Genomic DNA, 44,298 nt, shown 5'->3' with positions numbered 1-44,298 from the left:
CCTCCTGCAAGGATCGCTTTCTCTTGGTTACTTCTCTTTACGAGTAAAGAGAAGTGACATCTCACACGTTCTAAAACAGCCAACACCGTACAGCCGCGCCAGCAGCTAGAAGCCGTAAAACCCCGCCCACAAGCGACACCCCCGCGTCAGCGGGCCACTCCGCTACCTGTTCAATCAATCCTGATATCCGCAGCCTTAACCACCTTCGCCCACTTCACGATCTCGCTGCGCTGGAACTCCGCAAACTCCCCCGGCGACATCCCCGACGGCTCCATGCCCAGCTTCTCCAGCCGCGCCTGCATATCCGGCGTCTTGATGATCGCTGAGATCTCCTTGTACAAGCGGTCCACGATCGGCTTGGGCGTATTTGCCGGCGCAAAGATCGCTTGCCAGGATTCCAGCTCGTAGCCACTGACGCCGGCTTCGGCCATCGTCGGCACATTCGGCATGCTCTTGATGCGCCTGGCGGAAGTCACGGCCAGCGCCCGCAGCTTGCCCGAGTCGATATGCTGGGCGGCCACCACAGTCGTGTCGAACATCATCGGCACCTGCCCCGCCATCACGTCCTGGATCGCCGGGCCGCTGCCCTTGTAGGGAATGTGTGTGATCTTGATGCCGGCCAGGCTCTTGAACAACTCACCGGCCAGGTGCTGCGAGGTGCCGTTGCCGGCGGATGCGAAGGCGAGCGTATCCGGCTTGGCCTTGGCTTCGGCCACGATGTCCTTCACCGTCTTGAACGGGCTGCCGGCGCTGACTACCAGCACATTGGCATTGGTGCCGATCAGCGTGATGGGGGCGAAGGACTTGACCACGTCGTACGGCATCTTCGGGTACAGGCTGGCATTGATCGCGTGCGAGCTGATGGTGCCGCCGAGGATGGTGTAGCCGTCGGGCGCGGCCTTGGAGGCGTAGTCGGAGCCGATATTGCCGCCGGCGCCGGGGCGGTTCTCCACCACCACGGTGGTGCCGAGCGCCTGGCCCAGGCGCTGGCCGATCAGGCGCGCCAGGGTGTCGGTGGTGCCCCCGGGCGGGAACGGCACCACGTAGGTGATCGGCTTGCTGGGCCAGCTGGCCTGGGCGGATGCGCTCAGCGGGAGGGCGGCGGCAGCCAGGGTCGCCGCGGCGGCCAGCAGCGCAAGGGCTTGGCGTTTCATGGGGTGGGGTCTCCTCGGTTCTTATTGGGGTGGTGAAGCGATGGCGGGGCGATGGCGGGGCGATGGTGGGACGCTAGTTAAGCGCTAGTGAATCTCCGGCTCGCCGTCCTCCGGGGCATCGACCGGTTCCAGGAAATCAAAGTCGCAGCCCTTGTCCGCCTGGCTGACGTGGCGCAGGTAGAGCTTGCCGTAGCCGCGCTCGAACTTGGGCACGGGCGCGACCCAGGCGGCGCGGCGGCGCGCCATCTCGTCGTCGCTGATCAGCAGGTTGAGCTTGCGGGCCGGCACGTCCAGCTCGATCAGGTCGCCGTCGCGCACGAAGGCGAGCGGGCCGCCCACATACGATTCCGGTGCCACGTGCAGCACGCACGCGCCGTAGCTGGTGCCGCTCATGCGTGCATCCGAGATGCGCACCATGTCGCGCACGCCTTGCTTGAGCAGCTTCTGCGGAATCGGCAACTGGCCCCATTCCGGCATGCCGGGTGCGCCTTGCGGGCCGGCGTTCTGCAGCACGATCACGCAGGTGGCATCGATGTCCAGCGCCGGGTCGTCGATGCGGGCGGCCATGTCGTTGTAGTCGCGGAACACCACGGCGCGCCCTGTGTGGCGCAGCAGGTCCTGCTGCGCGGCCGGGGGCTTGATCACGGCGCCGTCCGGGGCGAGGTTGCCGCGCAGCACGGCCAGCCCGTCGCTGGCTACCAGCGGCTTGTCGCGCGGGCGGATCACGTCGTCGTTGAACACGCGCGCGCCTGCCAGGTTCTCTCCCAGCGTGCGGCCATCGACGGTGAGCGTGCCGGTATCGAGCAGGTCGCCCATCTGCGCGAGCATCGCGCGCAGGCCGCCGGCGTAGTAGAAGTCTTCCATCAGGTACTGGCCCGACGGACGGATATTGGCCAGCACCGGCGTGCTGCGCGCCAGCTCGTCGTAGCGATCCAGCGATAGCGCATGGCCGGCGCGGCGCGCCAGTGCGATCAGGTGGACGATGGCGTTGGTGGAGCCGGACAGCGCCAGCGCGGTGCGCACGCCGTTGTCGATGGCGGCGGGCGTGACGATCTCCGATGGCTTCAGGTCCTGCCACACCATCTCGACGATGCGCCGGCCAGACAGCGAGGCCATTTGCGCATGGCGCGAATCCGGCGCGGGGATCGACGAGGCGCCGGACAGGCACATGCCGATGGCCTCCACCACGGCCGTCATGGTCGATGCCGTGCCCATCGTCATGCAATGCCCCGGCGAGCGCGCGATGCCGTCTTCGATGCCCTGCCAGTCCTGCTCGGTGATATTGCCGGCGCGCAGCTCGGCCCAGTACTTCCACGTATCCGAGCCGGAGCCCAGCGTCACGCCGTTCCAGTTGCCGCGCAGCATCGGCCCGGCCGGCACGAAGAGGGTGGGCAGGTCCATCGCCAGCGCACCCATCAGCAGGGCAGGCGTGGTCTTGTCGCAGCCGCCCAGCAGCACGCAGCCATCGGCAGGGTAGGAGCGCAGCAGTTCCTCCGTCTCCATCGCCAGCAAGTTGCGGTAGAGCATGGTGGTGGGCTTCTGGAACGGCTCGGACAGGCTCATTGCCGGCATTTCCACCGGGAATCCGCCCGCCTGCCAGATGCCGCGCTTGACCTCTTCGGCGCGCTGGCGGAAGTGGCTGTGGCAGGGGTTGATGTCGCTCCAGGTGTTGATGATGGCGACAACCGGCTTGCCGGCGTAGTCGGCGCGGCTGTAGCCCATCTGCGCGGTGCGCGAGCGGTGGCCGAAGGCGCGCAGGTCGTTGGCGCCGTACCAGCGGTGGCTGCGCAGTTCCTCGGGCTGCTTGCGGGGCCGGTCTTGCGGCTTCTTGCCGGCGGGGTTCGTGGGCATGGGCTGTCTCCTCTGATCGGTAGCGTCGTGGCGACGTCTGCTCTTTTTTTGTCTGGCCCCGGCGGGCGGCCGTCCTGCTTCTCCAGCGCCGAAGACAGCAGATGATAGCGCTGTCATTTGTCGCCCACAACGCATGCGTGCTCGGGGTTAACCCGTCGCGCACTCCCGCATCGCGGCCCGCGGCGCGGCGCGGGCGCTATCATGGCGCCCATGCCGGCCCTGCGCCCAGCCGGCTTTTTCCGCTTCCTTCACCACATTCATGGCCTCATCCCGTAAGCCGACCGCTCCTCGCACCGCCCCTCGTTCCGCGCCCACGCCAGCCCCTGCCGGCCGCGCCACCGGCAGCGTCACGCTGGCTGACGTGGCCAAGATCGCGGGCGTCTCGCCGATCACCGTGTCGCGCGTGGTCAACCAGCCCGGGCTGGTCTCGGCGGGCACCGTGGCGCGCGTGCAGGAGGCCATCCAGCGCACCGGCTACGTGCCCAACTTGCTGGCCGGCGGCCTGGCCTCGCGGCGCAGCCGGCTGATCGCGGCCATCGTGCCGACCATCGCCAACTCGATCTTTGCGGACACCATCCAGGCGCTGACCGATCGCTTCTCGCAAGCGGGCTACCAGATGATGCTGGGCCTGTCCGGCTATGCCGCCACGCGCGAGCAGGACCTGCTGGCCGCCATCCTTTCGCGCCGCCCCGACGGCATCGTGCTGACCGGCATCGCGCACACCGCCGACACGCGCCGGCGCCTGCTGGCCGCGCGCGTGCCGGTGGTGGAAACCTGGGACATCACGCCCACGCCGATCGACATGCTGGTGGGTTTCTCTCACGAGAAGGTGGGCCAGACAGTGGCCGAGTTCCTGCATGCGCGCGGCTATCGCAAGCCGGCCATCCTGTCGGCCAGCGACCAGCGCGCTGAGTCGCGCCGCCTGGGCTTTCTCGACGCGTTCGGCCGCCACGGCATCACGGAAGTGCCGAGCAGCATCGTGCCCGCGCCGTCCAGCCTGGGGCTTGGCCGCGAGGGGCTGGCGCGGCTGCTCGACGGCGGCGCGCAGCCGGACGTGGTGTTCTGCAGCTCGGACACGCTGGCGCAGGGCGCGCTCTCGGAAGCCTGCGCGCGCGGGCTGAAGGTGCCGGAGCAGCTCGCGGTGATGGGCTTTGGCGATCTCAACTTTGCCGCGCATACCTACCCGGCGTTGTCGACCGTGCGCATCGACGGCCCGGCCATTGGCCGCACCGCTGCCGAGTGCCTGCTGGCCCGCATCGACGGGCGCGAAGTGGGGGAGCGCATCATCGACCTGGGGTTCGATGTCATCCAGCGCGAGAGCGCCTGACTCCCGAGCCTGGGCGCTGCCCTGCGGCGCGGCGCCGGACGCGTTATGATTGCGCTACCATCCAACGTTGCATTTTTCCCCTCGCCTCGCATCCATGTCCCAAGCCACGCTCATCCAGATCGGCCCGCTCGCGCCGCAGATCAATTCCCGCCTGCGCGAGCAGTACCAGGCCGTGCCGCTGTGGGAGCAGCCCGAGCCGCTGGCGTGGCTGCGCGAGCACGCGCAGCAGGCGCGCGTGGCGGTGACATCGGCGCGCCACGGCATTACCGCCGAGGCCATCGCGGCCATGCCCAGGCTCGCAGCCATCGTGAGCTTTGGGGTCGGCTATGACTCGATCGCGCTGGACGCGGCCCGCGCGCGCGGCATCCAGGTCAGCAACACGCCCGACGTGCTCAACGACTGCGTGGCTGACCTCGCTTTCGGCCTGCTGCTCGACGCCGCCCGCGGCATCGCCCATGGCGACCGCTTCGTGCGCGCCGGCAAGTGGGGCAAGGACAACTTCCCGCTGACCACCCGCGTCTCCGGCAAGAAGCTCGGCATCCTGGGCCTGGGTCGCATCGGCGAGAAAGTGGCGCAGCGCGCCACCGGCTTCGGCATGGATATCGCGTACCACAACCGCCGGGCGCGCGCCGGCGCGCCGTGGCGCCACGAGCCTGACCTGAAGGCGCTGGCCGGCTGGGCGGATTTCCTGGCCGTAACCTGCGTGGGCGGCCCCGAGACCGAAGGGCTGGTATCGGCCGACATCATCGAGGCGCTGGGCCCCAAGGGCATCCTGGTCAATGTGTCGCGCGGCAGCGTGGTGGACGAAGACGCGCTGGTGGCGGCCCTGCGCGACGGCCGCCTCGGCGGCGCCGGGCTGGACGTGTTCCGCGCCGAGCCGGAAGTGCCCGAGGCGCTGTTCGCGCTGGACAACGCGGTACTGGCTCCGCACGTGGCCAGCGGCACGCATGAAACCCGCGCGGCCATGGCCGGGCTGGTGTTCGACAACCTCGATGCGTTCCTTGGCACCGGCAAGGTGATCACGCCGGTACTCTGACGCGCTGGCAGGCCTCGCCCGCGCACGGCGCCGGTCCTATACTGGATCAGGCGGTGGATCAGGCGCCCGCCGCCCCGGCGGCGCCATCTCACCCTCGCGCGTCAGGAGGCAATGATGGGACGCAAATATATCGATTGCCGCGAGTTTCCGAGCGAGTCGAAGTGCACGGTGGCATTGAGCGCCGACACCGAAGACGAACTGCTCGAAGTCGCGGTCCAGCATGCGGTGCAGGTGCACCAGCACCAGGATGGCCCCGAACTGCGGCAGATGCTCAAGGGCGCATTCAAGGATGGCTCGCCGCCCGCGTGAGCACGGGAACGCAGGAACGCAGGCCGCCGCCTGGCGAGGGCGGCGACCTGCCGTTCAGGTTCAGGTTGACGTTGGGTTTGAAGTGGACGCTGTAGCCATCACGTCAAACACATGCGCTATTCTCACTGGCGTCAACGTCCGCCACCCCGCCACGCTCAATGAAAACCATCTATCTCGCCGGCTTCGACGTATTTCGCAAAGACGCCATCGCCTACGGCGAGGCCCTCAAGGCCCGCTGCGCCCATTACGGCTTCCTTGGCCTCTATCCCCTCGACAAAGCCGCCCCGGCCGGCCTTTGCGGCCCCGACACCGCGCGCTGGATCTACGAGGCGAACATCAACCTGCTGCGCCGCGCCGACATGGTGATGGCCAACCTGGACGATTTCCGCGGGCCGGGCGAGCCGGACTCGGGCACGGCATTCGAGGTGGGATTCGCGATCGCGCTGCAAAAGCCGGTATGGGGCTACAGCAGCGACCGCGGCACGTTGCTGGACCGCGTGGCCGTTGCCGCCGATGAAACGCACGGCAAGGGCGAACGGCTCGATGCGCGTGGCTTCGTGGTGGAGGACTTCGGCCTGAGCAAGAACCTGATGCTGGCCTGCTCGGCCAAGCTGGTGGCGGGAGACGCCGAGGCCTGCCTGGCGGCCATGGCCGAGTCGGAGCGGCGGCGCAGTTGCCGGGGCGCGCCGGCGCCGGCGGAGGATTGATTCCGGCGCGGGCGGGACCTGCATCCCGCCGCGCCGCTACTTCTTCGCTATTTCGCCGTGCCTCTGCGCAGTGTTTCCACGCCCGCCGCGATATCGTCCGCGGTGCTTGCCACGATCTGGCGGTAAGCCGCCACCACGCCGTCCACCGCGCCCGGCGCGGCCAGTTCGGCCTGCGTGCGGCCGGCCTTGACCTTGCCGTCGGGCAGGCGGCGCACGGTCCAGTTGATGATGGCGCCAGCGCGCTGGCCCACGTCAGCATCCAGCCGCACCACTTCGGTGGTGATGCGGAACACGGGCTCCACTTCCGACAAGCCTTGCTGGTAGGTGTCGACCGCACCTAGCCTGGCCTGCAGTTGCTGCGACAGCGCGTCGCGCAGCTCGTCCGGCAGCGGCGCGGACCAGCGCGACAGGTCCAGCAGCTTGAGCTCGTTGCCATCCTTGCCGTCACGCACCACCAGCTGTGGCCGGTTGAGGCGTTCAGGCACGCGCACCGGCGCAACCTCGATCCACACCGGCTGCGCCTGCGGCGCCCGCGCTGGCGCGGCGGCCTGTCCTTCGGCGCCGGTAGCCGTAGCGGCAGCGGGACCCTGGGCCAGCGTGTAGTAGCGCGGATCGGGCGAGGCGCAGCCCGCCAGCAGCGCGGCGCCGAGCGCGAGGGGCAGCAACAGGCGGTGGGGGGTCATCTCTATGCGGGTCATCATCATTTCTCCGGCTTGCCGCGCACCAGCGCTTCAGGGTGGCGTTCCAGGTATTCGGTCAGCGTGCGCAGCGACACCGCGGTGCGCGTGAGCTCCTGCATCATGCGGCGCGTGTCTTGCTGCAGCGGGGCATCCGAGGCGAGCGTGCCGTTGGCCGCGCTCAACGTCTTGCGCGCGTCCTGCAGCGCGGCCAGCACCTGGGGCGCCACGTCGCCGTTGAGCTGGGCGACCAGTTTGTCGGCGCTCATCATCATGGTGTTGAGCGTGGCTATCGACGTGCGCAGGTCCTGGCCGATCTGCTCGAACGGCACCTTGTCGATCTTGTTGACGATATCGCCCAGCTTGGCCTGCAGCTCGTCGAACGCGCCCGGCGTGGTGGCCAGTTCAGGCATGGCGCCATCCAGGTTGACGTTGGCCGGTGGCGCCTTGGGGAAGAAATCCAGCGCGACATAGAGCTGGCCGGTCAGCAGGTTGCCGGTGCGCAACTGCGCGCGCATGCCGCGCTTGATCAGCGTCTGGACGATATTGCGGGCGCGGTTGACGTCCTCCACGTCACGCGCCCGGAAGCCCATGCGCGAGGGGTACAGTTCCACCACCACGGGCAGGCGGAACGCCTTCTTCTCGACCTGGTACTCGATGCCGATCGAGCGCACCTGACCCACGACCACGCCGCGGAAATCCACCGGCGCGCCGGGCGAGAGCCCGCGCACGGACTGGTCGAAGTTCAGCACGGCGAGAGAAGGCGCAATTTCTTCCGGCTCCTTCATCGCTTCGGTCTGGTCGCTGGCCAGCAGGAACTGGGTGTTCTCGTTAGCGGCATCCGTCGCCTTGGAGTCATCCGGGGCCTGGAAGGCCACGCCGCCGAGCAGCACCGTCACCAGCGATTGGGTGTTGAGCTTGAAGCCACCGGCATCGAGCTTGATGTCCACGCCGCTGGCGTGCCAGAAGCGCGAGTCGGCCGTGACCAGCTTGTCGTAGGGCTTGTTGATGAACACGCGCAGCGACAGGTCGCGCCCGTTGGGCTCCAGCTGGTAAGCCACCACCTGGCCGACCTGTACGCGGCGGTAGTAGACCGGCGAGCCGATGTCGAGCGAGCCGAGATCGGTGGCGCGCAGCAAGAACTGTTTGCCGGAGGCATCGGTGGTGACGGCGGGCGGCACTTCCAGCCCGGTGAAGTCGCGCACGCGCTCCTCCGACTTGCCGGCGTCAACGCCGATATAGGCGCCTGACAGCAAGGTGCTCAGCCCGGAGATGCCACTGGTGGCAAAGCGCGGGCGCACCACCCAGAAGCGTGTGTCCTTGGTGGAGAAGCTCGCCGCATCCTGGGTCAGGTCGATCTTGGCGATCACGTGCGAGTGGTCGCCGGCCAGCCGCACGGACTTGACCAGGCCGATGTCCACGTCCTTGTAGCGTACCGGCGTCTTGCCCGGGACCAGGCCCTCGGCGGTGCGGAACGTAACCGTGATCTCGGGGCCGCGCTCGGTGAGCGTGTGGATCAGCAGCGACAGGCCAACCACCGCCGCCACGATCGGGATCAGCCAGACCAGCGAGGGCAGCCAGCGCGCCCGGCGGCGGCGCTCCGGCGCCGGTGGCTGCGAGGAAGGAGAGGGAGGGGACTGGTCTAGGTCAGGCATCGTTTGTATCCATCGAATCCCACAGCAGGCGCGGGTCGAAACTGAGTGAAGCCAGCATGGTGAGCACCACCACGGAGCCGAACGCCATGGCGCCGGCGCCCGGGATGATGGTGGCCAGTGCCCCGGCCCGCACCAGCGAAGCCAGCAGCGCCACCACGAAAATATCCAGCATCGACCAGCGGCCGATGATTTCCACCAGCCCGTACAGCCTGGTCTGCTGGCGAATTCGCCAGCGCGAGCGGAAATGCACGGACAGCAGCAGCAGCGCGAGGATGATCATCTTCAGCAGGGGCACCACGATGCTGGCGATCAGCACCACGATGGCCAGCATGTTGGAGCCCGACAACCATAGGTAGACCACGCCGGAGAAGATGGTGTCGCGCTGCGTGCCCAGGATGGACTGCGTCACCATGACCGGCAGCAGGTTGGCGGGAATATAAAGGATGAGGGCGGACAACAGGAACGCCCAGGTGCGCGCGAGGCTGTTCGGCTTGCGGTGATGCAGCGTGGCGCCGCAGCGCGGGCAGGGCTCGCCTTGCATCGCGAGCGGGCTGAGCGCGTCGCAGGCGTGGCAGGAGACCAGGCCCATCGACGTCGCGGTAGGCACCTGCGGCAGCGGCCTGGTTTCGTCGTCGTCGGTCAGCTCCGCCACCACATTGGCGGCCAGGCGGCGCGAGCGCGCCAGCGCGGCGGCGCCCACCGGGGCCTTGGGGGTTGGGGCGCTCATCGGGGCGGCTCCTCGTCCAGGTGCTGCCACAGATCGCGCGGATCGAACGACAGCATCGCGGCCAGCACGATCACCAGCGCGGCGAACGACCACAGCGCCACGCCCGGCAGTACCTGCGCCATGGTCGAGAGCTTGACCAGCGTGACCAGCACGCCAATCATGAAGACTTCGATCATGCCCCACGGCCGGGTTTGCTGGATGCCGCGCACGATGCGCTCGAAGCCCGGCGGCATCCGGTGGCGCGCCATCGGCACCAGCAGGTAAAGCATCATCAGCATCTCGGACAAGGGAAACAGGATGGTGGTGGCGAACACCAGCACGGCCACCAGCGTCATGTTGTCCGCGTAGAGCGCCAGCACCGCGCCCCATAGCGTGGTTTCGGTGCGCACGCCCTTGAGATCCATCTCGACGATGGGATAGGCGTTGGACACCAGGAACAGGATCAGCGCGGCAATGACCAGCGGCAGCAGCCGCGCATAGGCCCGCGCGCTATCGCGGTAGAGCTGGCCGCCGCAGCGCAGGCACAGCGCGCGCTCGCCCGGCTCCAGCTCGGCGCGCTGGTAGACCGCATCGCAGTACTCGCAGGCCACCATCCGGGCCAGCTCGGCCTGGGTGGGCGGTGGTGCCAATGGCTGCGGTTCGGGACGGCTGGTTTCGCTCATGCCTTGCCGGAACCCGCCACGTCCTCGGCGGTGGTGATTGGCTTGCCTTGCGCCAGCGCGGGCGGCGGGTCAGCCAGGTGCTGCGAGCCGATGGTCCAGTCGCGCAGCAGCGCGTAGGCCACCGCCAGCAGCGTCGGGCCGATAAACACGCCGAGAAAGCCGAAGGCCAGCGCGCCGCCGAACACGCCCAGCATGACCCAGATCAGCGGCATGTCGGTGCCCTTGCTGATGAGGAGCGGCTTGATGACGTTGTCGGCCATGCTGACCACGCCCACGCCCCACACCACCATGAAGATGGCCCAGCCGAGCGAGCCGGTGTGGTAAAGCCAGAGCGCGGCGGGAATCCACACCAGCGGCGGGCCGACCGGGATCACGGACAGGAAGAAGGTGATGAAGCCGAGTATGGCGGCGCCGGGCACGCCGGCGATCCAGAAGCCGATGCCGGCCAGCAAGGCCTGCACGAAGGCGGTGCCCAACACGCCGTAGACCACGCCCTTGACGGTGTTGCCGGCCAGCGCCAGCAGGTGGTCGGCGCGCTCGCCGGCAATGCGGCGCATGCCAGCGCGCAGCCACGCCACCGCGAACTCGCCGCCGGTATAGAAGAAGAACGCCAGCACGATCGACAGCGCCAGCTGGCCCAGCCCGGCGCCGATCGACAGCCCGGCGCCCAGTACCACATGGCCCACGGGCGCGATCAGCTTGCGCAGGTTGGCGACCATCTCCGAGTCGGCATGGATCACCTTGTCCCAGGAGCTTTGCAGGTAGTCGCCCACATAGGGCAGGCCGGTCAGCCACCCGGGTAGCGCGGGCGCGCCGTGATCGAAGAACTGGTCGACCAGGCCGGACAGCTCGTCGATGTGCGCGGAGATGCTGGCGCCAGCATAGACAAAGGGGCCGAGCACGATGACCGCGGCCAGCAGCACGCAGATCAGGGCCGCCAGGCTGCGCCGGTTGCCCATCCAGCGCGACAGCACCGTATAGGGGTACCACGAGCTGAAGGCGAGGATGGCGCCCCACAAGAGCGCGGTGGTAAAGGGCGCGAGCACCAGCAGCGAGCCGCCGATCAGCACGATCAGCGCAAAGATGGCGGCGAGTTTTTCAATCAGTTGGCCGGAATTCATCGGGTGCTTCTCCTGGACTGCCGGTGTGACGTGAACGGCGACAATATATAGGAAAACCCGTAGCCCGCCGGAGGCGGGCGGCATCGCGGGGGCTGCAATGTTGCATTGCGGGACGCCGGGCGCGCTATGTGCTGCGCAGGCCTTCCCCGAACGTCTCACGATGCCATACCTCGGTGACATCTTCCAGCAGCGTGAGAAAGCGGTCCAGCGCGGGCAGGCCGTGGTCGCGCCGCACGGTGGCATAAAGGTCGGCGGCCAGCCCCGGTTCGTCCAGCGTGAGGAAGGCGACGTCCTCCCGCGGCGCGCCCGACAGCGAGCGCGGCAGCGCGCTCACCCCCACGCCGGCGCCCACCAGGCTCAGCACCGTCTGCGGATCCACCGACTCGTGCAGCACGCGCGGGTGGAAGCCATTGCGCACGCAGGCGGCCAGCAAGCTGCGGATCACTGGGCTTTGGGTATTAAGCAGCACAAATGGTTCCGCCGCCAGCGCCTTCAGCCGGATCCGGCCGCTTGCCGCCAGTGGATGGCTTGCCGGCAACGCGGCCATCAGTGGCTGCGGATAGACGCGGATCGACCGCAGTTCCTCCCGCCCGGTAGCGCTGGAGGCAAAGCCCACGTCGATCTGGCCACGCACCAGCGCCTCGCCCTGCTGGTCGGGGAGCATCTCGTGCAGGGTCCACTCCACCGCCGGGTTGCGCTCCTGGAACAGCCGCATGGTGCGGGGCAGGGGGCCGTACATCACGGAATTGATGATGCCGATGCGCAGGTAGCCCTCCAGCCCGTCGGCCACGCGCAGCACCATTTTCCGGGTCGAGTCCAGGTCGGCCACGATGTCGCGCGCCCGCGTCAGCAGCGCCTCGCCCGCCCGGGTCAGGCGCGCGCCCAGGCGGCCGCGCTCGAACAGGATGACCCCAAGAGACGCCTCCAGCGACTTGATCTGCTGGCTCAGCGGCGGCTGGGAAATATGCAGGCGCTCGGCGGCACGGCTGAAGTTGCCCTCCTCGGCGACGGCGATGAAATAGCGGAGTTGGCGGATATCCATATGAATGTCGTATGGAAAAGATTCTCAAATCATATTTCACATATGGATTTGGCGCAGCTAGTCTTTGCTTCAACACGGCCCGCCAGCCCCCAAAGACAGCAATCAGCAGCGCCAAGCAGCGATATGCAGCGCCAAGCAGTGACAAACGGCGGAGCAAGGAGAAAGAACCATGACCCCCATCAAAGTCAACGGCGCCCTGCGCGCCGTGCAAGCTCCCGGCGACACCCCCTTGCTGTGGGTGCTGCGCGACGAGCTCGATCTCACCGGTACCAAGTACGGCTGCGGCATGGGCCTGTGCGGCGCCTGCACGGTGCATGTGGATGGCGCCCCGGTGCGCGCCTGCCAGACGCCGGTCTCCACCGTGGCCGGCAAGCGGGTCACCACCATCGAGGGTTTGGGCCAGCCCGATGCGCTGCACGCGGTGCAGAAAGCCTGGCAAGCCGAAGACGTGCCGCAATGCGGCTACTGCCAGTCCGGCCAGCTGATGTCGGCCGCCGCGCTGCTGGCCAGCAAGCGCAACCCCACCGACAGCGATATCGACGCCGCCATGGCCGGCAACATCTGCCGCTGCGGTACCTACGACCGCATCCGCCGCGCGATCCATCGCGCCGCCGCCGAACTGCGTGGAGGCAAGCCAGCATGAAGCGCGAGCTCAACCTGATCGATGCCACCCCAGCCAACGGCGGGCGCCGCCGCTTCCTGCAAGCCGGCGCGGCGCTCGCCGGCGGTCTGCTGCTGGAGATCGGCAGCGGCGGCCAGCTCATCCGCAACGCGGCCGCCGCGCCCATCACCGACAGCGCGGCCGGCAACTTCGCCCCCAATGCCTGGGTGCGCGTCACCCCTGACAACCGCGTGCTGCTGGTGGTGCACAAGTACGACAGCGGCACCGGCGTGAAGAATGCGCTGGGCCTGATGCTGGCCGAGGAGCTGGATGCCGACTGGGCCACCGTGCAGGTGATCCAGCCCGACGATCCGCTCGCCAAGGCCTACCTGCATCCGCTGTGGGGCATGCACGCGACCGGCGGCAGCACCAGCGTGCCGCTGGAGTGGAACACGCTGCGCCGCGCGGGCGCCACCGCGCGCGTCATGCTGGTAGCGCAGGCGGCGCGGCGTTGGGCGGTGGAGCCGGCGGCCTGCAAGACGGCCGCAGGCGCCGTGATCCACGTGGCCAGCGGACAGCGCCTCACCTACGGCGAGCTGGCCGAAGGCGCGGCACGCCTGCCGGTGCCGGCCGAGGTCACGCTCAAGCGGCCAGACGAGTTCGTGCTGATCGGCAAGGAGCGCAGCAGCTACCGCGTGGCCGACAAGCTCACCGGCCGCGCGTGCTACGCCATCGACGTCAAGCTGCCGGACATGCTGACCGCCATCGTGGTGCACGCGCCGGTGGTCAACGCGCGGGTGGTGTCGTTCAACGCCGCCGAGGTCAAGGCGTTGCCCGGCGTGCGCGATGTGTTCGCCACCGAGATCCCGGAAACGATCGCGCATTTCCGCCCCGACGCGCCGGCCGCGCGCCCCATCAACGGCGCCAGCCAGCCCGGCGTGGCCATCGTGGCCGATCATTTCTGGGCCGCGCAGCGCGCGCGCCAGGCGCTCAAGGTGGCGTGGGGTGAAAGCGCAATGAAGGACTTCAGCGCCGAGGCCGCCATCCGCGCCATGGCCGCGCGCGTGGACGAGCCTGGCAAGAAGTCCAAGGTCAAGGGCGATGCCGATGCCGCCTTCCAGGGCGCCGCCAAGGTGGTGGAAGCGGTCTACACCATGCCCTACAAGGCGCATGCGCAGATGGAGCCGCTCAGCATCGTGGCGTGGGTGCGGCCGGACGCGGTGGAGTACTGGGGCGGCGTGCAGGTGCCCTCGCGCTGCGCGCAGGCGGCCGAGACCATTGCCGGCATCTCGCGCGACAAGGTGAAGATCCATCTGACCGAAGCCGGCGGCAGCTTCGGCGCCCGCGAAGGGCTGCACATCATCCTGGAAGCGACCTATATCGCCAAGCGCATGGGCCGCGCCGTCAAGCTGCTCTACAGCCGCGAAGACGACATGCACGCGTTCTATTACCAGAGCGCCAGCGTGCACAAGGCGCGCGCCGCGCTGGACGCGGCCGGCAATGTGCAGGCCTTCAGCTTGCGCGCAGTGGTGCCGTCGATCAAGGAGCCCGACGATCCCGGCTTCCTGGCCAAGGTGCCGGTCGACCCGAGCTGCACCGAGGGCATGCGCGACGATTTCTACTACCAGGTGCCCGCGCTCGACCTCGCCTGGGTGCGCCACGAGCCGGGCTTCCCGGTGTGGTGGTGGCGCGCGGTGAGCTACGTGCCGAATATCTTCGCCATCGAAAGCCTGATCGACGAAGCCGCGCATGCCAGCACGCAGGACCCGGTGGCGTTGCGCAGGAAGCTGCTGCAAGGCAAGCCCGAGCATGTGGCGGTGCTCGACCGCGCCGCCGCGCTGGCGGGCTGGAAAGCCGGCGCGAAGCCGGGCAAGGGCGGCATTGGCCGTGGCCTGGGCGTGGCCACCTACGAAGGCTACAAGAGCTATATCGCCATCGTGGCCGATGTCAGCGTCAGGAACGGCGCCATCACCGTGCACAAGATCACCTGCGTGGTGGACTGCGGGCTTGCCGTCGATCCCAGCTCGGTGCGCCAGCAACTGGCTGGCGGCATCTACTGGGGCGTGTCCACCGCGTTGATGAACGCGGTGCATATCGAGAACGGCGGCGTGAAGCAAAGCAACTTCCACGACTACCCGGTGGTGCGCATGAGCGACGCCCCGGCGCTGGAGATCGTGGTGATGCCGCCCTCCGGCAGGCAGCCCGGCGGCGTTGGCGAGCTGTCCAACCCGCCGGTGGTGCCGGCGATCGGCAACGCCATCTTTGCGGCCACCGGCAAGCGCTTGCGCGCCACGCCATTTGCGCTGGCGTAGGCCAGCCGTCCGACCGGCACGCAAGCACGGAACAACCCGAACCCGACGAAAGGACTCGCAATGACGACAGCGACGAAATGGAAATGCATGGTATGCGGCTTTGAATACGACGAAGCGCTCGGCATGCCCGAACACGGTTTTCCCGCCGGCACGCGCTGGGAGGATATCCCCGACGAATGGCTTTGCCCGGACTGCGGCGTGAGCAAGGCCGAGTTCGAGATGGAAGTGGTGGCCTGAGCCATGACGAACGACGCGAACGACGCCATCATCGCGAAATCGCAGCAAGCGCTGCCGCTGGTCATCCTCGGTACCGGCCTGGCCGGCTACACGCTGGCGCGCGAGTTCCGCAAGCTCGACAGCGCGACGCCGCTGGTCATCGTCACGCGCGATGGCGGCGAGTCGTACTCCAAGCCGATGCTGTCCAATGCGCTGGCCGGCCACAAGGCACCCGTCGCACTGGCCATCGCCAGCGCGCAGCAGATGGCTGCGCAGCTCAACGCGCGCGTGATGACGCATGCCGATGCATCGGACATCGATACCGCCACCGGCACCGTGCTGGTCGACGGGCAACCGCTGCGCTACGGGCAACTGGTGCTGGCGCTCGGCGCGCACGCGCGTGCGCCAGGCTTGCAAGGCGATGGTGCCGATGCCGTGCAGACCGTCAACGATCTTGCCGACTACACGCGCTTTCACGCCTCGCTGCAAGGCAAGAGGCGCGTGGCCATCCTCGGCGCCGGCCTGATCGGCTGCGAGTTCGCCAATGACCTGCACGCGGGTGGCTTCGACGTCGAGCTGGTTGATCCCGCCGCATGGCCGCTCGGCCGGCTGCTGCCGGGCGAGGCGGGCGCTCTGATGGCCGGCGCGCTGCGCGGCCTCGGCGTGCGGCTGCACCTTGGCGAGATGCCGGTCGCGGTGCATCGCCGTGATGGCGGGCTCGCGGTGCAACTGGCCAGCGGCGCGCAGATCGCCGCCGACGTGGTGCTGTCCGCCACCGGGCTGTTGCCGCGCGTGGCGCTGGCGCAGGACGGCGGCATTGCCACCGCGCGCGGCATCGTGGTGGACCGCCTGCTGCGCACCAGCGCACCGTCGGTCTACGCGCTGGGCGACTGCGCCGAGGTCGACGGCCTGGTGCTGCCTTACGTGATGCCGCTGATGCAGGCTGCGCGCGCACTGGCCCGCACGTTGGCCGGCACGCCTACGCCGCTGAGCTACTCCGCCATGCCGGTGGTGGTGAAAACGCCCGTGCTGCCGACCGTGGTGTCGCCCGCGTTGGCCGGCGCGGGCAACTGGGAGATCGAGTCCCAGACGGTGGCCGGGGAAGCCGGCGCGGGCCTGCGCGCGTTGTTCCGCGATACGCAAGGCGCCCTGACCGGATTCGCGCTGCTGGGCAAGGCCGTGGCCGAGAAGGGCGTGCTTGCCAAACAGATCAGCGACTGGCTGCCGGTGCAAGCCGCACCAGCCGCACCAGCCGCACCAGCCGCACCAGCCGCACCAGCCGCATCGGCCGCACCGGCCTGAAACAGGAACACAACGAACGGCACTCCCGCACGCCTGCACAACCCACACTCGACAATACGAGAGGAGACTTCCCAATGCTTGTCACTCAACAACCGGTCCTGCGGCGCTTCTGGTACGCGGTCATTCCCGAGTCCAGGCTCGACCTTGGCCCGCAGCCGTTCACGCTGCTGGGCGAGGACATCGTGATCTGGCGCGGCGCCGATGGCACGCCCGCAGCCGTGCGCGACCGCTGCTGCCACCGCACCGCCAAGCTCTCCAAGGGCTATGTGGATTCGGACGGCCTGCTGTGCTGCGGCTATCACGGCTGGTCCTACGACTGCAGCGGCAAGTGCGTGCGCATTCCGCAGATGCCGCAGAACATGATCCCCGCCAACGCACGCGTGGCGAACTACCACTGCAAGCTGCGCTACGGCTACGTGTGGGTGGCGCTGGAAGACCCGCTGACCGACATCCCGGATATCCCCGAAGGCAACGATCCTTCGCTGCGCCGCATCCCGCAGTTCTACGAGCGCTGGGCATGCAGCGGCCTGCGCTTCATGGAGAACTCGTTCGACAACGCGCATTTCAGCTTCGTGCACAAGAACACCTTCGGCAAGTTCGCCAGCCCGAAGCCAGCAGACATCGAGATCATCGAGAACGCGTGGGGGTTCGAATCGCGCCGCTCGGTGCCGATCATGAACCCGCCCGATAGCTGGCTGCTCACCGGCAGCAAGGAGCCGGAGACCATCCGCCACCTGCACGACAACTGGTACATGCCGTTCTCGCGCCGCTTCGGCTGCACCTATCCGAATGGCCTGGTGCACACCATCGTCAACTGCGCCACGCCCATCGACGACAAGAGCACGATGATGGTCCAGTGGCTATACCGCAACGACACGGAGCAGCAGGCCCCGGCCGAGGAACTGGTCAAGTTCGACCATGCGGTCACGCGCGAGGACAAGGAGATCCTGGAGGCCACGGATTACGACGCGCCCATCGATACCACGCGGCGCATGGAGTTCCACATGCCGTCCGACAAGCCCGGGCTGGTGATGCGCAAGAAGCTGATGGCGCTGCTGCAGGCGCATGGCGAGAAGGAGGTGCACCTGTAATGCTTGCTTGATCTTGCCCCGGCGCCTGCTGGGCGCTAGCCAGGTTCCGGGGCTCTCTTTTTTTTGCGCGCCCGTATTCCCAGAGATGTCGCGTCATCGCACGTAACGGCACAAGAGGAGACAACCCCATGAACACGCAAGACCTGACCGGCGACAGGCCGGCCGCAGTTGACCAGGTGCCCGCTCCCGGGCCGCTGGTGATGCTGGGCTTCCAGCACGTGCTGGTGATGTATGTCGGTGCCATTGCGGTGCCGATGATCATCGCCAGCGCGCTCAAGCTGCCGAAGGAGGCGGTGGCGGTCCTGATCAATGCCGACCTCTTCACCTGTGGCATCGCCACCATCCTGCAGGCCGCGGGCTTCTGGCGCTTCGGCGTACGCATGCCGGTGATGCAGGGCGTGGCCTTCAGCGCCATCCCGCCGATCCTCGTCATCGCCACCAATCCTGCGCTTGGCTTGCCGGCTGTCATCGGTGCGGTGATGGCGGGCGGCGTCATCACCATGCTGCTGGCGCCGGTGTTCGGCAAGCTGCTGCGCTTTTTTCCGCCCATCGTTGGCGGGTCCATCGTGATGGTGGTGGGGCTGTCGCTGTTTCCGGTCGGCGTGAACTGGGTGGGCGGTGGGCGCGGGGGGGGGGGGGGGGGGGGGGGGGGGGGAAAGGAGTTGGGTGGGGGGGGGGCGCGGCGCGCCGGGTTTCGGCGCCCCCCACAACCTGGCGCTGGCGGGCTTTGTGTTCGCGCTGATCCTGGTCATCAACAAGTGGCTCAAGGGCTTCTGGTCCAACGTCTCCGTGCTGCTGGCGCTGGCGGCCGGCATGCTGGTGGCGATCCCCTTTGGCATGGTGGACTTCCATGGCGTGGCCGAGGCGCCGATGGTCGACGTGATCCATCCCTTCTATTTCGGCTGGCCGGTGTTCGACGTGGTGGCCACGCTGACGATCGTGGTGGTGATGATCATCATCATGATCGAGTCGATGGGCTTGTTCCTGGCGATCGGCGATGTCGTGAACAAGCCGCTGAGCGCGGGCGAGATGACGGATGGCTTGCGGGCCAACGGGCTGGCCAGCGTGATCGGCGGGGCGCTCAATGGCTTTCCCTACACCATCTACAGCCAGAACATCGGCCTGCTGGTGGTGACGGGCGTCAAGAGCCGCTGGGTCGTGGTGGCGGCGGGCGTGATCCTGTGCGCGCTGGGCTTGTTCCCCAAGCTGGCCACGGTCGTCGCCTCCATCCCTCTGCCGGCGCTGGGCGGTGCAGGGCTGTTCATGTTCGGGGTGGTGACCTCGGCGGGCGTGCGCACGCTGGCGCGGGTGGATTTCGAGGGCACGCGGCACAACGTGTATATCGTTGCCGCCACCCTGGCCATCTCCCTGCTGCCCACGTTCTCGGGCACGCTGTTCAATCAATTGCCGGGCTGGCTGCAGCCCATCATGCACAGCAGCATCCTGCTGGCTTGCGTGATGTCGGTGGCATTGAACCTGTTGTTCAATGGCATGGCGCGTGCCGATGCACACGCCATGCCGGCGGCGGGCGGGTTGCAGGCGAGCCGCTAGCCCCCGCGCGGGTCAGCTTGCCGGTTGCGCATCCGGTTCCACTTTTGCCGGTGGGCCTTGTTCGAGCAGCGCGGCGATCAGGTCCGATTGCGTGACGATGCCCAGCAGCCGCCGCTGGGCATCCACCACCGGCACCTGATGCAGGCCGCCATTGGAAAACGCCCGCGCCAGCTCCACCATGGGTTGCTCTGCCCGTGCCGTAGCCATGCCGGTGTGCATCAGGTCCTTGGCAGTTCCCGCACGGACCTGCCCCTCGGCGCCACTGCGCGCCGCAAGAAGATCCGCCAACCCAAGCATGCCAAGCAGCCGCCGCTGCGCATCCACCACCGGCAGCGCCTGGATCCCATGCTTGAACAACAGGGCGCGCGCCTCCAGGCCACTCTGCCCGGGCTGCACCGTCACCACGTCCCGCGACATGATGTCCACGCATCGCACATCGCCAAAGTGCCGGCGATACGCCCGTAACTGCGCGGCCACCAGGATGTCTTCCAGGTCGTCTTCCTCGATGTCCAGGAACTCGCCGCGCGCCTTGAGCACTTCGTCCAGATCGCTGCGGTTGAACCCCACCCGCTCGCTCGGCAACGGATCGGCGGTGCGGTGCGGGTTGGCGTGTTCGACGGGGCGGTGCGGATAGCGCCGGCGCATCAGGTTGTTGAACAGCAGCGCCACCAGCAGCAGCAACATCGAGTTGACCGCGACCGGCATCACCACGAAGCCAAAGCCAAGCTGGGTCACGGCGTGGCCGCCGAACACCGCGGTGATCGCCACCGCGCCGCTGGGCGGGTGCACGCAGCGCAACTGGAACATGGCGACAATGGCCAGCGCCACGGCCACCGAGGCGGCCAGCCCGGGCTCGGGGATCCAGCGTGCGCAGGCCACGCCGATCAGCGCCGCCACCAGGTTGCCGCCAATGATGGACCAGGGCTGCGCCAGCGGGCTCGCCGGCACGGCGAACAGCAGCACCGCGGAGGCGCCCATCGGGGCGATGAACCAGGGGTTGAAGCCGCCCAGCAGGTGACGGCTGATCCATTCGGTGAGCAGCAGGCCGACCAGCGCGCCCAAGCAGCTCTTGACGCGCTCGCGGCGGCCGGCGGCGATGGGGGTGGGGGCAAACGCGCGCAGCCACGCACGTGCCCGGCCTGGCGGGAAATCGGCTAAGGAGGGGGCCTGGGATGGCGGCATGGGTCTGTTTCTTTGGGTTGTGCGGGCGAATGCGCGTGAATGCGCGTGAATGCGCGTAATAGCGCACCTGGATCGCCTTGGCATCGTGCTCCGGAAATCCAGCGTGCAAATATATCATGACGTGATACATTTCGTTTTTCGCGCAGCGGGATCGGCCCGCGATCCGCGTCCCGTCCTCCGCCTACTTTCCCGATCCTGGCCATGCACTTCGAAAAACGCGACTACGCCGTCGACCGCCGGCTGCTCCTGCTGGCAGCGCTGGCGCCCCTTATCGGGGCCATCAGCACGGCGGCTGCCGTGCTGTTGCTGAACCTGATCCGGTTCTTCACCAATCTCTTCTTTTATCAGACCCTGTCGCTGGCGGATCGCTCGCCGGCGCAGCATCCGCTGGGGGCATGGGTCATCGTGGTGCCGGCGGTCGGCGGCCTGCTGGTGGGCCTGATGGCGCGTTACGGCAGCGACAAGATCCGTGGCCACGGCATCCCGGAAGCCATCGAGGCCGTGCTGTTCGGCAAGAGCAAGATGTCGCCCCGGGTGGCCGTGCTCAAGCCGCTGTCCTCTGGCATCGTGATCGGCAGCGGTGGGCCGTTTGGCGCGGAGGGGCCGATCATCATGACCGGCGGCTCGATCGCCTCGCTGCTCGCGCAGTACCTGCATCTCACCGCGGCCGAGCGCAAGACGCTGCTGGTGGCGGGTGCCTGCGCCGGCATGACTGCGATCTTCGGCACGCCGGTGGCGGCGGTGCTGCTGGCCGTGGAGCTGTTGCTGTTCGAGCTGCGCCCGCGCAGCCTGCTGCCGGTGGCGCTGGCTTGCGCCGTTGCCGGCTTCCTGCGCACGATGGTGTTCGAGCCTGGCCCCTTGTTTGCGCTGCACACCGCGCCGGCCAGCACCATGGCGCTGGGCTCGTGCGTGGTTGCCGGGCTGCTTTGCGGCGTGCTGGGCGCCGCGCTGACGCTGGCGCTCTATCGCACCGAGGACCAGTTCTCCAAGTTCAAGCTGCACTGGATGTGGTGGCCGGCAATCGGCGGGCTGGTGGTCGGCATTGGCGGGTACTTCGAGCCGCGCGCGCTGGGCGTGGGCTATGACGTGATCGCGGACCTGTTGCACAACCGCATGGCGATCGGCGTGGTGCTGGCCCTGCTGACGGTCAAGGCCATCATCTGGGTGGCAGCGCTGGGGTCCGGCACGTCGGGTGGCGTGCTGGCCCCGCTGCTGATGCTTGGCGCGGGCCTTGGCGTGGCGCTGGCGCCGTGGCTGCCCGGCGCCTCGCCGCAGTTGTGGGCGCTCGTGTGCATGGCGGGTGTGCTGGGCAGCGTGCTTGGCGCGCCGCTGACCGCCATCGTCTTCGCGTTTGGCCTGACGCATGACAGCAATGCTCTGCTGCCGCTGCTGCTGACCGTGGCGATGGCGCATGGCTTCACGGTGCTGACCATGAAGCGCTCGATCATGACCGAGAAGATCGCACGCCGGGGCCTGCATATCTATCGCGAGTATGGCGTGGATCCGCTCGAGCGCCAGCACGTGGCGGATTTGATGACGACGGCTGTGGTGAGCGTGGATGGCGAGCAGCCGGTCCACGTCTTGTGGGCCAGCCACTTTGGCGAGCACGCACCGCATCGCGGCTATCCGGTCGTGTGCGCAGCGCGCGTGGTCGGCATGCTGGAGCGCAACGCGCTGCGCGGGCGGGAAGTTTCGATGGAGGCCGGCCGCGCGCTGATGGCGCCACTGCAGCCGCACCAGGTGCTGCTGCCTGCGCAGACCGCGCGCCTCGCTGCGGGCCGCATGGCGCAGCTCGGTGTCAGCCGGCTGCCGGTGGTGGCCGACCTGGATTCCATGCGGCTGGTGGGCGTGGTCTCGCTACGCGACCTGCTGCGCCCCAGCGGCCAGGTGCTGCACGAGGAAACCCGGCGGGAACGGCTGCGCGGCACTGCCGCAGCGTAAGCGCGCTCGCGTCGCCTAAAGCTTGTAGCTGGACAGCAGGATGCTGGTCTCCGTGGCGGCAATGCCGTCGATCAGCCGGATGCGGTCCAGCGTGCGGTCGAAGGCTTCCAGCGAATCCGCGCGCAGCTCGGCGATGATGTCCCAGCGCCCGTTGGTGGTGTGCATGGCCTGCACATTGGGCTCGCCGCGCAGTGCCTGCAGCACCGCGCGCGCCTTGTTGCCTTCCACCGCGATGGTCATCCAGGCACGGATGCGGTGCGCCTCGGCTTCGGGTTTCAGCCGCACCGTGTAGCCCACGATCAGGCCTTCCTTTTCCAGCTTGTCGATGCGGTTCTGCACGGTGGCGCGCGAGACGCGCAGCGCCTTGGCCAGGGCGGTGGCGGGCGTACGCGCGTTGTCGCGCAAGAGGGCGAGCAGTTGGCGGTCGGTGTCGTCCATGGTGGGTTCTGGAAGGGGGGCTGGGGAGGGCCTTTGCATGCATTTTCGTTGCGGCTGGCGATTCGCTAATTTTAGCTGGCGTTTTGCAGTATGGCACAGGCAAATTGCGCAACTTGCTGGCTTTTAGTTAGCGGGGCAGTGCACCAGAATGCAGGCATTCCAAGGCATTGACTGACCCCCGTCACCCATCACCCAAAGGAGCCAGCGTGATCCACCAGCCCACCATCTTGCTTGTCGAGCCCACCCATTACGATGTGTCGTACAGCATCAACCCGTGGATGGACCCCGGCCTCTGGGCTAGCAACCCGCGCGGCATGCATCGCAATGCGGTGGCATCCTTCGAATCCCTGCATGCGGCCCTGCAGGCGGCCGGCTTCACGGTGGAAACCGCGCCCGGCGCGCCCGGCCTGCCCGACATGGTGTTCCCCGCCAATGCCGCCGTGGTGCTGGACGGCCACGCCGTGCTGGCGCGCTTTCGCTATCCCCAACGGGCCGGCGAGGAAGCGCCCTTTGCGCGGATCTTCGAGGGCCTGCGCGAACGCGGCCTGATCGACTCCGTCAGCCTGCTGCCCGAAGGCTGCTACCAGGAAGGCGCTGGCGACTGCATCTGGGATGCCGTGCGCGGCCACTTCTGGGCCGGCTTTGGCCCGCGCTCCTCGCGTGCCGCGGCCGATGCCATGGCGAGCCATTTCGGCCGCGAGGTTGTCGCGCTGGAGCTTGCCACGGCGCAGAGCTATCACCTCGACGTGTGCTTCTGCCCGCTGTCCGGCGGCGAGATTCTCTACTACCCGCCCGCCTTTACGCAGGACGCCCTGCGCATCTTGCGCGAGCGCGTGCCGGCCAGCCTGCGCATCGAAGCGAGCGAGGACGACCTGCGCCACTTCAGCGTCAATGCGGTCAACCTGCATGACCAGGTGGTGATGACGCGCACCACGCCGCACCTGCGCGCCGAACTGGGCCAGCGCGGCTACCACCTGCGCGAGGTGGACCTGTCGCCGTACATGCTGTCCGGCGGCGGCGCCTACTGCATGACGCTGCGCCTGGACCGCACCAGCGGGCCGGCCCGGGCGAGCGCCGCGGCCGACGGCGCCGCGGTGGCGGCATGAGCGCGAAGGACGAGCACAAACCAATACCGAGCCAGCAAGGGAGAACACCATGAAGGAGATCGCCATGACCCGCTTTCTGGACGCCGCCGATGTGGCGGCGCTGGTGCGCGCCACGGGCGTCGCCAACGCCATCGCGCAGATGGCGCATCACATTCGCCAGGATTTTGTGCGCTGGGACGCATTCGATAAATCCGCGCGGTTGGCGACGCACTCCGTCGACGGGGTGATCGAGCTGATGCCGGTGAGCGACGCCGTGCAGTATGCGTTCAAGTACGTCAACGGCCATCCGCGCAATGCGCAGAACGCCATGCCGACGGTGATGGCTTTTGGCGTGCTGGCGGAAGTGGCGAGCGGCTTTCCGCTGCTGCTGTGCGACCTCACGTTGGCCACCGCATTGCGCACCGCCGCCACGTCGGCACTCGCCGCGCAGGTGATGGCGCGGCCCGGCGCCGCCACGCTGGCGCTGATCGGCAACGGCGCGCAGGCGGAGTTCCAGGCACTGGCCTTCCATGCCATGGTGGGCATCCGGGAGATCCGTGCCTACGACATCGATCCCGCCGCGACGGCGCGGCTCGCGCGCAACCTGCAAGGCGTGCAGGGGCTGAAGGTGGTGGCGGTGGACTCCGTGCGCGCAGCCGTGCAGGGTGCCGACATCATCAGCACCGTCACCGCCGACAAGACGCGGGCCACCATCCTCACGCCTGACCTGGTTGCGCCCGGTGTGCATATCAATGCGGTAGGCGGCGATTGCCCGGGCAAGACCGAACTGCACCCGCAGATCCTGCGCCAGGCGCGCATTGTGGTCGAGTACGCGCCGCAGACCCGCATTGAAGGCGAGATCCAGCAATTGCCACCGGATACACCGGTGACGGAGTTGTGGGAGGTTTTATCCGGCCGGGTGGCCGGGCGCACCGAAACGGGGCAGGTGACGGTGTTCGACTCAGTGGGGTTTGCGCTGGAGGATTACTCCGCGCTGCGCTGGCTTCATGCCGCGGCCCACGCGCAGCATCGCGGCAGCCACGTGGAGCTGGTGGCGACGCCGCCGGATCCCCGCAATCTATATGGATGGATGATGGACGCCGGAGTGCCGCAGCCCGTGCGCGAGCCGCTGGCGGCGCTGGCCTGAAGCGGCGGCCCATGCCACAACGCCGCAGTCGTGCGGGTCACGAGACTGCGGCGTTGTGGTGTGCGGTTTATAGCGAGTGCCACGCCCACGGGTAACGGGCAAGGCAAGCCGGGCGGCCGGGTGACGGCCGGGCAGATAGCTGCCGGTGAAACGTCCTGGACAGGGTCTTGGCGATGTGCCGGCCGATCAGCCGGCTGCGCCCCGGGTCATCATCAGCTGCGCGCGCAGGAAGCCTTTGACTTCTTCCAGCGAGGGCGTCTTCAGGAACACCATGATGCCCCATTGCTGCAGCGCATCGGCCACGCCGTCATAGGCCTGGCGGTTGGTGATCACGGCGAAGATGACGTTCTGGCGCGCAAAGAAGTTCTGCAGCTTCTCGATGGTGGCCGACTCGGCGTCAGTGAGTTCTTCCACGTAGTACAACACCACTCGCGGATGCGAGCTGACCGAAGTAATGATGGTATCCACCACGTCCTCCACCACCACGCTTTTCAGGGGCAAGCCCCATTTGCCCAGTTGCGCGTGGATACGTTGGGCTTCCTGGTGGTTTGGGTGAAACACCACCAGGTCGAGTTCATGCACAGACGGAAGTTCCTGCCCCACGCGCGTGGCCAGCAGGCGATGCACGGTTTCCTTATGTATGCGTCGGTGGCCACCGTTGGTTTTCCAGGCCCCGAGTTCGCCGCGTTCCACCATTTTCTGCACCGTGCCCAATGACACATTGAGCAGCTTCGCGGCGGTACGCGTACTGTAGTAAGGCTTTTCAGCCAGTTCTGAATCCAGTTTCATCCGTTCACCCGTTAACTAAATACACCGCACTGCGAGAGAAACAGCAGTGACAGCGCGAGCTTTTCGCGCTGGTTTGGGGCTTGGCAATGCAAGGCAACGCGAGCCATGAAGACGGTTGCATGCTGGCACCATAAGGCCTCTTGCGTAACCTGCCCTCGCATCCGGGGCGGCGGGAGCGACGGTGCTCCCACGGTTGTGCAACGGCATGATCTATGTCACCGGTGCCTGATTCTCCCAACGGAAGAATGCCAGCCTCGAATCATATGCGGTATCGAACATAAGCAACCAGACGGCGCACCAAATATTTCGAAATCGCATTGAACGCTCCCACTTCTGGGCTTAAACGCATATTGCCGCGTTTTGGCAGACACGGGCGAGCGGGAATTTATCGCAAACATTGCATACATCTGAAGTGCTTCCACCGGTCGCTCCGCGCGTCGAAACGTATAGCGCACATGGCCGTGCGGCCGCTTGCCGCAGGAATGACAAATATGGCGTGTGCGGCAATCTCGCTTGCCGTCAGGGATTTCGCCCGCGAGCCACTGCCACCGTTTGCCGGGTCGATGTGACTGGCAGGTTGCTGAACTCACCTTCCGCATCAGCTGCCATACCCGATATCGGGAGGGACTGGCGCACGGGTGCCGGCGCGCCTTCCGGGCATACGGACTCGGGATCTGGCGCGGGCAGCGCCATGGACCTTTCCAGTTCGTGCGTCTTGAGCACGATGAAGTATTCGTAGATCGACTGCAGCATGGCGTAGGTGAGCCCGGCCCGTCCATCGAGAAAGCCGCGCTTGCCCAGGTACAGGATCGCGAACTTGACGAGGGGGCGCATCGGCAAGCGGAAGAACAGTTCCTTCTGGTGCGCGCGGCGCCGGTGGAAATCCGTCGCGAACAGGGCTTCGGCCAGGCTGAACGCTGCCGCGCCGCGCCGGTTCTCGATGATCTGCATCGCTTCCAGCCCGCTGTAATTGTTGTGGCGGGTGATCCAGTGGGTCACGCCTTTGCTGAACGGGTAGTGATCGAGGTAGCCCGTCAGCTCGCCGGCCGGGCCGTCAGGAATCGACACCGGGTTTACCAGACGCTCGTAGCGCATCCGCTCCGGCCGGAACAAACGCAGGTAGAAGGGAGACGTCTGTACATGGCGCAGCCAGGTGCCTAGGAAAAAGTCGCGCCGTTGCACCCGGAACGCGACCTCGTCGCGCGCCGCGCGCACCGCGGCCCGGGCATGCGCCACAAGCTCGGGCGTCATGCGCTCGTCGGCGTCGATGTAGAACACCCAGGGATGGCGAAAGCCGATGTGCTGCAGGCCCCAGTTCTGGTGGCTGGCCCAGTTGTCGAAGACGCGCTGCGTGACATGCGCGCCGAAGCGCTGCGCGATCGCCACCGTGGCGTCGGTGCTCATCGAGTCGTACACGTGGATGTCGTCCGACCAGGCCACGCTTTGCAGGCAGCCCGGCAGGTCCTGCTCCTCGTTGCGGGTCAGGATCAGCACGGAAATGCCCGGCGCTTGCATGGGCTGGCTAGGCTGGGGGCTTGGCATGTCTGACTCTCGTGCTGATGGCGCGGGCCGGGATGCCCCCGTAGACGGTCCATGGCGTGCGCAGGCTTTTGCTCACCACCGCGCGCGGCGCGATCACCGCGCCCTCGGCCAACGTCACGCCGGGCGAGACAAAGGCCTCGGCGCAGATCCACACGTGCGCCGCGAGCACGATGGGATGGGCAACCAGCTGGAAGTTGGCGCTGTTGTAGTCGTGCGTGCCGGTGCACAAGTGCGCGCCCTGCGAGACCACGCAGAAATCGCCGATGACGATCGGCGCCATGTTGTACAGCGTGACGCCATCGGCCACGCCGACATGGCTGCCCACGCGCAGGTTCCACGGCGCCCAGATCTTCACGCCCGGATAGATATGCACATGCGGGCCCAGTTGCGCCCCGAACAACCTCAACAGCGCCGAGCGCCATGCATGCAGCGGGCGCGGGCTTGGCCGGAACAGGCACAACCAGGCCCAGTGCCAGAGCTGGCGCTGAATCCGGTTGCCGAGCGAAAACGAAGCGCCGGTAGTCGGGTCGTTTCCTTGAAGGATCATCGTCGGTCCGCTCCTGCTTGTTAGCGGCATTCTCAATGCGCGGCAAGGCCCGGCAGCCATGGGAGGCGACCACGGTGCGGGCCAGCACCGCGGTCGCCGAACCCGGCCGAAGCCAGGCTTTGTCCCGCACCGGCCGCGCCAGGCACGGCAAGGTGCAAAGCGCGCGGGAAGGGGTGAAACCATAGTGGCGCGGCGTGCGCGCCGCTTCGGTGCGGCACCTCACACAAGGAAAAACGAAGCGGGAAGGAAACGGGGCGGGGGGAAGCGGGAGGGAAGGGAGAAGGGCGGGGAGGTGGAGCGAAAGGGCTGAGAGGGCGCAGGGGGTGGGGGGTGGCGCGGCGACCGAAGCCGCAAGGAAAGCCTCAACGCAAGCTGTGCGCAAACCGCAACGCCTGGAATCTCAAAGTCGGTATTTCCTGACCTTATCGAACAAGGTCGTCTTGGCAATGCCCAGCGCCTCGCTCGCGCGGCTGAGGTTCCCCTCATGCCTGCGCATGGCGTCGGCAATCATGGCCCGCTCGAACTGCTCCACGGCCTGCGCCAGCGGCAGCGCTGCCGGCTCGGCGGTGCCTTGCCCGGGATTGCACCCCAGTCCCAGCACATGGCGCTCGGCCAGGTTGCGCAGCTCGCGCACATTGCCCGGCCACGGATAGGCCATCAGCGCAGCGAGCTCCGCCGGCGTGGCAGGCTGCGCCTCGCGCTCGAAGCGCAGCGCCGCCTGCGCGACAAAATGCTCGAACAGCGGCGGCACGTCTTCGCGCCGCTCGCGCAGCGGCGGCAGCTCCAGCGTCACCACGTTGAGCCGGTAATACAGGTCGGCGCGGAACTGGCCGGCCGCCGAGAGCGCCTTCAGGTCTGCCTTGGTGGCCGCGACCACGCGGGTGTTGACCGGCACCGGCGTATTGGAGCCAAGCCGCTCCACCACGCGCTCCTGCAGCACCCGCAGCAGCTTGATCTGCATCTGCATGGGCATGCTCTCGATCTCGTCGAGGAATAGCGTGCCGCCCTCGGCGTGCTCGATCTTGCCGATGCGCCGCCGCGCCGCGCCGGTAAACGAGCCGGCCTCATGGCCGAAGATCTCGCTTTCGAACAGCTGCTCGGGCAGGCCGCCGCAATTGATCGGCACGAAGTGCCGCGCGCGGCGCGAGCTTGCTTCGTGCAGGCAGCGGGCGACCAGTTCCTTGCCAGTGCCGGTCTCGCCGTGGATGAGCACGTTGGCGGCGGTGTCGGCCAGGTCGGCGATCAGCTTGCGCAGCCGTTCGATGGATGGCGAATGGCCGATCAGGCGCGCCTGCAAGGTGTCGCGCCCGGCCAGCTTCCTGCGCAGCTCGGCCACTTCCAGCACCAGCCGGCGCTTTTCCAGCGCGCGCTGCGTGACCTCGACCAGGCGCTCGGGCGAGAACGGTTTTTCCAGGAAGTGGTAGGCGCCGGCCTTCATGGCCTGCACGGCCAGGCTGACGTCGCCGTGGCCCGTGACCATCACCACCGGCAGCGCATCGTCGCGCGAGCGCAGCTCATGCAGCAGCGCCATGCCGTCGATGCCGGGCAGGCGGATGTCGCTCACCACCACGCCGGGGAAATGGCTGCCGACCTCGCGCAGGGCGGCTTCGGCGCTCGCCACGGCACGCGTGGCAATGCCTTCGAGCCGCAGTGCTTGCTCGCAACCCAGGCGCACGTCGGGGTCGTCTTCGACGATCAGCACGGTCAGCGGCGCGGGGTCGATCGCGTCGGGGGAATCGGCGTGGTTCGGGTCAATTGCCATGGCGGCTCTCCGGGTCAAGCCTGGCCAGCGGCAGCACCAGCGTGAAGCACGCGCCGCCGTCGGGGTGATTGCTGGCCTCCAGGCTGCCGCCGACCTCGTCCAGGATGCCGGCCGACAGCGTCAGGCCCAGGCCCAGTCCCTGTCCTGCCGGCTTGGTGGTGAAGAACGGCTCGAACAGCCGCGCGAAGGCTTCCTCGGACAGCCCGGGGCCGTTGTCGCGGATGGTCAGGCGCAGCTTGCTGCCCGCCAGGTGGCTGCGCAGCTCCAGCCGGGGCTCAGGGTTGCCGGCCAGCGCGTCGAGCGCGTTGCCGATCAGGTTGACCAGCACCTGTTCCAGCCGGTTGGGATCGCACGTCACCATCAGGTCCGGCTCGATCTCCCGGACCAGCGCCGGGCGTACCGCCTGCAGGCGTGTATCGAGCAGGAACAGGGCGTTGTCCACCGCATCGTCCAGCGGTGCCAGGCGAGCGGCGGTGCCGCCATTGCCAGGCTTGCGCGCGAATGACTTGAGCGCGCCGGTGATGCGCCCCATGCGCTCCACCAAGCCGATGATGGTGCCGAGGTTGGCCTGTGCGGTGGCGTTGTCGCCGCGCTCGAGGAATTTCTGGGTATTGCCCGAGAGCGTGCGCAGGGCGGCAAGGGGCTGGTTGAGCTCGTGGGCGATGCCGGTGGACATCTGGCCTACCGCGGCCAGCTTGCCGGCCTGCAGCAGGCCATCCTGGGCCTGGCGCAAGGTTGCCTCGGCGCGGATGCGTTCGGCGACTTCCGCCTGCAGATGCTGGTTGGCGGCGGACAGGTCCGCGGTGCGCTCCGCCACCTTGCGCTCCAGTTCGCCGTTGGCGGCCTCTAGCGCGGCGCGCGCGGCCATGCGCTCGCTGGCGATGCGCCGGCGCACGTTCCAGGCCGCCGCCAGCAGCAACAGGAAGGCGGTGAGCACGCCGGCCAGCGCGGCGGTGCTGAGCGCGGCCACGCGGGCCTGCGAGGTATTGGTGAGCAGCGTCAGGTGCCAGTCGGTGCCAACCAGTTCGGCGTTCTGCGCCAGCATGGGCGGGCCGCTGCGCAGGCGGACCAGGGCGTCGCTGTCGGACAGCTTGCGTACCGGCGTGAGCTCCAGCTGCGGGAGCGCGGCGCGGTTGTATTGCAGGTTGCGTTGCAGCCGCTCGCGCAGCTCGGGGGCCAGCGGCTTGAGCGCGCCCAGTTTCAGGGACGGGTCGGAGGCCAGGATCACCACGCCGTTCTCGTCCGTCAGCAGCATCTGGGTATCGGCGCCCTGCCAGCGGTTCTCCAGGGGTTCCAGCCCCACCTTGACGACCGCTACGCCGCTTGGCTTGTGGCGATCGCCCAGCGGCGCCGAGAGGTAGTAGCCGGGCTCGCTGCGGGTGGTGCCCACGCCATAGAAGCGGCCCAGCTGACCGTCCGCGGCGTCGCTGAAGTAGGGGCGAAAGCTCAGGTCTTCGCCCAGGTAGCTGTCGGGGCGCTGCCAATTGCTGGTGGCGAGCACGTGGCCGCGGGCATCGAGTACGAACACCACGCGGGTGCCGGCGCGGGCATTGACCGCGGCCAGGTACTGGTTGGCGGCCTCGACGCGTGCCGGGTCGTTCGGGTGAGCCAGCAGGGTAGCGATCTTGTCGTCCAGCGAGAGCAGGCTGGGCACGTAGTCATAGCGCGCCAGCTCGCTCGACAGGGCCTGCCCGTACAGGCGCAGCTGCACCTGGCCGCGCTCGCCCTGGCGCGCCAGCGCGTTGTCGTAGCTGTACCGGTAGCCCATGGCGCCAGCCAGCCCGATCAGCGTCGCCAGCGCCAGCATGGCCATGAGGGGCACCCATGGGCGCAGGCGTGCGGCACGAGCGGAGGTGTCGTGCGGGGCGCTTTGCGGGGTAGCGTGTGAAGGGAGCGGGCCGGTCATGGGAGCGGGCGGAATGCGCAGGAAGCGAAGGCGAAGGAACTCGGTCGCGGGCAGCGAGCCCGACTGGTTAAGACTGCAGGCGCCAGCAAAAGTGCATCGTGCAAAGGGGTAAGAGTAGGGGGTGGGAGCGCCAATGTGCACATTGTGCGATGGCGCCACCCGCGGCGACCCCGTCTTTTACCACATCGCGGTTTTCCGGCCCCCGGAAACAAAAAAGGCCCGGCCACCTGATCGGTGGCCGGGCCTTGGCGCGCTGGCAGTGTTACTTGCCGGCCAGGACCTGAACGGGTGTCAGGCCGCGGTTGCCGTCGGCAGCGGGGTCATCCGCTTCTTCGGGCACCGGCGCGCCGATGGCGCCTTCGCTTTTGGCGACGACGGTTGTGGCAATGGCGTTGCCAAGCACATTGGTCACGGTACGGCCCATGTCGAGCACGTGGTCGATGCCCAGCACCAGCAGGATGCCCGCCTCGGGCAGGCCAAACATCGGCAGCACCGCGGCCACCACCACCAGCGAGGCACGCGGTACGCCGGCGATGCCCTTGCTGGTGACCAGCAGCACCAGCAGCATGGTGACCTGCTGCGAGAGCGACAGGTGGATGCCGTACACCTGTGCCACGAACAGCGCGGCGAAGGACGTGTACATGATCGAGCCGTCCAGGTTGAACGAGTAGCCCAGCGGCAGCACGAAGCCGGTGATGCGCTCCTTGACGCCAAAGCGGCCGAGCTGCTCGATCACCTTGGGGTAAGCCGATTCGCTGCTGGCGGTGGCGAAACCGATCATCAGCGGTGCGCGCACCATCTTGAGCAGGCGGAACACGTCGCGGCCGAGGAAGAAGTAGCCACCGCCGATCAGCGCCACCCACAGTAGCGCCAGCGACAGGTAGACCGCGCCCAGCAGCTTGGCATACACGACCAGCACGCCCAGGCCCTCGGCGGTGATCACCGCTGCGACCGCACCGAACACGCCGACCGGCGCGAAGGCCATCACATAGTTGGTGATCTTCAGCATCACGTGCGACAGGCCTTCGATGCCGGCCAGCACGGGTTTGCCGATGCCGTCCTTGAGCGTGCCCAGCGCAAAGCCGAAGAACAGCGAGAACACCACGATCTGCAGGATCTCATTGGTGGCCATGGCTTCGACGAAGCTCTTGGGGAACATGTGCGCGATGAAATCGCGCAGGTTCAGCGCCCCGGTCTTCAGGTTGGAGGCCGCGTCCGCCGCCGGCAGCGCCAGGTTCATGCCTTCGCCCGGGCGCAGCAGGTTGGCCATCAGCAGGCCCAGCAGCAGCGAGGTGATGGACGCGGCGATGAACCATGCCATCGCCTTCATGCCGATGCGGCCAACGGCCTTGCCGTCGCCCATGCTGGCGATGCCGCTGACCAGGGTGGCGAACACCAGCGGCCCGATGATCATCTTGATCATGCGCAGGAACACGTCGGTCAGGATGGACAGGTGGTCGGCGATGGACTTGGCGGCGGCGGGGTCCGGCACATAGTGGTGGGCGGCCGTGCCGGCCAGCACGCCAAGCAGCATCGCAATGAAAATCAGGGTGGGCAGTCGGTTCAGTTTCATCAGAAGTCGGGCCGATGCGCCCGGCCAATGGCCGGACGGCTGTTTTGCGGGGGGGCTGGCAGCCTTCTGGCATGGCGTTGCCGTCGTGGGGACAGCGCCATGCGGCCTCAGCCGGGAAGATCAGTGCCTGTTCAATCCGGAATCATTCCGGATCAATGCGTTGATCCATGCCGAACGGGCACGGGCAGCGTGTGCCCGGCGCCCACCGGTGTGGTGGGCAAGGTCGGCAAGGCGGGGTCGATCATTGTTTCCTCCATTGTTTTGGGTCCGGGCTGGCACGGGGGGAGCCAACCGTCGACCTGTATGGCCGCTTGGGGCCGGCGCATACATTGCACGAGGCGTGCCAGGCCAAAGGCCGTGCCGAAGGCGCCTAAGCTGCTGAAAAACAAGGAGAAATTAATGTGCGCTCGGCGCACGGTTCGGATTTCCGTGCGGATAGGGCAGCAGGGCGTTCGGTTTTCCGAACGAGTGACGGGGCTGAAAGCGGAACTGGCGCCCGTGCGGGCGCCAGCGTGTGATCCAAGGGGCATGGCGCGGCCGGCGCACGCCGCCGCCAGCCACGCACGCCAGGTGACTCAGGCGTTGTCCACGGGTTGGGTCGGGCAACTCTCCAGGAACAATTCCAGCGGCATCGGCCGCCCGATCACATAGCCCTGGGCATAGTCCACGCCAAGCGAGCGCAAGGCCTGCAGCGTTTCCTCGTCCTCCACGGATTCGGCCACGGTCAGCATGCCCAGGCGATGGCCGATATCGTTGATCGAGCTGACGATCTCGCGGTCCACCGCGCTGCCGGCCAGGTGGCGGATAAAGCTCCCGTCGATCTTGAGATAGTCCACCGGAAACTGCTTGAGATAGGAGAACGACGACAAGCCCGCCCCGAAATCGTCGAGCGCCACGGTGCAGCCAGCGCTGCGCATTTCGGTCACCAGGCGATTGGCCGCCGCCATGTTGTTGATCAGCGCGGTCTCGGTGATCTCCAGCTGGATGCGGCTGGCGGGCAGCACGGACCCGTACAGCTCGGCGTGCAGGAACGGCAGCAGGAACGGCTCGCCCAGCGAATTGGCCGACAGGTTGATGGCGACCGTGAGCCTGGGCACCGCGGTCAGGCGCTCGCCGAATTCGTGCAGCACGTGGTGGATCACCCAGCGGTCCACGTGGCCCATCAGGTCATAGCGCTCGGCGGCGGGGATGAACGCGCCCGGCATCACCAGCTTGCCTTGCTCGTCGACCATGCGCACCAGGATCTCGATATGGCGGTCGGCCTGGTTGTGCTCCTGCAGCGCGCGGATCTCCTGGGCGAACAGGCGGAAGCGGTTCGCATCCAGCGCCGAGTGGATGCCGGCGGCAACCTGCAGCTCCTGGTGGTGGCGCTGCGCATCGCTTTCGTCGCGCCGGTACACCGAGACGCGGCTGCGCCCGGCCGCCTTGGCGGCGTAGCAGGCTACGTCGGCGCGGCTCATCAGCTCGCCCATCGGCGGTGTTTCGTGGTCGATGGCGGTAATGCCGATGCTCGCGCCCACATCGTAGACCCGCCCTTCCCACGGGAAACGCTGGCCGCGGATGGCATCGATGATCTTCTGGCACACGCGCTCGGCCTGGTCCACCGTGCAGTCCATGAGCAGCAGCGCGAACTCGTCGCCGCCCAGGCGGGCGAGCAGGTCGTCCGGGCGCACGTGGTAGCGGATCACGTGGCCGAGCTCGCGCAGCAGTACGTCGCCCGCGGCATGCCCGGCCGTGTCGTTGACGATCTTGAAGCGGTCCAGGTCGATGAAGCACAGCGCGTGATGCTGTTGCTGCATGCGCGCAGCCTCGCAGGCCTCGCGCAGCCGCTTCTCGAACCAGATGCGGTTGGGCAGGCCGGTGAGCGCATCGTGCGAGGCCGAATGGGCCAGCTCGCGCTGCAGCGCGCGGGCGCCGGTGATGTCCTGGAACACCAGCACCGCGCCGATGACCTCCCCGGTAGCCGTGCGCACCGGGGCGGCGGAGTCCTGCACGTCATGGCGGTCGCCGGTCAGGCTTTGCAGCACTGCGCCGTCCTGCAGGTAGACCGGGCGCAAGGTCAGCAGGCACTGTTCCACCGGGCTGGGGATCGGCGCGTTGGTATGCTCGTCGACGATGCGGAAGATGGATTCGAGCGGCTGGCCGGCGGCCGCCTGCATGGTCCAGCCGGTGAGCTGCTCGGCGATCGGGTTCATGAAGGTGACGCCCATGGTGGCGTCGGTGCAGATCACCGCATCGCCGATGGAGCGCAGCGTGATATGCAGGCGTTCCTTCTCCTCGAACAGCGCCTCGGTGAGGCGGCGCTGTTCGGTGATGTCCCAGTTGGTGCCGATCATGGACACCGCGGTGCCATCGTCCTGGCGCAGCACCATTGCCATGGCCCGGATGTGGCGCACCGCGCCGTCGGGGCGCTGGATGCGGTATTCGGTATCGAAGGTGCGCGTGCCGCGCACCGCCTCGCGCATCTCGGTGCTTGCCTGCTCGACATCCTCGGGATGCACCATGGCCGTCCAGCGCTTGATGTCCGGCGCGCCCAGGGCAGGATCGACGCCGTGCAGCGCATGCATGCGCGCGTCCCACTCGATCGCGCCGCTGGCAATGTCCCATTCCCAGATGCCTACGCCGCCGGCTTCCACCGCCAGCTGGGTCCGGCGCGACAGTGCCTCAAGCTTTTCCAGCGCGGCCTTGCGCTCGTCGATGTCTTCCACCTGCGAGATGAAATGCAGCGGCTTGCCCGTGTTCTCGTCGTGCACCAGGGAGACGGCCAGCAAGGTCCAGCGATAGTGGCCGTCCTTGTGGCGGAAGCGCTTTTCTATCCGGTACGACTCGATCTCGCCGGCCAGCAGGCGCTCGACCTGGTGCAGGTCGGGGGCGAGATCGTCCGGGTGGGTGATGGTCGGGAAAGGCAGCTCCGCCAGCTCGGCGGCATCATAGCCAAACAGGTCACAGATGGCGCGGTTGACCTGCAGCCAGCGGCCGTCCAGCCCTACCAGCGCCATGCCGATGGCCGAATGCTCCATGGCCTGGCGAAAGCGCCGCTCGCTGCCGCGCAGCTCGCTGCGGTCACGCCGGTTCTGCTCCAGCAGGAAGGCAATGCAGATCGGGAACACCATGATCAGCGCGGTCGACAGCTGCACCGACTGCAGCAGGAACGGCTCGTTCGCGCCCAGGCCGAGCGACGCGGTGATCAGCCCCAGCGCCACCGTGCCGCAGATGGCCAGCAACGTCAGCAGGGCAGTGGCAAAGGGATTGGTCAGCAGCGCCGCCAGCACCAGCGGCAGCGCCATCACCACGAACGGCTCGTTGCTCTTATATAGCGCCACGCCGCCCACCGCCAGGCTCAGCAGGAGCAGGCCGGCAAAACGGGGCAGCTGCGCGCGGCGGAAGGTATCCGCGAAACGCTCGCGCGTGATCGATACCATCAGCGGCAGCAACATGACGATGCCCATCGAGTCCGCTGTCCACCAGGTCCACCAGACCGCGCCAAAACCGCTGTGGTAGGCGGTGCCGATGGTGGCGGCGCCGATGGTGGCGCCTACCGTCGGCCCCAGCGTGCTGGCCGCGCCCAGCGTCAGCGCGAAGCGCGCCAGCGGGCCCGGACGGGAGAGCGTCGCGCCGCCGGTCATGGCGCGCACCAGCCACGCCGAGAAGGCAATCTCGGCGACGTTGCCCAGCGCCAGCGCCAACGCAATGGCGGGGCTATCGCCCATGGCCGCATTGGCCGCCGCGCCCGCCACCAGCATCCCGGCCAGCTGCCACGGCGCGTCGCTGCGGCGCTGGTGCAGCAAGATGCCGAGGCCGAAAGCGTTGGCCAACCAGAGCATGGCCACGTTTCCGGGGTAGCGCGACACGGCCAGCCCGGCCAGGGCCAGCAGGAAGAAGGCGATGGCGGATAGCGACACACGCTGCCAGCGCGGGTAGGTGGTGGGCAAGGGGCGGACATCCAAATCTGGCGTCATGTGGCGTCAGCCTGAAGCTGCGTTCTCGAAATTGAGGCGATGGGCGGGCGTCGGGCAGGTTGCACGCACGGCCCAGCTTAATGGATCAATATAGCGGCGATACGCCGGAATCACGAGGCGATAAACCCCGCTGTGTTCCCGCTGTTCGGACTAGCGCCGGACGCCGTTTTGCGGTAGGAGAGTGGCCGGCGGCGAGCCGCAACCGGCCCCGGCGGCCGGTCTGCTGCCAAGGCGGACAGGCGCGCTGCCGGTCCAGTCATACAGGCGTTTCAGGCATTGCCCTGCCGAGGAGGGGTATTGGCGCGGATATCGGACCGGCGCGAAACGCGTCCACCTCGCCAGCCATGGCGGCCCTCGGGCGCGCGGTGACGACGCGACGGCAATTACCCCGCGCGTCATCGCGCGTAGCGCTGCGCGCACCGATGATATGGACAGCTTGCTCACGCACACCAAGGAGAAGACCATGTCCGAATCGGATCGCATCGCCGCACCTGCCAACCTCGCCGCCAACTTCACTGCCTCCGATCTTGCCGCCCTGGCGGATCGCTATCTTGCGGCCTGGAACGAAACCGACGCAGCTCGCCGGCGCGCGCTGATCGTCGGCGCCTGGACCGAGTCCGCCAGCTATGTCGACCCGCTCATGCGCGGTGACGGCCACGCCGGGATCGACGCCATGATCGCCGCCGTCCAGGCGCGCTTTCCGGGTTTTCACTTTACGCGCGTGACGCCGGTCGACGCACACGGCGGCAACCTGCGCTTTACCTGGGAACTGGCGCCTGCGGGTGCGGCAGCCGTGGTGGCCGGCACCGACTTCGCGACCGTGGCGGCGGACGGCCGGCTGCAATGCATGACGGGCTTTATCGACCGCGCGCCGCAAGGCATGGCCTGAGGCCGCCCGGGTGCGGTGCACGGTACCGCACGCGACTGCCCTTTTTGCACTATGCTCACAAGGTTGTACGGCGTGCGCACCGCGGCTGGGGCGCACGCTGCTGACCGGCCGCCGCCGGCGCGGCGCTGCGGATCGAACCGCTGCACCATGCCGGGGGCGGACCAGGGCAAACAGACCCAAGGAGCTCCCCCCATGACCACGCTAGATATCAACGGCAAGCCGTTGCAGGTAGACGTTGATCCTTCCACGCCCCTGCTGTGGGCGTTACGCGACAGCCTTGGCATGACCGGCACCAAGTTCGGCTGTGGCATGGCCGCATGTGGCGCGTGCACCGTGCATGTGAACGGCCAGGCCACGCGCAGTTGCGTGACGCCAGTCTCGGCGGCACAAGGCGCGCGCATCACCACCATCGAAGGCGTCACCGGCGACAAGGTTGGCCGCGCGGTGCTCGACGCCTGGATCAAGCACGATGTGGCGCAGTGCGGCTACTGCCAGAACGGCCAGGTGATGAGCGCCGTCGGGCTGTTGCGCAGCAAGAAGCACCCAAGCGATGCCGATATCGACCAGGCCATGGCCGGTAACCTGTGCCGCTGCGGCACCTACCAGCGCATCCGCGCGGCCATCAAGGACGCGGCGCGCGCGCTGGCTTAAGGGGACGACACCATGCGAATCAGATACCTCGAAGCGCTGGCCGGCGGCAATCGCAGGCACGCGGACGCCGGCGGCGTCGCCGCGCTGGACCGCCGCAGTTTTCTCAAGCTGACCGGCTTTGCCGGCGGCGGCCTGGCGCTCGGCATCTTGCCAGCCCAGGCCGCGCTGGCGCAGGAAGGCGCGGCGCCCAAGGCCCCGCCTTCACCGCCGCAGGCGTTCCTGCTGATCGCGCCGGACAACACCGTCACGGTGGCGGTCAACCGGCTCGAATTCGGCCAGGGCGTGCATACGGCGCTGCCCATGGCGCTGGCGGAAGAGCTCGACGTGGACTGGCGCAACGTGCGCGCCACGCTGGCGCCCGCCGGCGATGCGTACAAGGATCCCGCCTTCGGCATGCAGATCACCGGCGGCTCCACCGCGCTCAACCATTCCTTCCAGCAATACCGCGAGCTGGGCGCGCGCGCCCGCTCCATGCTGGTTTCCGCCGCGGCTACCCAGTGGCAGGTCGATCCGGCGAGCTGCCAGGTGGCGCTGGGCGTGGTCACCTCCGGCAGCCATCGCGCCACCTTTGGCGACCTGGCGCAGGCCGCCATGGCGCTGCCGGTGCCGCAGCAGGTAACGCTCAAGAACCCGGCGCAGTTCAAGCTCATCGGCAAGCCCACGCGCCGGCTGGACGCGCGCGGCAAGCTGGAGGGGACCACCGCCTTCGGTATTGACGTGCATCTCAAGAACATGGTGGTGGCCGTGGTGGCACGCCCGCCGCGCTTTGGCGGCAAGGTGAAATCCTTCAACGCCGACAAGGCGCGCGCGATCAAGGGCGTGGCCGACGTGATGCTGGTGCCGGTGGATCGCGGCGGCACCGGCGTGGCGGTGGTGGCCAATGGCTACTGGCCGGCCAAGCAGGCGCGCGACGCGCTGGAGATCGTGTGGGAAGACAGCGGCTCCAGCGTTTCCACCAAGGACCTGTTCGCGCAGTACAGGACGCTGGCCGCGCAACCCGGCACTGTGGCGCTGCAGGCTGACCTGGGCGCCATGTCCGGCGCCGCGCGCACCATCTCGGCGGATTACGAGTTTCCCTATCTTGCGCATGCGCCGATGGAGCCGCTGAACTGCACCTTGCAGGCCGAGGTGTCGGGCAAGGCGGTGCAGAGCGTGAAGGTATGGGTGGGCTCGCAGTTCCAGACCGTGGACCAGGCCGCCATCGGGCGTGTGCTCGGGCTGCCACCGGCCAAGGTCACGCTCAACACCATGATGGCGGGCGGCGGGTTCGGCCGGCGTGCCGTGCCCACCTCCGACTACCTGGTCGAAGCGGCCAACGTGCTGCTGGCCTGGGTCAAGAACGGGCATGACGAACCGCTCAAGGTGATGTGGAGCCGCGAGGACGATATCCGCGGCGGCTACTACCGGCCGCTGCATGTGCACCGCGCGCGCATCGGCACCGATGCGAAGGGGCAGGTGCTCGGCTGGCAGCATACCGTGGTCGGGCAGTCCATCCTCTCCGGCACGCCGTTCGAGGCGTTCATGGTCAAGGGCGGCGTGGACTCAACCATGGTCGAAGGCCTGGTGGAGAACGACTACGGCTTCCCGCTGCAACTATCGGTGCATCACCCGCAGGTGGCGGTGCCGGTGCTGTGGTGGCGCTCGGTTGGCAACACGCACACCGCCTTCGTCAAGGAAACGCTGGTCGACGAAGTGGCCGCCAATGCCAGGCAGGACCCGGTGGCGTACCGCCTTGCGCGGCTGGACGCGGGCAAGCACGCGCGCCATCGCGCGGCGCTGCAGCTGGCGGTGGACAAGTCCGGCTACGGCAAGCGCAAGCTGCCCAAGGGCCAGGCCTGGGGCGTGGCGGTGCACGAGTCGTTCGGCACGGTGGTGGCCTATGTGGTGGAGGTGTCGCTGGTGAAAAACGAGCCACATGTGCATCGCGTGACGGCCGGGGTGCATGCCAACCGCGTGGTCAATCCCATGTCGGCCGAGGCACAGGTGCAGGGCGCATGCGTGTTCGGGCTGGCGATGACGCGGCCGGGCTTTGCCATCGAGATCGAAAACGGCGTGGTGAAGAACAGCAACTTCCCCGACTATCCGCCGCCGCGCATCACCGATGCGCCGGTGGTGGACGTGTTCTTCGTGCCATCCGAGGATCCGCCCACCGGCCTGGGCGAGCCGGGCGTGCCAGCCATTGCGCCAGCGGTGGCCAACGCGCTGTTCACGCTCACCGGCAAGCGCCAGCGGCAGTTGCCGTTCGTGTTGGCCTGAGCCCGGGCGCCGGGCGCAGGGCTCAGGGCTCAGGGCTCAGGGCTCAGGGCTCAGGGCTCAGGGCGCGCGGTTGTCGCCAGCCGCGCGCCAGGCCTGCGTGAAGCGCAGCAGGTCGTCGGCCGAGGCATCGGTGATGGCCGCGTAGCGCATGCCGTCCGACTCCCAGATCCCCAGCTGGTAGCCTTGGCGCGCCTCGATCTGCGCGGGTGCCTGGCTGTGGCCGGGGTTGAGGGCTGGCTTGCTGTCCGCCGTGCGCGCTGGCAGCACGAACACATCGATGGGGTGCTGGTTGCGGCGGTAGACCAGTACCGCCACCGGCCGCCCGTGCACGTAGTCGAGCCGTCCCCCGACCAGCGGGAAACCTTGCGGCGCGAGTTCCCGTACCGACGGCGCGTAGTCGATCCGGCCATTGAACCAGGGTTTGACGGTGTGGCGGTCCGATGAGGCGACATCGATCGTGTGCCCCGAGATCAGCGCGCGCACATGGCTGCTTACCATCTCGCCTTCCACCGTCGGCCCGGAGCCATCGCTCAGCGCGTACTGGGCCATGCCGATGCCCAGCGTCGCCACCGTCAGCGCGGCCATGGCGGCATTGGCGGCGGGACCCCATTCGAAATAGCGCCGCATCCATTGCCACCATGCGCCACCGTTGCCGGCTGGCGCCGCCGCAGCGCCAGAGCCAGCCGCGGCCTGGGCTGCATCCAGCGCCGTGGTCAGCCGTGCGCGCAGGGCCGGCCCGGCGCGGTGGTAGGGCGCATGCGCGCGCAATACGGTGCGCAGTTCGCGCAGGTGCGCGAGCTGCGCGGTGCAGGCCGTGCATTGCGCCAGGTGCCGTTCAAGGCGCAAGGCATCGCCCGCGCCGAGCTCACCGTCGGCATTGGCCTGCAGCAGCAGGCGGGCGTCATTGCAGTTCATGGCCTGTCTCCCCGGCAGGTTGCGCCGGCGTGGCGTGGACGGCGGTTGCCGCGGCGGCCCTGCCCGTTGCCGGTGCGGTGGACAGGGTGCCTGCCGCGCCAAGGTCGGCGCCGCCCTGGGTGCCGATGCCGCGCATGCCCTCCGCGCGCAAGTCGAGCACTGCCGCCGCCAGCAGCTTGCGCGCGCGTGCCAGCCGCGACATCACGGTACCCAGCGGGATTTCCGCGATGACGGCGATGTCGCGATAAGGCAGGTCCTCCAGCTCACGCAGCACCAGGACTTCCCGAAAGGCCAGCGGCAGGCGCTCCAGCGCCACATGCAGCAGCCGGACATCCTCGGCGCGCAGCAGCCATTGCTCAGGGCTGTCGCCGTGACTATCCTGCCAGCCGGGCAGCGGCTCGCCATCGAAATGCGCGTCGTCGTAGCCCGCGCTCTCGGCCTGGCCCGGCTGGCGCCGCTTGCGCCACGTGGTGAACCACGTGTTGCGCACGATCGCCAGCAGCCACGCGCGCGGCTGATCGCCCCGGAAGCTGTCAAAAAAGCAGAAAGCCCGCAGGCAGGCTTCCTGCACCACGTCATCCGCCTCCACGGGGCTGCCCGACAGCCAGCGGGCCAGGTTGTAGGCGGCGTCGAGGTGCGGAAGCACCAGATCGTCGAAACGGCGGCGCTGGTCGGCAGCGTTCACGTCACTCCTTTGGCTCGGTGCCCGGGTTGGACGCATCGCGCGCCATCCCCGTTCATTCCGTCTCTGCCGCGTATACCGGGAATGCACTGAGTTTATTCCCGATTTTCACCACCACCACGTAAAAAAATTATCGCCAGCAACGGGAATAAACGCGCCTGCGCGCCGGTATGACAGGCAGGTCCACAGCAACCAGATCAAACCGATCGATCCGATCGATCCGATGGAGCTCAATATGCAGCGAGCATGGAAGCGGCGCGATTTTCTCGGGCTTGCCGCGTGCGCCGGCGGCGCGGTGTTTGTGTCGGCATTGCCCGGATGGGCTGCCGGGCGGGACGAAGCGTTCTACTTTGTCCAACTCTCGGACGCGCACTGGGGCTTCCAGGGCCCGCCCAATCCCGACGCGCGCGGGACCTTGCCCAAGGCGGTGGCAGCGGTCAACGCACTGGCCGAGCCGCCGGATTTCCTGATGTTCACCGGTGACCTTACCCACACGACCGATGACCCCGCCGAGCGCCGCCGGCGCATGCGCGAGTTCCAGTCGATCATCGCCGCGCTCAAGGTGCCGGTCGTGCACCTGATGCCGGGCGAACACGACGCCAGCCTGGACCAGGGCGCGGCCTATCGCGAACTGTTCGGGCCCACGCACTATGTGTTCGACCACAAGGGCGTGCACTTCATCGTGCTGGACAACGTCTCCGATCCTGCCGGGCGGGTGGGCGCGGCACAGCTCGACTGGCTCGCCGCGGATCTTGCGCAGCAGCCGCAGTCGGCGCGCATCGTGGTGTTCACGCACCGGCCGCTGTTCGACCTGTATCCGCAGTGGGACTGGGCTACCCGGGACGGCGCACAGGTCATCGAGCGGCTGATGCCGCATCCCAACGTGACGGTGTTTTATGGGCACATCCACCAGGAGCATCACCACATGACCGGGCATATCGCGCACCACGCGGCGCGCTCGCTGATCTACCCGTTGCCGGCGGCGGGGTCGCAGCCGCAGCGCTTGCCGGTGCCGTGGGATCCGGCGCAGCCCTATCGGGGATTGGGCTGGCGGGAAGTGGAAGCGGGCAGGGCGTCGGGGGATGTCGGGATCGAGGAGAAGCCTGTCAATGGTTGAGCAGATCGTGCCACGCCGCTTTGAACGGCTTTGAGCTGCTTTGAACTCGCTATCAGGAGTTGGTCATGTCAGTCATCGGACGGGAAGGAATCAGCCGCAGGCGGGCGCTGTGCTGCCTGCTGGCGCTGGCGGGCGGGACGCCACTGTTGCAAAGCGCTGCCGCTGCGCCGCGGGTGATCAAGGTGCATGCGCGCAAGTTTGTCTTCACGCCAAACCGGATTGCGCTGCGGGTCGGAGAGCCGGTGGTGTTCGAGCTGACCGCGCAGGATGTGATCATGGGGTTTAGCGTGCCGGATCTCGGCATTCGGGAGGATTTGCCGCCCGGCAAGGTCGTGCGGGTTTCGGCCTTGCCCAAGGTGGCTGGCAGTTTTGGGTTCTTGTGCGATATTTTTTGTGGGTCGGGGCACGAGACGATGAACGGGGTGATTGAAGTTAGTTAGTTAGTTAGTTCGTTTGTTTGTTGCAACTGCAACTGATTAACGTCAAGGTCAAAGGCAACGGCAACTGCAGTTTCACCACCCCTGCGGGGCGGCGACCTACTTTCTTGTCTTGCCAAGAAAGTAGGCAAAGAAGGCG

At 67.8% G+C, this 44,298-nt stretch carries 37 protein-coding genes and 1 pseudogene; 19 read left to right on the top strand and 19 right to left on the bottom strand.

Annotation, left to right across the window (positions count from 1 at the left end; all coding sequences use genetic code 11):
* Positions 1-170: 170 nt before the first annotated feature.
* Together AC1RQK_RS38355 and araD are read right to left on the bottom strand one after the other, a co-directional pair.
* Positions 171-1,154 (bottom strand): tripartite tricarboxylate transporter substrate binding protein, encoded by a 984-nt coding sequence (locus AC1RQK_RS38355; RefSeq protein WP_416047749.1) that lies wholly within the window; start codon positions 1,152-1,154, stop codon positions 171-173.
* 84 nt (positions 1,155-1,238) lie between these two features.
* The gene (gene araD / locus AC1RQK_RS38350) at positions 1,239-3,005 is read right to left on the bottom strand and encodes an L-arabinonate dehydratase (protein WP_492375835.1); all 1,767 of its coding nucleotides are present in this window, start codon (positions 3,003-3,005) and stop codon (positions 1,239-1,241) included.
* 259 nt (positions 3,006-3,264) lie between these two features.
* Here araD and AC1RQK_RS38345 point away from each other — a divergent pair, with 259 nt between their 5' ends.
* From AC1RQK_RS38345 to AC1RQK_RS38330, 4 genes are all read left to right on the top strand, one after another.
* On the top strand, positions 3,265-4,332 hold the full coding sequence (locus tag AC1RQK_RS38345; protein ID WP_492375834.1) for a LacI family DNA-binding transcriptional regulator: 1,068 nt from the start codon (positions 3,265-3,267) through the stop codon (positions 4,330-4,332).
* A 94-nt stretch (positions 4,333-4,426) separates the two neighbouring features.
* A complete protein-coding gene (locus tag AC1RQK_RS38340) occupies positions 4,427-5,368 on the top strand; it encodes a 2-hydroxyacid dehydrogenase (RefSeq protein ID WP_492375833.1) in 942 nt (313 codons plus the stop codon).
* Between the two features lie 114 nt (positions 5,369-5,482).
* Positions 5,483-5,677: a DUF1059 domain-containing protein gene (locus AC1RQK_RS38335; RefSeq protein WP_006160277.1), complete on the top strand. Its 195-nt coding sequence runs from the start codon at positions 5,483-5,485 to the stop codon at positions 5,675-5,677.
* A gap of 158 nt (positions 5,678-5,835) precedes the next feature.
* Complete coding sequence (locus AC1RQK_RS38330; protein WP_492375832.1) at positions 5,836-6,384, top strand: nucleoside 2-deoxyribosyltransferase; 549 nt, start codon at positions 5,836-5,838, stop codon at positions 6,382-6,384.
* 47 nt (positions 6,385-6,431) lie between these two features.
* Here the strand turns inward: AC1RQK_RS38330 and AC1RQK_RS38325 are convergent, their stop codons facing one another.
* The 6 genes from AC1RQK_RS38325 to AC1RQK_RS38300 all read right to left on the bottom strand — a co-directional run bounded on the left by AC1RQK_RS38325 (position 6,432) and on the right by AC1RQK_RS38300 (position 12,268).
* Positions 6,432-7,085: a PqiC family protein gene (locus AC1RQK_RS38325; RefSeq protein ID WP_492814687.1), complete on the bottom strand. Its 654-nt coding sequence runs from the start codon at positions 7,083-7,085 to the stop codon at positions 6,432-6,434.
* Positions 7,085-8,716 (bottom strand): PqiB family protein, encoded by a 1,632-nt coding sequence (locus AC1RQK_RS38320; RefSeq protein WP_492814683.1) that lies wholly within the window; start codon positions 8,714-8,716, stop codon positions 7,085-7,087. Before AC1RQK_RS38320 ends, AC1RQK_RS38325 begins: the two co-directional genes overlap by 1 nt.
* Positions 8,709-9,443 (bottom strand): paraquat-inducible protein A, encoded by a 735-nt coding sequence (locus tag AC1RQK_RS38315; protein WP_492375829.1) that lies wholly within the window; start codon positions 9,441-9,443, stop codon positions 8,709-8,711. Before AC1RQK_RS38315 ends, AC1RQK_RS38320 begins: the two co-directional genes overlap by 8 nt.
* Positions 9,440-10,105, bottom strand: a complete 666-nt coding sequence (locus AC1RQK_RS38310; protein ID WP_492375828.1) for a paraquat-inducible protein A — start codon at positions 10,103-10,105, stop codon at positions 9,440-9,442. Before AC1RQK_RS38310 ends, AC1RQK_RS38315 begins: the two co-directional genes overlap by 4 nt.
* A complete protein-coding gene (locus AC1RQK_RS38305; protein WP_492375827.1) occupies positions 10,102-11,226 on the bottom strand; it encodes an AI-2E family transporter in 1,125 nt (374 codons plus the stop codon). The genes AC1RQK_RS38310 and AC1RQK_RS38305 overlap by 4 nt, the downstream gene beginning before the upstream one ends.
* A 124-nt stretch (positions 11,227-11,350) precedes the next feature.
* Positions 11,351-12,268: a LysR substrate-binding domain-containing protein gene (locus AC1RQK_RS38300; RefSeq protein ID WP_492375826.1), complete on the bottom strand. Its 918-nt coding sequence runs from the start codon at positions 12,266-12,268 to the stop codon at positions 11,351-11,353.
* Positions 12,269-12,437: 169 nt separating this feature from the next.
* Here AC1RQK_RS38300 and AC1RQK_RS38295 point away from each other — a divergent pair, with 169 nt between their 5' ends.
* From AC1RQK_RS38295 to AC1RQK_RS38265, 7 genes and pseudogenes are all read left to right on the top strand, one after another.
* A complete protein-coding gene (locus tag AC1RQK_RS38295; protein ID WP_150988391.1) occupies positions 12,438-12,911 on the top strand; it encodes a (2Fe-2S)-binding protein in 474 nt (157 codons plus the stop codon).
* Entirely contained in the window at positions 12,908-15,181 is a 2,274-nt protein-coding gene (locus AC1RQK_RS38290; RefSeq protein WP_492814680.1) for a xanthine dehydrogenase family protein molybdopterin-binding subunit, read from the top strand. The genes AC1RQK_RS38295 and AC1RQK_RS38290 overlap by 4 nt, the downstream gene beginning before the upstream one ends.
* A gap of 60 nt (positions 15,182-15,241) precedes the next feature.
* Positions 15,242-15,418: a rubredoxin gene (locus AC1RQK_RS38285; protein ID WP_043344276.1), complete on the top strand. Its 177-nt coding sequence runs from the start codon at positions 15,242-15,244 to the stop codon at positions 15,416-15,418.
* 3 nt (positions 15,419-15,421) lie between these two features.
* A complete protein-coding gene (locus tag AC1RQK_RS38280; RefSeq protein ID WP_492814677.1) occupies positions 15,422-16,699 on the top strand; it encodes an NAD(P)/FAD-dependent oxidoreductase in 1,278 nt (425 codons plus the stop codon).
* Positions 16,700-16,773: 74 nt separating this feature from the next.
* Entirely contained in the window at positions 16,774-17,790 is a 1,017-nt protein-coding gene (locus AC1RQK_RS38275) for an aromatic ring-hydroxylating dioxygenase subunit alpha (protein WP_043344279.1), read from the top strand.
* Between the two features lie 128 nt (positions 17,791-17,918).
* Positions 17,919-18,356: pseudogene (locus AC1RQK_RS38270) on the top strand (solute carrier family 23 protein); the annotation flags it as partial.
* 100 nt (positions 18,357-18,456) lie between these two features.
* On the top strand, positions 18,457-19,341 hold the full coding sequence (locus AC1RQK_RS38265; protein WP_492814675.1) for a solute carrier family 23 protein: 885 nt from the start codon (positions 18,457-18,459) through the stop codon (positions 19,339-19,341).
* 12 nt (positions 19,342-19,353) lie between these two features.
* Here the strand turns inward: AC1RQK_RS38265 and AC1RQK_RS38260 are convergent, their stop codons facing one another.
* On the bottom strand, positions 19,354-20,523 hold the full coding sequence (locus tag AC1RQK_RS38260) for an HPP family protein (RefSeq protein WP_492814673.1): 1,170 nt from the start codon (positions 20,521-20,523) through the stop codon (positions 19,354-19,356).
* A gap of 201 nt (positions 20,524-20,724) precedes the next feature.
* Here AC1RQK_RS38260 and AC1RQK_RS38255 point away from each other — a divergent pair, with 201 nt between their 5' ends.
* Positions 20,725-22,464: a chloride channel protein gene (locus tag AC1RQK_RS38255; RefSeq protein WP_492814671.1), complete on the top strand. Its 1,740-nt coding sequence runs from the start codon at positions 20,725-20,727 to the stop codon at positions 22,462-22,464.
* 15 nt (positions 22,465-22,479) lie between these two features.
* Here AC1RQK_RS38255 and AC1RQK_RS38250 read toward each other — a convergent pair whose 3' ends face one another.
* Positions 22,480-22,902, bottom strand: coding sequence for an Lrp/AsnC family transcriptional regulator (locus AC1RQK_RS38250; protein WP_006160263.1), 423 nt, complete (start codon positions 22,900-22,902; stop codon positions 22,480-22,482).
* 206 nt (positions 22,903-23,108) lie between these two features.
* On the opposite strand from AC1RQK_RS38250, the gene AC1RQK_RS38245 reads away from it, so the two are divergent.
* Positions 23,109-24,008 (top strand): dimethylarginine dimethylaminohydrolase family protein, encoded by a 900-nt coding sequence (locus AC1RQK_RS38245; protein ID WP_492814669.1) that lies wholly within the window; start codon positions 23,109-23,111, stop codon positions 24,006-24,008.
* A gap of 49 nt (positions 24,009-24,057) precedes the next feature.
* Positions 24,058-25,134: an ornithine cyclodeaminase gene (gene ocd, locus AC1RQK_RS38240; protein ID WP_492814667.1), complete on the top strand. Its 1,077-nt coding sequence runs from the start codon at positions 24,058-24,060 to the stop codon at positions 25,132-25,134.
* A 186-nt stretch (positions 25,135-25,320) separates the two neighbouring features.
* On the opposite strand, the gene AC1RQK_RS38235 is transcribed toward ocd, so the two are convergent.
* From AC1RQK_RS38235 to AC1RQK_RS38205, 7 genes are all read right to left on the bottom strand, one after another.
* The gene (locus AC1RQK_RS38235) at positions 25,321-25,923 is read right to left on the bottom strand and encodes a helix-turn-helix domain-containing protein (RefSeq protein ID WP_006160260.1); all 603 of its coding nucleotides are present in this window, start codon (positions 25,921-25,923) and stop codon (positions 25,321-25,323) included.
* Between the two features lie 519 nt (positions 25,924-26,442).
* The gene (locus AC1RQK_RS38230; protein ID WP_492814665.1) at positions 26,443-27,465 is read right to left on the bottom strand and encodes a glycosyltransferase family 2 protein; all 1,023 of its coding nucleotides are present in this window, start codon (positions 27,463-27,465) and stop codon (positions 26,443-26,445) included.
* Complete coding sequence (locus tag AC1RQK_RS38225; RefSeq protein WP_492375815.1) at positions 27,446-28,012, bottom strand: LbetaH domain-containing protein; 567 nt, start codon at positions 28,010-28,012, stop codon at positions 27,446-27,448. Before AC1RQK_RS38225 ends, AC1RQK_RS38230 begins: the two co-directional genes overlap by 20 nt.
* A 400-nt stretch (positions 28,013-28,412) precedes the next feature.
* Positions 28,413-29,774 (bottom strand): sigma-54-dependent transcriptional regulator, encoded by a 1,362-nt coding sequence (locus AC1RQK_RS38220; RefSeq protein WP_253931852.1) that lies wholly within the window; start codon positions 29,772-29,774, stop codon positions 28,413-28,415.
* Positions 29,764-31,680 carry a sensor histidine kinase gene (locus AC1RQK_RS38215; RefSeq protein ID WP_492376471.1) on the bottom strand — a complete coding sequence of 639 codons (1,917 nt, stop codon included), beginning with the start codon at positions 31,678-31,680 and terminating at the stop codon, positions 29,764-29,766. The genes AC1RQK_RS38220 and AC1RQK_RS38215 overlap by 11 nt, the downstream gene beginning before the upstream one ends.
* Positions 31,681-31,942: 262 nt before the next feature.
* Positions 31,943-33,253, bottom strand: a complete 1,311-nt coding sequence (locus tag AC1RQK_RS38210) for a dicarboxylate/amino acid:cation symporter (RefSeq protein WP_492814662.1) — start codon at positions 33,251-33,253, stop codon at positions 31,943-31,945.
* 575 nt (positions 33,254-33,828) lie between these two features.
* Positions 33,829-37,212, bottom strand: a complete 3,384-nt coding sequence (locus AC1RQK_RS38205; protein ID WP_492814660.1) for a diguanylate cyclase — start codon at positions 37,210-37,212, stop codon at positions 33,829-33,831.
* A 463-nt stretch (positions 37,213-37,675) separates the two neighbouring features.
* Here AC1RQK_RS38205 and AC1RQK_RS38200 point away from each other — a divergent pair, with 463 nt between their 5' ends.
* The 3 genes from AC1RQK_RS38200 to AC1RQK_RS38190 all read left to right on the top strand — a co-directional run bounded on the left by AC1RQK_RS38200 (position 37,676) and on the right by AC1RQK_RS38190 (position 41,008).
* Positions 37,676-38,101: a nuclear transport factor 2 family protein gene (locus tag AC1RQK_RS38200; protein WP_492376468.1), complete on the top strand. Its 426-nt coding sequence runs from the start codon at positions 37,676-37,678 to the stop codon at positions 38,099-38,101.
* Between the two features lie 192 nt (positions 38,102-38,293).
* Complete coding sequence (locus AC1RQK_RS38195) at positions 38,294-38,752, top strand: (2Fe-2S)-binding protein (RefSeq protein ID WP_150988428.1); 459 nt, start codon at positions 38,294-38,296, stop codon at positions 38,750-38,752.
* Positions 38,753-38,764: 12 nt separating this feature from the next.
* Complete coding sequence (locus AC1RQK_RS38190) at positions 38,765-41,008, top strand: xanthine dehydrogenase family protein molybdopterin-binding subunit (protein WP_492814657.1); 2,244 nt, start codon at positions 38,765-38,767, stop codon at positions 41,006-41,008.
* A 57-nt stretch (positions 41,009-41,065) separates the two neighbouring features.
* Here the strand turns inward: AC1RQK_RS38190 and AC1RQK_RS38185 are convergent, their stop codons facing one another.
* Both AC1RQK_RS38185 and AC1RQK_RS38180 read right to left on the bottom strand, forming a co-directional pair.
* Positions 41,066-41,923: an anti-sigma factor family protein gene (locus AC1RQK_RS38185; RefSeq protein WP_492814655.1), complete on the bottom strand. Its 858-nt coding sequence runs from the start codon at positions 41,921-41,923 to the stop codon at positions 41,066-41,068.
* Positions 41,910-42,608 carry an RNA polymerase sigma factor gene (locus AC1RQK_RS38180; protein WP_492814653.1) on the bottom strand — a complete coding sequence of 233 codons (699 nt, stop codon included), beginning with the start codon at positions 42,606-42,608 and terminating at the stop codon, positions 41,910-41,912. The genes AC1RQK_RS38185 and AC1RQK_RS38180 overlap by 14 nt, the downstream gene beginning before the upstream one ends.
* Before the next feature lie 232 nt (positions 42,609-42,840).
* Here AC1RQK_RS38180 and AC1RQK_RS38175 point away from each other — a divergent pair, with 232 nt between their 5' ends.
* Together AC1RQK_RS38175 and AC1RQK_RS38170 are read left to right on the top strand one after the other, a co-directional pair.
* On the top strand, positions 42,841-43,722 hold the full coding sequence (locus AC1RQK_RS38175) for a metallophosphoesterase family protein (RefSeq protein ID WP_253931857.1): 882 nt from the start codon (positions 42,841-42,843) through the stop codon (positions 43,720-43,722).
* A 65-nt stretch (positions 43,723-43,787) separates the two neighbouring features.
* Entirely contained in the window at positions 43,788-44,162 is a 375-nt protein-coding gene (locus AC1RQK_RS38170) for a cupredoxin domain-containing protein (protein WP_492376463.1), read from the top strand.
* The last annotated feature ends 136 nt before the right edge of the window (positions 44,163-44,298 follow it).

This window comes from Cupriavidus sp. GW822-FHT02D05, from assembly GCF_058802485.1.
This window is presented reverse-complemented; position numbering and strand designations above follow the sequence as displayed.

Excerpts from the sequence above, each read along its gene's own strand:
- AC1RQK_RS38355 (WP_416047749.1), bottom strand. The coding sequence starts at position 1,154 with ATGAAACGCCAAGCCCTTGCGCTGCTGGCCGCCGCGGCGACCCTGGCT.
- araD (WP_492375835.1), bottom strand. The coding sequence starts at position 3,005 with ATGCCCACGAACCCCGCCGGCAAGAAGCCGCAAGACCGGCCCCGCAAG.
- AC1RQK_RS38345 (WP_492375834.1), top strand. The coding sequence starts at position 3,265 with ATGGCCTCATCCCGTAAGCCGACCGCTCCTCGCACCGCCCCTCGTTCC.
- AC1RQK_RS38340 (WP_492375833.1), top strand. The coding sequence starts at position 4,427 with ATGTCCCAAGCCACGCTCATCCAGATCGGCCCGCTCGCGCCGCAGATC.
- AC1RQK_RS38335 (WP_006160277.1), top strand. The coding sequence starts at position 5,483 with ATGGGACGCAAATATATCGATTGCCGCGAGTTTCCGAGCGAGTCGAAG.
- AC1RQK_RS38330 (WP_492375832.1), top strand. The coding sequence starts at position 5,836 with ATGAAAACCATCTATCTCGCCGGCTTCGACGTATTTCGCAAAGACGCC.
- AC1RQK_RS38325 (WP_492814687.1), bottom strand. The coding sequence starts at position 7,085 with ATGATGACCCGCATAGAGATGACCCCCCACCGCCTGTTGCTGCCCCTC.
- AC1RQK_RS38320 (WP_492814683.1), bottom strand. The coding sequence starts at position 8,716 with ATGCCTGACCTAGACCAGTCCCCTCCCTCTCCTTCCTCGCAGCCACCG.
- AC1RQK_RS38315 (WP_492375829.1), bottom strand. The coding sequence starts at position 9,443 with ATGAGCGCCCCAACCCCCAAGGCCCCGGTGGGCGCCGCCGCGCTGGCG.
- AC1RQK_RS38310 (WP_492375828.1), bottom strand. The coding sequence starts at position 10,105 with ATGAGCGAAACCAGCCGTCCCGAACCGCAGCCATTGGCACCACCGCCC.
- AC1RQK_RS38305 (WP_492375827.1), bottom strand. The coding sequence starts at position 11,226 with ATGAATTCCGGCCAACTGATTGAAAAACTCGCCGCCATCTTTGCGCTG.
- AC1RQK_RS38300 (WP_492375826.1), bottom strand. The coding sequence starts at position 12,268 with ATGGATATCCGCCAACTCCGCTATTTCATCGCCGTCGCCGAGGAGGGC.
- AC1RQK_RS38295 (WP_150988391.1), top strand. The coding sequence starts at position 12,438 with ATGACCCCCATCAAAGTCAACGGCGCCCTGCGCGCCGTGCAAGCTCCC.
- AC1RQK_RS38290 (WP_492814680.1), top strand. The coding sequence starts at position 12,908 with ATGAAGCGCGAGCTCAACCTGATCGATGCCACCCCAGCCAACGGCGGG.
- AC1RQK_RS38285 (WP_043344276.1), top strand. The coding sequence starts at position 15,242 with ATGACGACAGCGACGAAATGGAAATGCATGGTATGCGGCTTTGAATAC.
- AC1RQK_RS38280 (WP_492814677.1), top strand. The coding sequence starts at position 15,422 with ATGACGAACGACGCGAACGACGCCATCATCGCGAAATCGCAGCAAGCG.
- AC1RQK_RS38275 (WP_043344279.1), top strand. The coding sequence starts at position 16,774 with ATGCTTGTCACTCAACAACCGGTCCTGCGGCGCTTCTGGTACGCGGTC.
- AC1RQK_RS38260 (WP_492814673.1), bottom strand. The coding sequence starts at position 20,523 with ATGCCGCCATCCCAGGCCCCCTCCTTAGCCGATTTCCCGCCAGGCCGG.
- AC1RQK_RS38255 (WP_492814671.1), top strand. The coding sequence starts at position 20,725 with ATGCACTTCGAAAAACGCGACTACGCCGTCGACCGCCGGCTGCTCCTG.
- AC1RQK_RS38250 (WP_006160263.1), bottom strand. The coding sequence starts at position 22,902 with ATGGACGACACCGACCGCCAACTGCTCGCCCTCTTGCGCGACAACGCG.
- ocd (WP_492814667.1), top strand. The coding sequence starts at position 24,058 with ATGAAGGAGATCGCCATGACCCGCTTTCTGGACGCCGCCGATGTGGCG.
- AC1RQK_RS38235 (WP_006160260.1), bottom strand. The coding sequence starts at position 25,923 with ATGAAACTGGATTCAGAACTGGCTGAAAAGCCTTACTACAGTACGCGT.
- AC1RQK_RS38230 (WP_492814665.1), bottom strand. The coding sequence starts at position 27,465 with ATGCCAAGCCCCCAGCCTAGCCAGCCCATGCAAGCGCCGGGCATTTCC.
- AC1RQK_RS38225 (WP_492375815.1), bottom strand. The coding sequence starts at position 28,012 with ATGATCCTTCAAGGAAACGACCCGACTACCGGCGCTTCGTTTTCGCTC.
- AC1RQK_RS38220 (WP_253931852.1), bottom strand. The coding sequence starts at position 29,774 with ATGGCAATTGACCCGAACCACGCCGATTCCCCCGACGCGATCGACCCC.
- AC1RQK_RS38215 (WP_492376471.1), bottom strand. The coding sequence starts at position 31,680 with ATGACCGGCCCGCTCCCTTCACACGCTACCCCGCAAAGCGCCCCGCAC.
- AC1RQK_RS38210 (WP_492814662.1), bottom strand. The coding sequence starts at position 33,253 with ATGAAACTGAACCGACTGCCCACCCTGATTTTCATTGCGATGCTGCTT.
- AC1RQK_RS38205 (WP_492814660.1), bottom strand. The coding sequence starts at position 37,212 with ATGACGCCAGATTTGGATGTCCGCCCCTTGCCCACCACCTACCCGCGC.
- AC1RQK_RS38200 (WP_492376468.1), top strand. The coding sequence starts at position 37,676 with ATGTCCGAATCGGATCGCATCGCCGCACCTGCCAACCTCGCCGCCAAC.
- AC1RQK_RS38195 (WP_150988428.1), top strand. The coding sequence starts at position 38,294 with ATGACCACGCTAGATATCAACGGCAAGCCGTTGCAGGTAGACGTTGAT.
- AC1RQK_RS38190 (WP_492814657.1), top strand. The coding sequence starts at position 38,765 with ATGCGAATCAGATACCTCGAAGCGCTGGCCGGCGGCAATCGCAGGCAC.
- AC1RQK_RS38185 (WP_492814655.1), bottom strand. The coding sequence starts at position 41,923 with ATGAACTGCAATGACGCCCGCCTGCTGCTGCAGGCCAATGCCGACGGT.
- AC1RQK_RS38175 (WP_253931857.1), top strand. The coding sequence starts at position 42,841 with ATGCAGCGAGCATGGAAGCGGCGCGATTTTCTCGGGCTTGCCGCGTGC.
- AC1RQK_RS38170 (WP_492376463.1), top strand. The coding sequence starts at position 43,788 with ATGTCAGTCATCGGACGGGAAGGAATCAGCCGCAGGCGGGCGCTGTGC.